The organism is Phenylobacterium sp. (assembly GCF_025351295.1).
Classification (GTDB): domain Bacteria; phylum Pseudomonadota; class Alphaproteobacteria; order Caulobacterales; family Caulobacteraceae; genus Phenylobacterium.
This window is the reverse complement of record NZ_JANXWD010000024.1, coordinates 1-56,719: the sequence shown is the minus strand read 5'-3', so window position 1 is coordinate 56,719 and position 56,719 is coordinate 1. Positions and strand designations below refer to the sequence as shown.

Below are 56,719 nucleotides of genomic sequence, written 5' to 3'. Positions count from 1 at the left end.
CCAGCTGATCTGGGCGCGCAGCTGCTGCTTCAGGGTGTCAGCGCCGATGCCGCGTTGCGTCAGGAAGGTCAGGAACTGATCGGCGGTCATGTTGTTCTGCTGGGCCATGCCGGAGATCTCGTCGGCGACCTCGGCATCGTCGGCCAGGATGTCGATCTTCTGTTCCTTCTCGACGCGGTGCAGTTCCTGGAACTGCAGGCGTTCGTCGACCAGCGAGACCAGGGCCTCGCGCTGGAACTGCGACAGGTTCTCCTCGGTCGGCTGCACGCCGGAGGTGGCGATCAGCAGCCGCATGCGCTGGGCGAGGTCATAGGTCGAGACGATGTCGTCGTTGACCACCGCGGCCACCGATTCCGACATTCCGGTCGGGGGAGGCGGCGCGGCCGGCCGCGCCGCGTCGGCGGGCGCGGTCCCGACCGGCGCGTCCGAGGACTGGGCCATGGCCTGGGGCGCTGCGCCGATGGCGATCATGACGCAGGCGAACGCTGCGCTCCGCGCCGCAGGGCCCGACAGATAACGCTTCATGGACGAGAGTCTTCCTTCGTGGAGGCGCACTTCGGCCGCCATATTACCTGCCATTCAATGCGCCGCCCAATGTGGCGAGCGTTAGGCGCACCGAAACCGACTCGCTAGGTACCAGACGACCCAGGATCGTGTCTTCGCGGCGATAGATCACATCCAGCCGGATGCAGTCGTCGCGATAGAATACGCCGACGTCGCGGATGACCCAGGCGTCGCGATTGAGGTCGCGGTTGCCATACAGGCTGACGCCGTAGTTCTTGGTCACATAGACCTCGCCACCGACGTCCAGGTTCTCCTGCCTCACGCCGTTGATGTCGACGTTGTCCTTCAGGTAGCGGACGAAGCCGTTGCCGTACTTGTTGTAGGTGTTCAGGCCGGCTTCCAGCCGCTCGACCTGGAAGGTGTCCGAATCCAGCCGGGCGCGCGCGAACATCGTCAGGCCCTTCATGGGCTGGGCGTCGGCGGCGACGATCCAGTCCGAGGCCTTGGTCCGCAGCCCTGTGCGGTCGCTGAACACCAGGTTCTGCTGGGTGCGGAAACTGCGGCCGAGCAGGATGTTGGCCCGCCGGCCGTCGTCCCACAGCACCGAGGCGCGCCCGGCCACGTTCAGCCGCGCGCCGTCCTCGTAGAGGTCGTAGCCGGGGAACTTGTTCGGCCGGAACAGGGTGGTCTCGTCGAACTCGAAGGCGACGCTGTCCTCATTCAGATAGACCGGCGCGCCGGTGGCGTCGCGGCCGATCACGATCTGCTTGGCGTTGGGCGAGGCGACCACCTGGGCCAGCGGCTCCAGCACGATGGTCGCGTCCGAGGTCCGCTTGAAGAACGGGTAGGACACATCGACGCCGGCGGTGGCCAGGCCGCGCTCGGTGTTCTGGCTGCGGGTGGCCGACCCCACGCCGGTGAGGATGTCGTGAAGCTGATAGGCGTCGGCGCGCAGGTTCACGAACGGTTCGAACCGCAGCCCCGACTCCGAGATGAACGCCCGCCGCCAGTCCAGTTCGCCGGTGACGCGGGCGCTGTCGAGGCCCGGCAGGCGGGCGGCGAGATTGGTCGGCGACTGCTCGCGGGCCAGCACGACGCCGCTGGTGTTCACCCGCAGCCGGCCGCCCAGAACCGTGCCGGCCGGCTCATAGTGGCCCTCGATCAGGGGGCCGATCACCGGGAACACCCGGTCGTTCTCACCCGAGCTGAAGCCGGTGACCGGGTCGACCGCGCCCGGCCGCAGCCCCTGGATGGTCATCGCCGCGACCGACAGATAGGAGCGCTGGTCCTGGCGGATCGCGTAGAGCTGCGAGATCAGCCGGCGGTCGTCGGCCACATAGGGCCCGCGGCTCTCATAGACCTTGCTGACCTCGTACTTGTCGAAGATCAGGTCGTCGGACGCCCGCTCGGCGGTGAAGCCCCAGCGCCACTTGTCGTCGATCTGGAACGCGCCGCGGCCCAGGATATAGCTCCGATCCGTGCTGGTGCCGTGCACCTCGCGGCCCTTGCCGTCGAAATCCGGGGCATGGGTGAAGCCGAAGCGGACGTCCACCTCGCCGGAATAGAACCGCTTGCGCACCTCGGCATTAAGGAACGGGGCGATCTTGGTGTTGAACTGCGGACTGATGATCGCGTCCATGGAGGGCGAGATGACCCAGTAGTAGGGCTGCTCGTAGGACAGGCCGCGCCGATCGGACACCGAGCCCTTGGGCACCAGGAAGCCGGAGTTGCGCGGCGACTTCGGGTCGGCGTTCCAGAAGATCGGCAGGTAGGCGATGGGCACGCCGAACAGCCGGAAGCGGGCGTTGCGATAGTAGACGATGCGCTTCTTCTGGTCGCGGATCACCCGATCGGCGGCGATCGACCAGGTGGGGGTCTTGGCGCTGCCGTCCTTGGCGCAGATCTCGCAGGGCGTGTAGATCGCGTGATTGAGTTCCTGGATGTTCTCGTTGCGCTTGGAGGCGTTGGCGGCGGCGATCTTGACGTTCTGTTGCAGCCGCGCCGAGAAGCCAAGCGCCACGCCGGCCTTCAGCTGGTCGTCCAGCACGATCTCGGTGGCGTATTCCGTCGTGCCATCGGCATTGACGATGACGATATGGCCATAGCCGCGGACCACGCCGCTGGCGTCGTCGTAGACCAGCTTGTCGGCCCGCAGCGTGCGTCCGTTGTAGCGGACCTCGACATTGCCGTTGGCCGTCGTGACGCCGGACTTGTCCTCACGGATGACCTCATCGGCCTCCATGTACATCTCGTCCGGCTGCAGGCCGTCGGCGACCGGCTTGGGGGCGGCCGGCTTGGCGGCTGCGGGCGGCCGGGCGCGCAGGACCTCCTTGGGGCCGTCGGGGATCGTCTTGGTCTGGGCGTGGCCGTGAGCGGTGCAGAAGAGCGCGATCGCCGCCCCGGCCAGAAGGGCGCGCTTGCCAGAAGATCGCGGCCAACGCCTGGGCGAACTCATCAAACTTCTCGATCCCCTGAGCGCTGGGCCTGAGTACGAAGGCGCACGTCTAACCGTGTCCGGCCTGCGATGCATAGCCCCGCAGGCCGAGGATTCAACCGTCTTCCGTGTAGCAAAGCAGGGTGACGCCCGCGAGCAGGGCGACCAGCGCCGGCGCCCAGGCCGCCGCGAACAGCGGGATGATGTCGGCCTTCGCCAGCGCGCCCGAGAACTGATTGAAGAAGAACATCACGAACCCCAGCGCCACGCCGGCCCCGGCCAGTCCCGCCAGCCCGCCCAGCCGGGTCAGGCGCAGGGAGAAGGCCGCCGCCAGGATCGACATGGCCGCGAACAGCAGCGGCGTCGCCAGCAGTTGCTGGAAGCGCAGGCGGTAGCCCGAGGCCGAGAAGCCGGCCTGCTCGGTCAGCTGGATGGCGCGGGGCAGCCGCCAGAAGGCGATCGCCTCCGGAGAGGCCAGCCGCTCCATGGCCGCCTCGGCGTCCAGGGTGGAGCGGATCGTGAGGCTGTCGGAGCGGATCGACGAATCGCCCGCCGTCGCCTCGCGCACGTCCTTCAGCCGCCAGAACCCCGGCAGCAGGGTGGCCTCGCCCGCCTCCAGCCGGCGGCGGAATTCCGGGGTCCCGCGGGCGTTCTTCTCGTAGATGAACAGGGATACGCCGTGCAGGGTCACGATCCCCTGGTGGGTGTCGCGGGCCTTGGCATGGATGACGATCTGGCTGGTGTCGTCGCCCTGGCGCAGCCAGATGTCCTTGGGCTGGTCGCCCAGGTAGTTTTCCATGATCCGCGCGCGCTCGAACTCGAACTTGGCGTTGAGGCTCGCCGCCAGCGGGTTCAGGCCGCCCACCGCGACCAGGCCCAGGATGAAGGCGACCGCCGCCGACGGCAGGATGAAGCGCCACGCCGAAATGCCGGCCGCGCGCATGGCGACCAGTTCGCTGCGCCGGTTCAGGCCGACGAAAGCCCCGATGCCGCCGAACAGGAAACAGAACGGCAGCAGGATCTGGATCAGCGCCGGCACCCGGTAGAGGGTCAGCTCGAAGATGCTGTTCGCGCCCACGTCGGCGCGGGTGCCCACCTGGCTGCTGAGCTCCACGAACTGGATCAGCACCACCACCGCCGAGATCACCGCCAGGGCGGCGATCACACCCATCAGCATGTAGCCGATCACGTAGCGCTCGAGCCGCCCTATGCCCATCAGGCCCGGACCTGCGCCGCCGGCGGCGCGGCGCGGGGGCGGGTGATGTCGATGTAGCGGCTGACCTTCTGGCGGAAGATCCCGGCCAGCGCCGCCCATGTGGCCCCGATCGGCACCGCATACTGCAGCAGATTGAGCCAGGCGCTGTCCTCGCACGCCGCCTGCACCTGGAAGCCCACCAGCCGCACCACCGCCGCGACGGCCCCCATCACCGCGATCCGCCGGCCATAGCCCAGCCGCGAGAAGCCGCCGCCGATGATCGCCGACAGCGCCAGCGCCATGAACGCGATGTTGTAGAGCGGCGAGGCGATCCGCGCGTTGCCCTCGGCCAGCAGGTCGAGCCGGTTACGCCGCTCCCAGTCCTGCTGCAGGTCCGGGAAGAACAGTTCGTGGAGGTAGCGGTCGGAGGGCTTGTAGTGCACCAGCTCGTCCGAATCGGAGAGCGACGCCAGGTCGAAGGTGTAGCTGCGGAAGGTCAGGTAGTTGAGCACGCCGCGGCTGGAGATCTCCTGGTTCGACCCGTTCTGCAGGATCAGCACCGGCCGGCCCTGGCTGTGGGCGATGCGGCCGGTCTCGGCGGAATAGGTGGTGTCCGATCCGTCCGCCTTCACCTCGTGCAGGAACAGGTTGATCAGGTTGCCGGCGTTGTCGACGCTCTGGGCATAGACGGTCAGCCCCGGCGTGGGCTCGGTGAACTCGCCCTCCCGCACCAGCGTCGAGGCCAGGTCGGTCCGCACCTCGAACAGTTCCTGGCGCATGGCGCGATAGGCGGCCGGCTGGACGAACAGGTTCAGCAGCAGGGCCAGGAAGGCCACCGCGCCGGCCAGCCGCATGGCCGGCGAGATCACCCGCCAGCGGCTCATACCGCCGGCGAAACAGACCACGATCTCCTGCTCGGTGTGCAGCCGGTTCAGCGCCACCAGGGCGGCCACGAACACCGCGATCGGGAGCACCAGGTTGATCAGCTGCGGCATGGCCAGCACCGTGACCTTCAGGAACACCAGCGCGCTTTGCCGCTGGTTCACGATCAGGTCGAGGCCGCTCAGACTCTGGCTCAGCAGGGCGACCGCCGTGAGCGCCAAGGTGGCCAGGGCCACCGGCGCCAGGAGCTGGCGCAGCAGATATCGGTCGATCAGGCGCATCTTGGAAAAAGAGCTCACTCCGAGAAATAGACGCGCCCCGGCCGCGGAGCTGTTCTAAACCATGCGTCGCCGCGCCGTACAACCTGACCGTCGGCGCCCGCGAGAGAGCCTCAAGAGAGAGACCAGATGGATATCGAGTTCGTCGCGGCCACAACCGCGATTCCCCCCAAGACCGCGCTCGCCCGCATCGCGTTCGACGGCGACACGCAGCAGGGCGCGCTGGCCCAGGCGGTGGCCGCCAGCCGCTTCACCGGCGCCAAGGGCCAGACCCTTGACGTGCTGGCGCCACAGGGCGAGACCGCCGCGCGGCTGGTGCTGGTGGGCGCGGGCAAGACGGCCGCATTCGACGTCATCGCCGCCGAACAGGCCGCCGCCACGGCCTATAACGCGGTGAAGGCCTCGGGCCTGGAAACCTTGCGGATCGAACTCTCCGGCGATGCCGACATGGCCGCCCACGCGGCGCTGGGCCTGCGCCTGGCCAGCTATCGCTTCGACAAGTACCGGACGACGGAAAAGACCGACAAGAAGCCCTCCATCGGCAAGGCGCAGATCGTCGCCGCCGACCCGGACGCCGCCCTGGCCGCCTTCGCGCCGCTGTCGGCGATCGCCGACGGCATCAGCTTCACCCGCGACCTGGTGTCCGAGCCGCCGAACGTCCTCTATCCCGCCGAGTTCGCCAGGCGGGTCAAGGCGCTGGAGAGCCTGGGCCTCGAGGTCGAGATCCTCGGCGAGCCCGAGATGATGCAGCTGGGCATGGGCTCGCTGCTGGCCGTGGGCCAGGGCAGCATCCGCGAGAGCCAGCTGGCGGTGATCAAGTGGTACGGCGCGGCCGACAAGTCCGCCCAGCCGATCGCCTTCGTCGGCAAGGGTGTCTGCTTCGACACCGGCGGCATCTCGATCAAGCCAGCCGATAGCATGGAGGACATGAAGTGGGACATGGGCGGCGCGGGCACCGTGGCCGGACTCATGCACGCGCTGGCCGGCCGCAAGGCCAAGGTCAACGTCATCGGCATCCTCGGCCTGGTCGAGAATATGCCCGACGGCAACGCCTATCGCCCCGGTGACGTGCTGACCTCGATGTCCGGCCAGACCATCGAGGTGATCAACACCGACGCTGAGGGCCGGCTCGTGCTGGCCGACGCGCTCTGGTACTGCCAGGACCGCTTCAAGCCGAAGTTCATGGTCGACCTGGCGACGCTAACCGGCGCGATCATCGTGGCGCTGGGGAACGACTACGCCGGCTGCTACGCCAACGACGAGGACCTGGCCGCCAACCTGCTGGCCGCGGCCAAGGCGGAGGACGAGGGCCTGTGGCGGATGCCGCTGCCCGACGCCTACAACAAGCAGATCGAGTCGATGATCGCCGACATGAAGAACACCGGCACCCGGGCTGGCGGCTCGATCACCGCGGCGCTGTTCCTGCAGAAGTACGTCAACGGCGTGCCCTGGGCGCACCTGGACATCGCCGGGACCGCCTGGAAGAAGCCGTCGTCGGTGGCCACCATTCCGGACGGCGCCGTCGGCTTCGGCGTGCGGCTGCTGAGCCGCATGCTGCAGGACAAGTACGAGGGCTGAGGCCGCCCATGGCGCGCCTGGTCCTGCTGCACAGCCCGTTCATCGGGCCGGCGAGCTGGGGTAGCGTCGCCGCCGACCTGGCGGGGCGGGGCCATACCGTGTCATCGCCTGCCTGGCCGAAGCTGGAGCCCATAGCGTCGGCGTTCTACCGGACGCTGGCGCAGGACATGGCTGCGCGGATCGACGCCAGGGAGGACGCACCGATCCTCATCGCCCACAGCGGCGGCGGGGCGCTGTTGCCGGCCCTGGAGGCGGCGCTCCCGACACCGCCAGCGGGTGTGATCTTCGTCGATGCGATCCTGCCCCATCCGGGCCGAAGCTGGCTGGAGATGGCCCCGCCGCAACTGGCGCTGCAACTGCGCAACGGCGTCGATGTGGGCCTGCTGCCGTCATGGGACCGGTGGTGGCCGCCCGGCGCGCTTGAGCGCCTGGTGCCGGACGACGCGGCGCGCACGGCGCTGATCTCCGAACTCGAAGGCCTGCCGCTGGACTTCCTCGAGGAGGCGGCGCCGGCCATGACGCTGGGCGCGCGTGCCGCCTATCTGCAGCTCAGCGGAGCCTATGACGACGAGGGCCAGTATGCGGGGCGCCAGGGCTGGCCGGTCGTGCGCCTGCCGCTGCATCACCTGGCCATGCTGACCCACGCCCAGGCCATTGGCGGCGCCCTTGACGGTCTGGCCCGTCGCCTGGAGACGGCCCATGGCTGACGCCGCCTGCGAGGTCTGGTTCTATCACCTGGAGCGCACGGGCCTGGACCAGGCCCTGCCGGAGCTGCTGGAGAAGACGCTGCAGAAAGGCTGGAAGGCCATCGTTCGGTCGCCGACCGCGGACCGGATCGACCGCCTGGACAGCTGGCTCTGGACCTATCGCGACGAGAGCTTCCTGCCGCACGCGGTGGCGGGAGAGCCGGGGCCCGAGCGCCAGCCGATCCTGCTGACCACCGCCAACGACAATCCCAATGGCGCCGACGCGCTGTTCCTGGTGGACGGCGCCGAACCCGCCGACCTCACCGGCTACCAGCGCTGCATCGTGATCTTCGACGGGGCCGACGACGGTCAGCTGCAGGCCGCCCGCAACCAGTTCCGCGAGGCCAAGGCCAAGGGGCTCGCCGTCTCCTACTGGAAGCAGCAGGCGCGCGGCTGGGAGAAGCAGGCGTGAGGCGGGTGCTGGTCGCCGCCGCGCTGCTGGCGCTGGGGGGCTGTTCGACGACACCCGAGCCCCAGGCGCCGCCGCCGGCGCCCGCACCTGCGCCTCCGATCGCGCCTGCGCCGCCGTCTGTAACGGTCGCCGACACCTGCGGCGCGCGGCCCCTGCAGAGCCTGATCGGCCATCCGCGGACCGACATTCCGGTGCCCGTGCGGCCTGAACTCCAGCGTGTGGCCTGCACCACCTGCCCGGTGACGATGGACTTCAATCCGGAGCGGCTGAACTTCTTCTTCGACGCCGGGACGGGCCTGATCCGCGAGATCCGATGCGGCTAAACGCCGGGGATTTCGACGCCCAGGTCGCGCAGCAGGGCCAGCCATCCCTCGCGCCCCTTGGCCCGGCTGAACCGCGCCACCGCCGTCGCCCGCGCCGCCGCCCGCAACGGCGTCGACGCCGCCGGATCGCGGCAGTCGGCGATCATCGCCCCGGCCAGGGCCTCGACGTCGAAGAACGGCAGCAGGCGGCCGCTCACCCCGTCCTCGATGGCGTCGTGCAGCGGCCCGGTGTCCGAGCCGATGATGTAGCAGCCACAGGCCATGGCCTCGGCCAGCGACCACGAGAGCACGAACGGATAGGTATAGTAGACGTGCGCATTACCCTGGCGGAGCGCCGCCAGCATCCGCCCGTGTTCCACCTGGCCCAGGAAATGAACCCGCGCCGGATCGTAGTCGACACCCGCGAAACAGACATCCTGCCACGTGCCGCCCCCCGGCGCCTGGCCGCCATAGGCGTGTCCGCTGGGCTTGCCGATCAGCAGCACCTGCGCGTCGGGGACCTCGGCCAGCAGCCGGGGCAGGGCGCGGGCGACGATGTGCAGGCCCCGCAACGGCTCCATGCTGGCGTTGATGTGAGTGATCACTGGCGTCCCCAGGGCGATCGTCCGGCCGTCATCCAGGCGGAAGGGCTCGGCCGCGCCGGGCCGGATGGCGTCGGTGTCCACGCCCTCGTGGAGCACTCGGGTCCGGGCCCGGAAGGCCGGGGGCAGGGCGCTGGCCTGGAATTCGGTGGGGGCGACGATGGCGTCGGCCCGCGCATAGGTCATGGCCATGACCGCGTTCTTGGCCTCGGCCCGCAGGATCGCGCTCTCGTCATAGCCCAGGAACTCAGGGTCGAAGCCCACGTCGAAGCCGCGGCCGTGATAGTAGAATTCGGCGAAGGCCACCTGTCGGGCGTTCGGAAACACCTCGCCCAGGAACGCGGCCTCCCCCCAGCCGGGATGCAGCACGATCGCCGCCGGGTCCCAGCCCTCGGCCTTCAGCGCCTTGGCCGCGTCATAGGCTCCGCGCGCCCGGATCAGGTCCGCCTCGGCCCGCACCGCGAACGGAAACATCCCCGGCGTCGACCCGCGCGGCAGGCGGTAGCGGGCCAGCCGCACGTCCTGCATACCCGGCGCATGGTCCTGGCCGATGGCCACGGTCGGCACGCCGCGCGCCACCAGAGTCGCGGCCAGGTCCCGGAACTGGGCCGGAAAGTTGTTGTGGACGAACAGGACGCCGCGCAGCATGGCCGCCTTCTGCCCGGCCGAAGCGTGGCTGTCACCTGCGCGACGGCCAGCCCTTATTCGCCAAGGGCTTCGAAGGGCATCCAGCTTCGCCGGGATCGCGGAGGGCGCTGTCCTGCGAAGCCCATCTGGGCGAAGCAGGATGGTGCGGCTAGAGGGACTCGAACCCCCACGGTTGCCCGGTAGGACCTAAACCTACTGCGTCTACCAATTCCGCCATAGCCGCGCGAGGCCTGCCATCGCGGGCGGCGCGGGCTGCGTCAAGGGGGCAGGGGGCTTGGACGCGCCTTCCCAGCGTGACATAAGGGCGCCCGCGCGCCGCCGGGTCACCCTGCGCGGCCATCCTCGTTTGACGTGAAAGGCGGACCTGACGCGCTGGCGCGTTCGGTCCCGGAATCTTTGAGAATGCCGATGCAGATCGTTGAGAAGTCTGGTGAAGGTCTGAGCCGTGTCTACGGCGTCACGGTGCCGCTGGCGGACCTGACCGAGAAGCTGGAAGCCCGGATCGCGGAGATCACGCCCACCCTCAACATCAAGGGCTTCCGGCCGGGCAAGGTGCCGCCGGGCCATGTGCGCCGCCTCTATGGCAAGGCGCTGATGAGCGAAGTGGTGCAGGCGAGCCTGACCGAAAGCACCCAGAAGGTGCTGACCGACAACAACCTGCGCCCCGCCGGCGAGCCCGAGCTGAAGCCGGAGGGCGACATCGAGGCCGTCATGGATGGCAAGGCGGACCTGGCCTACGAGCTCTCCATCGACCTGATGCCCGAGTTCGAGCCGGTGGATGCGTCCACCCTGTCGCTGTCCAAGCCGGTCTATGCGCCGACCGTCGAGGAAGTCGACGACGCGGTGGCCGAGCTGGCCAAGCAGAACCGCACCTATGCGCCGCGCACCGGCAAGACCGTGAAGGCCAAGGACGGCGACCAGGTCGTCATCGACTTCCTGGGCCGCGTGGACGGCGTGGCGTTCAACGGCGGCACGGCGCAGGACGTGGAGCTGGTGCTGGGCGCGGGCCAGTTCATCCCAGGCTTCGAGGCCCAGCTGGTCGGCGCCAAGCCGGACAGCGATGTGGTGGTGAAGGTGACCTTCCCGGCCGACTACCAGTCGGCCGATCTGGCCGGCAAGGACGCCGAGTTCGAGACCAAGGTGAAGGAAGTCCGCGCGCCCGTGGACTCGCCTGCCGACGACGCCTTCGCCGAACGCCTGGGCATCGAGAACCTGGAGAAGCTCAAGGAGCTGGTGAAGGGCAACCTGGAGGAGCAGTACGCCGGCGCCTCGCGCTTCAAGCTGAAGCGCGCCCTGCTGGACCAGCTGGACGCCAAGCACGACTTCCAGCTGCCGCCGAAGATGGTCGAGGCCGAGTTCGCCTCCATCTGGCAACAGGTGCAGCAGGACAAGGAGGGCGGCCAGCTGCCGCCCGAGGACGCCGAGAAGTCCGAAGAGCAGCTGACCAAGGAATACCGCAAGATCGCCGAGCGTCGGGTGCGCCTGGGCCTGGTGCTGGCCGAGATCGGCCGCGCCAACAACGTCCAGGTGACGGAAGCCGAGCTGAACGAGGCGATCCGCCGCGAGGCCATGAAGTACGGCGCCCAGGCCCAGGAGGTGTTCAACCTGCTGCGCGAGAACCAGAACGCCCAGGCCCAGCTGCGCGCCCCAATCTTCGAGGACAAGGTCGTCGACCTGATCGTCTCCAAGGCCACGGTCGAGGACAAGCCGGTCAGCAAGGACGAGCTGATGAAGGAAGACGACCTGCCCGAAGGCTACAGCGAGTAGGTAGACGTCTTCAGGGACGACGGGGCGCTATTGCGGCAGCTGGGAGACCAGGGCCATCAGTTGCGCCTGGGTCGTCACCTCGGTCTTGCGGAAGATGCCCTTGAGCAGGAACCGCCCGGCGTTCAGCGAGACACTTCGCAGGGCACAGTAGTCCTGCAGGCTGGCGCCCGCGGCCAGGCCACTGGCCAGGCGCGCCTCAGCCGGCGTCAGGCCGAACCAGGCCGCCACCCGGCTGATCTCCAGGGTGCGCGCCTCGCCGCCGCCGCCGATCGAGACGATCAATCCCGCGCCCTTGACCGTGCCGCCCAGCGCGCGCGCCGTCTGCACCGGCACCCGGGCTGCGACCGTGGCGATGCGCGATCCATCCGCGTCCGGCGAGACGAAGGCCGCCCCGGCGGGCGGCGTCGAACGGGCCAGCGCGACCAGCTCGGCCTGGCTGGCCGGCTCGAGGTAGGCGAGGCGGCCGCCGGCCAGGCTGATCACCTGGCTGGCCTCGTAGCGCGCCACGTGCCGGTTGGCAGTGATCACCGTGAGGTCAGGCGCCAGGCAAAGGATCGCCGAGGCGGTCCGGTCGGCGGCGGTCGAGGCGGCGTCGGCGCGCAGCTCGGCCTGCGCGATCCGGTGGCTGATGCGCACGGCGCGCTGGATGTGCGGCGCCAGCACCCGCAGGCCGCGACGCAGGCCGTCAAGATCGCGGTCGCCCGGACCTGGCAGCACGAGGGCCAGCCGCTCATCGCCGCGCCGGTCCAGCACGACAGCCAGGGCGCGGTTGAGCCCCCAGCGGCTGAGGAAGTCGCGGTAGAGCGGGCTGTCGGTGAATTCCTCACGGGTCATCAGCTCGTCGGTGTCGACGACCGTCCCGCTGCGCAGCGGTGCGATACGGCGAGACCAGGGATTGTTGGCCGCATAGACCGTGCCGTAGATCTGCGGGACCCAGGCCGCCAGGCCGGTGGAGCCGACGAATCGCGCGCCCGGGGGTTGGTTGCGCTCCCAGATCAGGAACGCCAGGTCCCATTCCAGCGGCCCCAGGGCCGTGGTGATCCCCGTGAGGGTGTCGTCCCACAGGGTCGGATCCAGCGCCGCCTCATAGACCTGGCCGATCAGCGCATCCAGCACCGGCCAGGTCGGCTGGGCGCCACGGCGCGGTCGATCGGACATCGGAAAATATCCCTGATCCGCTACTCATTCGGGTAGCGCCGCGAGGGTCACGCTAGGTCACGGTTGGCCCGGAGGCAAATAGCGCCGGCAGCCGCCGATCACCGGCCGTGGGCTGGCAGGCGCTATTCCAGACGACGGCTGGCTGTCGCCTGAACCGCAGCGTCCTGCTGCCTAGGAACATGAAGGTCGACGGCGTCGACCCGGTCAGGGCGGCGCCGCGTCGAGGCCGGCCTAAAGCGACCGCAGGTGCCGCAGCAGTTCGGGGTTCTCCATCTGTGCGCGCCGCTCATTGATGGCGCGGTGCAGGTCGAACTGATCGGCGGCGCTCATCGGCGCGGCCGGCTCCTGCGGAATGATATCGAATGCAGCAGACAAGGATTCGGGCACGCGATCCGTCGGCATGTCCATCTTAGCTCTCCATGATCTCGCAGCAGCGAGGTCCGTCCCGCACTTAAGGTATCATTTACCTGTTACGCCCGCCAAGCGCCGTGGGGTCGGAAACGCCTGACGGGTGATCACACTCTGGTGTGGAAGTTCATGCCCCGGCCCCGACAACAGAGCCCAGGTTGTCCCGACCGCACCGGGCAGAAATCGATGAACGTCGATCAGGAATCGGTTGGCTTCCGTGGGGTGGGGGACGTAACCTGTCGCCAACAACGCCGCGTCGGGGTGCGGAGCCAACTCTGCCAAGGGCAGGGTTCGACTTCCAGACCTCGGGAGGAGTGCGTCCCGGGAAGGAAGCGAGTTTTGCATCGCACGCGTGAGATTGGGACCGACTACTTTCACAAGGTCGTCGATTGCCAGTGGGCCTGTCCGGCCCACACCCCGGTGCCGGAATACATCCGCCTGATCGCGGACGGCCGATACGCCGATGCCTACATGATCAACTGGAAGTCGAACGTCTTCCCCGGGATCCTGGGGCGGACCTGCGACCGTCCGTGTGAACCGGCCTGCCGCCGGGGCCGCGTCGAGGAGGAGCCGGTCGCCATCTGCCGGCTGAAGAGGGTGGCGGCGGACTTGAAGTCCGATGTCACCGACCGCCTGCCGCCGCCGGCCGCGGCGCCCAACGGCAAACGCATCGCCCTGGTGGGCTGCGGGCCGGCCTCCCTGACCGTGGCGCGCGACCTCGCCCCGATGGGCTACCAGCTGACCATCTTCGACAAGGACACCAAGTCCGCCGGGATGATCCGCAGCCAGATCCCCCGCTTCCGCCTGCCAGAAGCCGTCATCGACGAGGAGGTCGGCTACATCCAGGCGCTGGGCGGCATCGAGATGCGGTTCGGAACCCCGATCGACAGCCTGCAGGCCCTGAGGGGAGAGGGCTATGACGCCATCTTCGTGGGCTCGGGCGCGCCGCGCGGCCGCGACCTGGAGCTCCCCGGGCGCCAGGAGGCCGCCGCGAACATCCACATCGGCATCGACTGGCTGTCCTCGGTCTCGTTCGGCCACATCGAGACGGTCGGCCGCCGCGTGATCGTGCTGGGCGGCGGCAACACCGCGATGGACTGCTGCCGCACCTCCCGCCGGCTGGGCGGCGAGGACGTCAAGGTGATCGTCCGCTCCGGCTTCGAGGACATGAAGGCGTCGCCCTGGGAGAAGGAGGACGCGATGCACGAGGACATCCCGATCCTCAACTTCCGCGTGCCGAAGCAATTCACTCACGAAAACGGAAAACTGACCGGCGTGCTGTTCGAGGTGGTCGAGGCGATGTTCGACGACAAGGGCCGGCGCAAACTGGTCCCCTCTGGCGATCCGGACGAGCATTACGAGTGCGACGACGTCCTGGTGGCGGTCGGCCAGGAGAACGCCTTCCCGTGGATCGAGAAGGACATCGGCCTGGAGTTCGATGATGGAGCGATGCCCAAGGTCGACGCCGTCACCTTCCAGTCGACCGTGCCCAACATCTTCTTCGGCGGCGACGCCGCGTTCGGGCCCAAGAACATCATCTGGGCCGTGGCCCAGGGCCACGACGCGGCGGTCTCGATCCACAAGTTCTGCCAGGGCCAGGATGTCGCCGTCCGCCCGCCGCCCGGCGCCACCCTGGTGAGCCAGAAGATGGGCATCCACGAGTGGAGCTACGACAACGACGTCTCCAACGACCACCGCTACCGCGTGCCGCTGCGCGACAAGCAGGCGGCGCTGAAGGACGTCCGGCTCGAGGTCGAGCTGGGCTACGACCTGCAGCAGGCCCTGGCCGAGGCCCAGCGCTGCCTGAACTGCGACATCCAGACCGTGTTCGCCGACAAGCTGTGCATCGAGTGCGACGCCTGCGTCGATATCTGCCCGATGGACTGCATCACCTTCACCGACGACGCCCCCGATAACGCGCAAGGCGAGGGCGATCTGCGCGGCCGTCTCAAGGCCCCGGCCGGCAACCTGACCCAGGATCTCTACGTCTCCGGCCGGCTGACCACGGGCCGCGTGATGGCCAAGGACGAGGACGTCTGTCTCCACTGCGGGCTCTGCGCGGAACGTTGTCCTACAGGCGCGTGGGACATGCAGAAGTTCTATCTCGAAATGACCTATGCGGGGGCCGATGCCTGACAGTGCGGAGCCCCGGGCGGTCCAGGCCGCGACGGCGATGAAGGCGAGCGTCAACGACTTCGTCGTCAAGTTCGCCAATGTGAACGGATCCGGCTCGGCCAGCGCCAACGGCCTGTTCGCCCGCTCGGTGATGCGCATGGGCGTGCCGGTGGCGGCGCGCAACATCTTCCCGTCCAACATCCAGGGCCTGCCCACCTGGTACGAGGTGCGGATCACCGAGGCGGGCTACCTGGGCCGGCGCGGCGGCGTCGACCTGATGGTCGCCATGAACCCGCAGACCTGGGACCGCGACCTGGCCGAGATCGAGAGCGGCGGGTTCCTGGTCTACGACTCGACCAAGCCGCTGGGCCACTCGCGCGACGACATCACCGCGATCGGCGTGCCGCTGACGGCCATGTGCAACGAGGCCTATGAGCTGCCGCGCGAGCGCCAGCTGTTCAAGAACACCATCTATGTCGGGGCCCTGGCGGCCCTGCTGGGCATCGAGCTGGCGGTGATCGACGCCCTGCTGGCCGACGACTTCAAGGGCCGGGATCGGCTGATCAAGGCCAATGTCGAGGCCCTGCGGATGGGCCATGCCTACGTCCTGAAGCATCTGGGCCCGCTGCCGCTGCAGGTGCGCCGCGCCGACGCGGTCGGCGACCGGATCTATGTGGAGGGCAACCAGGCCGCCGCCCTGGGCGCGGTCTATGGCGGGGCCACGGTCTGCGCCTGGTACCCGATCACGCCCTCGACCTCGCTGGTCGAGGCGTTCACCGCCTATTGCCAGGACCTGCGGCTCGAGCCGGAGACCGGCAAGGCCCGCTATGCGATCATCCAGGCCGAGGACGAGATCGCCTCGATCGGCATCGTGGTCGGCGCCGGCTGGAACGGCTGCCGCGCCTTCACCGCCACCTCGGGGCCCGGCGTCTCGCTGATGACCGAGTTCATCGGCCTGAGCTATTTCGCCGAGATCCCGGCGGTGATCTTCGACGTTCAACGGGGCGGGCCCTCCACCGGCATGCCGACCCGCACCCAGCAGGCCGACATCCTGGCCTGCGCCTACGCCGGCCACGGCGACACCAAGCATCCGCTGCTGCTGCCGGCCGATCCGGGCGAGTGCTTCGAGATGGGCGCCCAGGCCTTCGACCTGGCCGACCGGCTGCAGACCACGGTCTTCGTGATGCTCGACCTCGACATCGGCATGAACGAGTGGCTGACCAAGCCCTTCGTCTGGGACGATGCCCGCAGGCTGGACCGGGGCAAGGTGCTGACCCACGATGACCTGGAGGCCGGCCGGGAGTTCGGCCGCTACCTGGAGGTGGACGGCGACGGCATTCCCTATCGCACCTATCCCGGCGTCCACCCGACCAAGGGCGGCTATTTCACCCGCGGCACCTCGCGCAATCCCTACGCCCGCTATTCGGAGGAGGGGGCGGTCTATGTCGACAACATGGAGCGGCTGCTGCGCAAGTTCGACACCGCCCGCGCCCTGGTCCCGGCCCCGGTCGCCCGGCCGGCCCGGCGCAGGACCCGCGACGGCGTGATCTACTTCGGCTCGACCACCCCGGCCATGCATGAGGCGCTGGAGATGCTGGAGGCCCAGGGCCGCCACCTCGACGCCCTGCGCATCCGAGGCTTCCCCTTCGCCGACGCGGTCTACGACTTCATCGCCCAGCACGACCGGGTCTATGTAATCGAGCAGAACCGCGACGCCCAGCTGCGCACCCTGATCATGACCGAGGGCGGGGTGGACGCCTCCAAGCTGGTCGCCGTGCTGCACTACGACGGCACCCCGATCACCGCCCGCTTCATCGCCGGCGAAATCGCCCAGCGCCTGGCGCTGGGCCAGCCCTCCACGGGACAAAGCGAGGCGGCGGAATGACCTACATCCTGAAGCCCCAGCTGCATCACCCCAAGCTGCCGACCAACAGCCTGGGGTTCACGCGCCGCGACTATGAGGGCTCGGTCTCCACGCTCTGCGCCGGCTGCGGCCACGACAGCATCTCGGCGGCGATCATCCAGGCCTGTTTCGAGCTGGAGCTGCCGCCGCACCGGGTCGCCAAGCTCTCCGGCATCGGCTGTTCCTCCAAGACGCCGGACTACTTCCTGGGCAACTCGCACGGCTTCAACACCGTGCACGGCCGCATGCCCTCGGTGCTGACCGGCGCCAACCTGGCCAACCGCGACCTGATCTACCTGGGCGTCTCGGGCGACGGGGACTCGGCCTCCATCGGCCTGGGCCAGTTCGCCCACGCCATCCGGCGCGGCGTGAATATGCTCTACATCGTCGAGAACAACGGCGTTTACGGCCTGACCAAGGGCCAGTTCTCCGCCACCTCGGACCGTGGCAGCAAGTCGAAGAAGGGCGTCATCAACCACGACACCGGCATCGACATGGTGGGCCTGGCCCTGCAGATGGGCGCCACCTTCGTGGCCCGCAGCTTCTCCGGCGACAAGGACCAGCTGGTCCCGCTGATCAAGGCCGGACTGGCGCACAAGGGTGCGGCGTTCATCGACTGCATCAGCCCCTGCGTGCAGTTCAACAACCACAACGGCTCGACCAAGAGCTTCGACTATGTGCGCGAACACAATGAGGCGGTGAACCGCCTGGACGTGATCATGCCCCGCGACCCGATCCAGGTGGACTACAAGTCCGGCGAGAGCATCCGCGTGCAGCAGCACGACGGCTCGATCCTGTCGCTGCACAAGATCGCCGAGCTCTACAACCCCAACAACCGCGCCCAGGCCCTGGGCTATCTCCAGGCGCGGCAGGCCAGGGGCCAGATCGTCACCGGCCTGCTGTTCGTCGATCCCAGCGCCGGCGATCTGCATGACGCCGTCGGCACGGTGGACGCGCCGCTGAACGCCCTGAACGAGGCGGAGCTGGTGCCTGGGGCGGCTGCCCTCGACCGGATCAACGCGAGCCTGCGGTAGGGTCCGCAGGCGTACCTGGGGGCGCGAATTCCCCGACCAACGTTATCTGACCGCGGCGAATCGTCTCGACCGTGGGGACGTCGCGAGCTTCTTAATCGTGAACCCTGACAACACGCTCAGGTGCAAACTGACGCTCGGGGAGGTTCAGGTGGCCGACGGCGCTTTGGCTGACACGCGAGGCGATCTGCCGATCGCGACCCGCCTGGTCTCCGCCAGCGCGCAGGACGCCCTGGAGCGCTTCAGCGACCCGGACCTACTGGCGGCCGGCAAGGTCAACGTCATTTCGCTGGAGGCCGTGCAGGCGCGGTTCGCCGCCCGGTGGGGCCTGCGCAGCGATCAGGTCTACGACTTCACCACCCGCGTGCTCGAACGCGGGGTAGGCGCCCAAGGCTTCTTCCTGCGGGTGTCGGACACCGACTTCTTCATCGTCCACCCCGATCTCGGCCGAATCGCAGGCCAGGCCGCCTGCCTGCGCTATCTGCGCGAAGTGCTGAACCATTTCCTCGGCGAGGACCAGGCGGCCGTGTCTGGCGTGCTGCAGGTCACCCGGATCGACAAGGGCCGCATCGACGCGCAGGGGATGAACGCCCGCGCCCAGAACGTCGACCCGTCGGATCTCGAGGCCGAGGACGCAGCCCGTGCGACGCGCGCGGACGCGGTGGTCGCCGTCCCATCCCTGGACCGCTGGACTCCGTTCGTCAGCAACGACGGCCGCCACATCCGGGTCTCTGCGAGCCTGGAGCCGGTCTATGAGATGAAGGGCTTCACACGGATCGGCTTCCGTATGAACCGCCGGGTCATCGTCATGAACCGCAATGACGAGGAAGAACTGTCGCCCGCCCAGGTGGCCATGCTGTCGACCGCAGACGTGCTGCGGGTCGACCTGGCGACCATCGCCCGCGGGGTCGACCGGCTGCGCTCCGAGAGCGAGCGGCAGCTGAGCCTGATCGTGCCGCTATCGTTCACCAGCCTGTCCAGCCAGAAGGGACGCGCCGAGTTCGTGAAGCAACTCAAGGAGGCCGGCGCCCTGGTGAAGCTGGGGGTGATCTGCGAGATCTGCGACATCGAAGGCGTGCCGCCCAGCGCGCTGCTGGCCGCCGCCTCGCTGCTGCGGCCCTTCACTGTCCTGGTGGCCGGACACCTGGTCCGCCCCAGCCCCGCGATCATCGCCCGCCTGGAGGGCGCGGGGCTGCAGGCGCTATCCTTCGACTGCCCGGCGGGCCTGGGCGACGCGGAATTCGTCGGCTGGGCCAACACCCTGATCGCCGCGACCAAGCGCATCGCCAAATCCGTGCTGATCTACCGCGCCGGTTCGCCCAAGCGCGCCGGCCTGCTGGCCTCGCTGGGCGCGAGCCACGTCAGCATCATGGCGGGGTAGAGCGTAGCTGGCGATCGCCGCCCCAAGCCGGCCACGCCACCCCTGTCATCCCGGTTTCGCCGCCGGCGAAGACCGGGACCCACGGCGGCCCCTTCGCCGGATCGGCATTCAGCCGGACAATCCCCGATCTCCTCACCCGTAGGGGGACGGAGACCCTGCGTAGCAGGGTGGAGGGGGCTTACAGTGGGACCTGGGCGGCGGCGCACCCCCTCCACCACCCTGCGGGCGGTCCCCCTCCCCCTATGGGTGAGGATAAATGGGACCGAGTCCCGTCGCGGAATTGCGATTCCGCCTACGCCGTCGCGACGGCGGCGAGGGCGCGGCGGCGGCGCAGCATCGTGCCCGCCCCACCGAAGCCCAGCAGCATCAGCGCCCAGACGCCTGGCTCGGGAACGCCGCCGCCGACCGAGTCGATCCGCACTCCCACCTCGGCCGAATGGCGCGACTCCAGCGTGAAGATGTCCTGCTGGAACAGGTTCACGAAGGCATAGAGCTGGATCGGCGGATTGGTGAAGTTCGGCGCCGTATGGGCCAGGCCGGAGAGCGATCCGTCGGAGCTGATTCCGCCCAGGTTGATGTAGTTCAGCGTATAGAGCCCGCCCACCGTATACCTGTCCGTCGCGTTTTGCTGGAAGTCGGCGTCGGTGCAGTCGAACATGCAGCCCGGCTGCAGCGTGCGATCCAGCCGTTCATCGTACCCGGACGTGGCGCCGAAGGACTTCGTCACGCCGTTGAGCTGGATCGTCGCGGTGACCGGGTTGTCGGCCCCGTCGCCGCTGAGATAGTCGTAATAGACGCCGCCCCAGTGCACCGGGCCGTCCTTGGCGTCGTCGTAGACGACCTTCGCCGTGAACGCCTTGCCGATGAGGTTCGCCCCCGCGCCGAACTCGCCCGTGCTGTCCAGCGCGGAGGTGACGACGCCCTTGTAGGTCAGATTGTGGACCGTCGCCGAAGCGGGCCCCGCCAGCACAAGGCTCGCGGCAAGCGCCATGGCGCCCGTCGCCACAGCCGCAAATTCTCTGATCTTCATCGCACAACTCCTGGCCTCGCTACGCCCGCAGACCCGCGGTCCGTGAGAGACCGCGGAAAGACGCGGCAACCCCACGCTAGGCGGCGCGGTCCTGTGCGGAGAGTGGCTATGCGATGTGTCCCGGTGCGCCGGCGCGCGCACCGTCAGGGGCCCGGGACCGATTCAGGTCCTATGGATTCAACCGCAGAAGACGCAGAAAACGCAGGAGGAGTCGGGCTTGCGCCGAGCTTCTGCGTCCGTCTGCGTCTTCTGCGGTTCAGGATCGGCGTCGGCCGCGGCGCCGCCGGGTCTGCCGTCAGGCCTGCGCCAGTTCGCCCACCACGAAGGCGTCCTCCCCGGCGCGGACCAGGGTCTCCAGCACGTCGGCCACGTCATGCGGATCGACGATCAGCATCAGGCCCAGGCCGCAGTTGAAGGTGCGGCGCATCTCCTGTTCCGAGACGCCGCCGGTGTGCGCCAGCCAGTCGAACACCGGCGGAAGCGCCCAGGCGTTCCAGTCGAAGCGTGGGACCAGGCCCTCGGCGATGGCGCGCGGCGGGTTCTCCACCAGGCCGCCGCCGGTGATGTGGGCCAGACCCTTGACGCGGCCGGCCTTCAGAAGCGGCAGCACGGTGCGGATATAGATGCGGGTCGGCTCGAGCAGGGCCTCGGCCAGGGTCTTGCCAGCCGCGAACGGCGCCGCGGCGTCCCAGGCCAGGCCGGACCGCTCGACGATGCGGCGGATCAGGGAATATCCGTTGGAATGGGGGCCGGACGAGGCGATCCCCATCAGGATATCGCCGGCCTTCTGGTCGCCCAGCCGGGGCAGCACCTTATCGCGGTCGACGGCGCCCACGCAGAAGCCGGCCATGTCGTAGTCGCCCGGCGCGTACATCCCCGGCATCTCGGCCGTCTCGCCGCCCACCAAGGCGCAGTTGGCCTGGCGACAGCCTTCGGCGATGCCGGCCACCACCGCGGCGGCGGCCTCCACGTCCAGCTTGCCGGTGGCGTAGTAGTCCAGGAACATCAGCGGCTCGGCGCCCTGGGCCAGCAGGTCGTTGACGCACATGCCGACCAGGTCGATCCCGACCGTGCCGTGCAGGCCGGTCTCGATGGCGAGTTTCAGCTTGGTGCCCACCCCGTCGGTCGTGGTGACCAGCAGCGGATCGTCGTATCCGGCCGCCTTAAGGTCGAACAGCGCGCCGAATCCGCCCAGCGACGGCTCGGCGCCCGAGCGGCGCGTGGACCGCGCCAGGGGCTTGATGCGTTCCACCAAAGCCGCACCTGCGTCGATATCGACGCCGGCTTGGGCGTAGGTGAGACCGTTTGGCCGTTCGGACATTTACGAACCCTGGCATGGCGTGCAGAGAAACTCAGCTGCGGCCCTTGCAGAGTCGGCCGCGCGCGGGGCTATAGCTAATTGATGATGCCGATCACAACCACCGCCGAACTCGCGGCGTTCTGCGACAAGATCAAGGGCCAACCGTTCGTCGCCGTGGACACCGAGTTCATGCGCGAGACCACCTACTGGCCCAAGCTGTGCCTGATCCAGGCCGCCGCGCCCTCCGCCGAGGCCTGTATCGACCCCCTCGCCGAGGGGCTCGACATGACCAGCTTCCTCGACATCATGCGCGACGAGACCATCCTGAAGGTCTTCCACGCCGCGCGGCAGGACGTGGAAATCTTCAACAACCTGGGGGCGATGCCCAAGCCGCTGTTCGACACCCAGGTGGCCGGGATGGCGGCCGGGTTCGGCGAGCAGATCGCCTACGACGCCCTGGTCCGCCAGATGCTGAAGATCGACCTGGACAAGAGCTCGCGCTTCACCGACTGGGCGCGGCGGCCGCTGTCGGACAACCAGCTGACCTACGCCCTGGCCGACGTGACCCACCTGGCCGCGCTCTACCCGATGCTGCGCGAGCGGCTGGAGAAGGAGGGCCGCATCGGCTGGGTCACCGACGAGATGAACGATCTCACGTCGCCGGCCAACTACGACGTGGAGCCGGAGAACGCCTGGAAGCGGTTGCGGCCCCGCAAGCATGCGGTGAAGTACCTGGCCGTCTACAAGGCCGTGGCGGCGTGGCGCGAGCGCACCGCCCAGCTGCGCGACCAGCCGCGCGGCCGGATCCTGAAGGACGAGGCGATCGACGAGATCGCCACCCAGGCGCCGATGGACGCCGACGGCCTGGACCGGCTGCGCTCGGTGCCCAAGGGCTTCTCCGGATCGCGCTTCGGGCCCGACCTGATCACCGCCATCCGCGACGCCCTGAAGGATCCGGAGGCCTATGCCCCGGTGATCGAGCGCAGCCGCCAGTCGGCCTCGCCGGCCGCCGGCGCGGTTGTCGAGCTGCTGAAGGTGCTGCTGAAGGCGCGGGCCGAGGAGTCCGGCGTGGCGTCGAAGTTGATCGCCACGGTCTCCGACCTGGAGCAGATCGCCAACGACGACGAGGCCGAGGTCGCCGCGCTCAAGGGCTGGCGGCGGGAGGCGTTCGGCGAGGACGCCCTGAGGCTGAAGCGCGGCGAACTGGCCCTCGTGCTGGACGGCGCGCGGGTGCGGGTCGTGGAAGTCCGCCGGGCCCCGAAGGCCGCGGCCGCGGGGTAGCGGCCTCGACCATTAAGCCGTGACCTGCGGATAACTCCAACCGGTTGACGTAACGGCGGTTTCAGCTTGCCGCCCGGACTTGTCCACAGGTTGTCCACCCTGCGCGCGCCGCATCGCCCACAGGCCCGGACAGCGGCGCCGTTGCACCCCGGGCGGGCTTGCGCGACCTTGAACTCGCCGAGAGGAACTGCGGCGCGGCGGACCGGGCGACCGGGATGCGGAGCGGGCAGGCGGCTTTCCAGAGCGAGAGGGCGCCGGAGCAATCCGGAGGCCGGACCGGTCGGGGAAGCACCGGAGACGAACCGGAGCCGAGCTGAGCAATCAGCTAGGCCGAGCTTCCGTCCGACCTTGAGCGCTCAGATCCCCCAACGGATCTGGATCAGAGGGCGGTGTTGCGGGCGACCGTGGCGCCGCCCTCTTGCATTCGAGCCCTGCGACATCGCTCCGGCGTGGCCGAAGGCCCGGGCGGTGAAGAGGCGGCCCCGGAGGCCGCCTCTCATTCCCTAACTCACCTCGAGCTTCAGCTTCAGGGCCTGGGCGACCGCGTGGGCGCGGCGGGTGGTCTGTTCGCCCAGCAACATGTCCTCCCAGCCGGTGAGCGCGCTCAGCACCAGCCGTTCGCCCTTCACGGTCAGGCTGGATTTCTCCAGCAGTCGCGGATTGCGCCCCGACAGGTCGCAGCCTAGCCGGATGGCCGAGCCCAGGGCCCTGGCGCGCTGGCGCCGCTCGACCGTGAGCACCCGGCCGATGGCCGAGACGTCGGGCGGCTGCGGGGCGGCGGAATGGCGCGCGAAGGCCACATAGGCCAGGAAGCAGCGCTCGGCGTGGTTCATCCCGGCGATCGGCGCGCGCAGCACCTGATCGAACGCCAGGTCGGCGCGATGGTCCGGGTGCAGCAGGGCCCCCAGGTCGGCCAGGCGGCAGGCGGCGGCCAGCAGCACCTCGTCACGCCCGCTGAACATCGCCGGCAGCTTCTCGAACAGCGGCCCCACCCAGGCCTCCAGGGCGTGGCCCAGCTCCGGCGAGACGCCGCGGTGCGCCGTCAGCGCCTCGCAGCCCTCGATCAGCGGGTCCAGCGCCCGCACCTCCGGCGGCATGGCCTCCAGCAGCAGGCCCTCGCGCACCCCATAGGCCGAGATCACCACCCGCTCGACGCCGAGCCGCTCGATCAGCCGGTCCAGCACCAGGGCGGAATAGGGCAGGGTGTCGAACCGCTTCTTCGACAGGCCCTCGATGCGTTCCAGGGACGAGCGCGACTGGCGCTGGACGAAGCGCGCCAGATCCAGCCCGTCGGCGCGGCTGATCTCGTACTGGTGGGCCACGTGCAGGGGATAGTCGGCCAGCTGCATGTGCAGCAGGGCCAGGTTGCGCCAGGCGCCGCCGACGGCATGGAATTCGGGGCTGGCGAAGCGGTTGGCCAGTGGCGACAGGTGCTCGTCTATCACCCGCCGGGCCCGCTCGGGGTCCAGGGCCTTGGGGGCGCCGAGCGCGAAGGGGCCGAGCGGCAGGGTGGCGCCCTCGATCTGGGCGATGCCGTTCAGGCGCACCAGCTCCAGGCTGGAACCGCCCAGGTCGCCGACCACGCCCTCGGCGTTCGGTTGGCCGCAGATCACCCCCAAGGCGGCGTAGCGGGCCTCCTCCTCGCCGGACAGGATGCGGATCTCCAGGCCGGTCTCGGCCTTCACCCGCTTGAGGAACGCCTTGCCGTCCGCCGCCTCGCGCACCGCGGCGGTGGCGGCCGTGGTGACCTCCTCGGCCTTCCAGCCATCCAGCACGGCGCGGAACCGGCGCAGCGCGCCCACCGCGGCCTCGACGCCGTCGGGCGACAGCCGGCCGGTGGCGGGCAGGTCCTTGCCCAGGCCGGCGACGACCTTCTCGTTGTAGACGGTCCAGAGCGCGCGGCCGTCCACCCGGTAGATCACCAGGCGGACCGAATTGGAGCCCACGTCGATGACGGCCGCCTGGCGGCCCTCCGGGCGGCCGGCGCTATCCCCGCGAGGCCACATGGTCGATCGCGCGCGGCATGTCCTTCACCCGTTGCCCGCGACCGGAAAGACTCGGATTGGTCATGAAATACTCGTGCGCCGAAAAAGCGTTCGGGTGGTCCCAGGCAGGATCACGCCTATAGCGGCCGTCGGTGTCGAGGGTCCAGCTTTGTGCTTCGTCTTTCAGGTTCGCCAGCATGATCTGCTGCAGAACCTGTTGATGCACCGTGGGGTTCTCGATCGGTGTCATCACCTCGACCCGGCGGTCCAGGTTGCGCGGCATCCAGTCGGCCGACGACATGAACAGCCGCGCGTGCTGAGACGGCATCGGATGGCCGTTGGCGAAGGCGACGATCCGGCCATGTTCCAGATAGCGGCCGACGATGGACTTGACCCGGATGTTCTCCGACAGGCCCGCCAGCCCGGGGCGCAGGCAGCAGATGCCGCGGATCACCAGGTCGATGGACACACCGGCCTGGCTGGCGGCGTAGAGCGCGTCGATGATCTCCGGATCGACCAGCGAGTTCATCTTGACCCACATGGCCGCCGGCTGGCCGGCGCGGGCGTTGTCGGCCTCCTCGGCGATCATGCGGATCAGGTCGCGCTTCATGGTGACCGGCGAATAGGATAGGCGCTCGAGCCCCACCGGTTGAGCATAGCCGGTGATGTAGTTGAACAGCTTGGCCGAATCCCGCCCGAACGGCGGCTCGGTCGTGAACAGCGACAGGTCGGTGTAAACCCGCGCGGTGATCGGGTGATAGTTGCCGGTCCCGAAGTGGCAGTAGGTGCGCAGCGCCTCGCCTTCCTTGCGGACGACCATCGAGAGCTTCGCGTGGGTCTTGTACTCGATGAAGCCATAGACGACGTGGACCCCAGCCCGTTCCAGGTCGCGGGCCCATTTCAGATTGGCCTCCTCGTCGAACCGGGCCTTGATCTCGATCACCGCCGTGACGTTCTTGCCGTTCTCGGCCGCTTCGATCAGGGCGGCGACGATCGGGCTGTCCTTGGAGGTCCGATACAGCGTCTGCTTGATCGCCAGGACGTTGGGATCGCGGGCGGCCTGGCGCAGGAACTGGACCACCACGTCGAAGCTCTCGAACGGATGGTGAACCAGGATATCCTTCTCGCGGATCGCGGCGAAACAGTCGCCGCCGTGATCGCGGATGCGTTCAGGGAAGCGGGCTTCGAACGGTTTGAACTTCAGCTCAGGCCGGTCGGCGGGAATAAGCTGCGCGAGCTCGTCGAGGCCCAGCAGACCTTCCAGCAGGATGACGTCTTCGGTATGAGCACTCAGGCTTTCCGAGATGAAGGTCCGCAGTTCCTCCGGCATTGCCGCTTCAAGCTCGATGCGGACGACCGAGCCGAGACGGCGCTGTTTCAGCAGGGCCTCGAACTCCCGGACCAGATCCTCGGCCTCTTCCTCCATCTCCACGTCGGAGTCGCGGATCAGGCGAAACACGCCTTGCGCCTCGACCTCGCAGCCTGGGAACAGGTGCTCGAGAAAGAGCATCACCATGCTCTCCAGTGAGATCACGCGGCGAACGATCTTGCGCTTGCCCGCCTTGGGTGCGGCCAACTCCCAGAACCGCGCCACCTGCGCCGGAAGCGGGGCGAGCGCATAAAGCTGCCGGCCATCCGACGTCCGCCGCAGCTTGAGCACCAGAGAAAAGGCGAGGTTGGGGATGAATGGGAACGGATGTGCCGGGTCGATGGCCAGGGGAGTCAGGACTGGGAACAGCTCGGAAAGGAACCGCTGCTCCAGCGCCGTGCGTTCCGCCTCGGTCACCTCGCCCGCCGAGATGTAGCGCAGGCCCGCGCCCGCCATCTCGGCGCAAAGTTCCTGCCATCGGGTCTGCTGGTCAGCCATGAGATCGGCGGCCGCAGCATTGACCCGCGACAGCTGTTCAGCTGGCGTCAGGCCATCCTGGCTGAGGGCGCGTATCCCTTCGCGCACCTGATGCTTCAGGCCGGCCACGCGGACCATGTAGAATTCGTCCAGGTTGTTGGCGCTGATCGCCAGGAACCGCAGGCGCTCCAGCAGCGGGTGGCGCAGGTTCATGCTCTCGGCCAGCACGCGTCGATTGAACGCCAGCCAGGACAGCTCGCGGTTGAAGAACCGCGCTGGCGAGCCGGCCAGGGTGTCGGCGGGCGCCGACGCGGGTGGCGCAGCGACGCTGACCGCCGGGGCGGGGGTGGTCGGGGCGATGGTCGGGGCGTCGCTTGGCGGCGGCATAGGGGTTCTCAAACGGCGTCAAACGCTGCGCAAGCGTGGCCTGGAAAGGTTAATGTCGTCGGCCCGATCATCGGGCGCCGCCCAGAAGGCGTCCACCTTATGGAACGCCTTGAGCGCGGCATTGGCTGCCTTGGCCACATTTTCTTCGTCGCCGATGAGCCGCCCGACCTCCAGTCCGGCCGCGAAGCCCAACTCGCCGGAGCGATGGCCGACCGCGCCCATGGCCACCGCGCGCGCCACGGCCATGTCGTTCAATCGCCCCAGCCGGTCCTGCAGGATCCGGAGGGCGGCGACGTAGCGTTGCCGCCGTTTCGGGTGCCTGGGGAAGGCCTCGCCGAAGAAGGCGGCGGCATAGCGCAGCTTCTTGGCCTGTTTGCGCAGGTCGTGGCGGGCATCGACGTCCAGGCGCATGAACTTGTGCGAGCGTCGGCGGACGTGGCGATCCAGCCGGTCCAGCACCGGCGCGGCGAGGGCTGCGGCGGAGCCCTCGCGCAGGCCGCGCTGCGCGTCATTGGCCAGCCGCACCCAGGCGCCGACCTCGATCCACTCGCCCAGGCTGAGCAGCAGGGCGCGGAACCGGGCGGAGCGGACGGCGGCAAGGGCGCGCTCATAGGCCTCGGCCTGGGCGATCCGGAGCGCGCGGAGGAAGGCGGCGCGGCCGGGGCTTTCGTCGATCTCGTCGGTCGTCGCCGCCTTCTGCAGGAAGACGTCGATGTCGCGCGCCTCGGCCAGTTCGCCGGCCAGCCAGCGGGTCTCGCGCCGCGCCGCGTTCAGGCCCGCGGGGTCCAGCATGGCCTTGAACGCCACCAGCCCGGCGCGCAGCCGACGCAGGCCGACCCGCATCTGGTGCAGCACATCGGGATTGTGCGCCCGCTGCAGCAGCCCGGCATTGCCGGCGACCTGCACCAGGGCGTCGCGGGCGATCAGCTGGAAGGCGGCGGCGCCCGTCGTCCTCGGGCCAACGGCCGTGCGTTGCGCCCGCAGGGCCGCCACGCCGTCGTGGCCGGCCAGCCGGTAGCCGCGCTCGGCCTTGCTCTCGAACGACAGGGTCAGCGACGCCTGGGCCTCCAGCTTGCGGGCCAGGGCGAACAGGGCCTTGGACGGGCCCGACACCAGTTCGAGCTCCATCTCATCGATCGGCTCCTGGCGCCCGCCCGCGACGATCAGGCCGGTGTCGAAGCTGACCTCCACCCGCGTGCGGCCGTGGGTCCAGAGGTGGATTCGGCGCTCAACCTCCACCGTGAAGCAGGGCTGCAGGGCGGCGCCGCCGATCGTCGCCAGGACGGGCGTGCCGGCCAGGGCCGCCAGGTCGAGGTCGGGGCCGGCGACCTCGGTCTCCCACTCGTCGCGCTCGAACAGCCCGCCCTCGGCGCGGTGCTTCAAGGTCTGGATGTAGGTGTCGCCCCGGCGCCGGACCCGCAGGCTGAAGCCGCCGTCGCGCAGAGCGTGGCCGGGCGTGTCGAAATAGACCGCGTGGAGTCGGGCGAGCGTCGATCGATCCAGAGGAAACGTCTCCGCCCGCAGCGCCTCTAAGGCGCCGGCGCCGAGCTGGAACTTCAATTCCAGCTCCGGGGCGGCCTTGGCCGGGCTCCGAGCGAGCATGCCAACGTCTCGTCGCACACGGCCGTCGCGCCGCGCGCCAAACCACTGCCGGAAAACAATTCGTTTTGTCTATCGCGCCGCGAAAAGAAATTGCCGGTCACAGGTCGAGCGCCTGGTTTGCCTCCAGAATCTGCCGGGCGAGCACCCGGGTGACCGGCCGGAAGCCGGTATCGCCGGCCTCGTCGAGCCGCCGCACGATCTCCTCGGCCTCGGGGATCGAGCGGTTCATCCGGGCCAGCAGGTAGGGATAGACCGCCTCGGGCGGGCGGATGTTGCGGTCGCGGAAGAACTTGCGCAGCACGCCCTCCAGCACCGCGTCGTCGGGCGCCTCGATCTCGGCGACCGGCAAGGCGTTCAGGCGCGAGCGCAGGTCGGGCAGGGCGGTGGGCCAGGTCGCCGGGCGGGTCCGCGCGGTCAGCAACAGCCCGCCCCCCTCCCGCGCCGCCAGGTTGATGAGGTGGAACAGCGTCTCGTCGGAGACCCCGCGGTCGGCGTCCTCCAGCAGAACCGGCCGGCCGGCGACCGCCACGACGTCGGGCGCCTCAGCCTCCACGACCACGGCGCCGGCCGCGCCGGCCCAGGCCTGCGCCAGATGGCTCTTGCCCGCCCCTTTCGGCCCGACGAGCGCCAGGCAGCCCGCGCGCCACGCTGGCCAGGCCTCGACGGCGGTGACGGCCTGGGCGTTGGACGGTCCGCGCACGAAGGCGTCGAGAGACGGCGGCGCCTGCCGGCCCAGGTCCAGGCGGAGCTGCTTGGGCATCAGCGTTGCGGGATCGTGGAATTCACCGGGCGGTTCTAGGCCGGCCCGGCGCTGTCCGCCAGCGAGCCGGCCAACCGGCGCCCGGGTTTCACAGTCACTTGTGCGCGGGAAGCTCGCGCGCCGAGGCCAGGGTCCAGCCGTCCGGCTTCAGCAGCTCGATGGGCGAGAAGCGGACCTTGTAGTCCATCTTCTCCGAGCCCCGCACCCAGTAGCCCAGGTAGACGTAGGGCAGGCTGGTGAGGCCGGCCTGGACCACATGGTCCAGGATCATGAACGAGCCCAGGCTGCGGCGGCCCAAGGTCGGGTCGTAGAAGCTGTAGACCAGCGACAGGCCGTCGCTCATCAGGTCGACCAGGGCGCAGGCGATCAGGTCGCCGGGCCCGCCATCGTTCGACCGGACGCGATATTCGATGATGTGGGTGCGGACCGCGGTGTCCTCGACCATCGCCACGTAGTCGGGCCAGGTCATCTCGGCCATGCCGCCGTCCGCATGGCGGACCAGCAGGTAGCGGCGGAGCAGGTCGAACTGCTCCATCGTCGCCTCGGCCTCGACCAGGTGGCGCTGGATGTCCTCGTTGCGGGCCACGACCTTCCGCTCGGAGCGGGAGAACACATAGTCCGCCACCGGAATCCGCGCCGACACGCAGGCCGAGCAGGCCTCGCAGGCGGGCCGGTAGGCGATGTTCTGGGAGCGGCGGAAGCCGACCTGGGTCAGGCTGTCGTTGACGTTGGCGCCGTCCGACAGCGGCAGATGCGCGAAGACTTTCCGCTCGTAGCGCTCAGGCAGGTACGGGCACGGCGACGGCGCCGTGAGGAAGAACCGGAGCTGGCGGGTCGGGAAGTGCTGCGTCACGGAGCTGGGGTCGCCTTAGAACTGCGCCTGGACGGATTAGGCGTCATGCCGGCCCTCCACGCAAGGACTACGCTACAACCCCGGGTCCGGAGGCAGCACCGGCGCCTCTCGCAGCAGCACTATGGCGATACGGCGGTTGCCGGGCAGGGTGGGATCGTCCGGATAGAGCGGTTCGGAACTGGCCTTGCCGGAGACCTGGTAGACCCGGTCGGCATCGACGCCGGCGCTCTGCAGGACCTGGCGCGACGCGTTCGCGCGGCCCGACGAAAGCTGCCAGTCGGTCTCGGGCTTGGCGCCGCCGGCGCTGGCGCTGGTGTGGCCATAGATGCTGATCCGGTTCGGAAGCTGGTTGATGATCTTGGAGATCGCCCGCAGCAGGATCTTCGCCCGATCGTTGGGCGCCGCGGCGCCCTGGTTGAACATCGAGCGGCCTTCCTGGTCGACCAGCTGGATTCGCAGGCCCTCCGGGGTTTCGTCGATGATGATGTTTTTCGACAGCTCGGCCAGCTCCGGCATGTCCTGCAGCGCCTGGCGCAGCGACTGGGCGGCTGAGGCGAAAGAGGCTTCCTCCGCCTTCTGCTCGGCCTCCTTCTTGGCCTCTGCGGCGGCCTGTTCAGGGGTCTTGGACTTCGCGCCTTCCTTGGCGTCGCCGTTGTTGGGGGTGCGCGAGCTGGGGGCCAGTTCCTCGATCACGTCGCTGGAGCCGGCGCTCTTGGAGCCTTCCTTGCCCAGGGCCGAGCCACCCAGGATGCCGCCGGCGCCGGAGGTGGTCTCCGACACGCTGGCCGGGGCGAAATAGTCGGCGATGCCGCGCTTCTGCTCCGGGCTGGTGGTGTTGATCAGCCACATCAGCAGGAAAAAGGCCATCATCGCGGTCACGAAGTCGGCGTACGCCACCTTCCAGGCGCCGCCATGGTGGCCGCCGCCGACGACTTTCTTGACCTTCTTGATAACGATCGGCTGGTCGCCCACCGACATGGTTCACCCGGCTTAACTGTGTTTCCCAGGCAAATTGCGGCGTGGGCGTTAAGATGGCGTTTCGGGAGGACCCAAGGTGAGCGTTCTGGAGACCGAAAGGCTGGTGCTGCGCGAGGCGGTGGCGGAGGACGCGCCCTTCATCCTGGCGCTGCTGAACTCGCCGGGCTTCCTCGAGAACATCGGCGACCGTGGCGTGCGAACCGAGGACGAGGCCCGCGCCTACATCGTCGAGCGGATGATCGGCAGCTATGACCAGCACGGCTTCGGCATGTGGCTGACGCTGCAGAAGGCCGACGCCGCGCCGGTGGGCCTGGCCGGGCTGGTGCGACGCGAGGGCCTGGACGTCCCCGATGTGGGCTACGCCTTCGCGCCACGCGCTTGGGGCCGCGGCTACGCCCAGGAGGCCGCGGCCGCGGTGCTGGCCCACGCCCAGGGGCCGTTGGGCATCCCGATCCTGGCGGCCATCACCTCGCCGGAGAACTTCGCCTCGATGGCGGTGCTGCGGAAGATCGGCTTCACTTTCGTGGGCATGATCACCCTGCCTGGGGCCGAGCGCGAGAGCACCCATTTCACGGTCGGCGCCTGCCGCTAGGCGCAAGAGGGCAAGCCGGGTAGAAATACAACCACGCCGGGTGCTCAGTTCATCCCAGGGTGGGTGAATTGTGTCTCGACGGACACAATTCAGCCTGCTTCTCTGGCCACGCTTTCTGCAATCCGACGCGGGGTGAAGCGACCTAACCGGTCGGCTTCATGGGACCTCAATTCAACGCCCGCATGTCGGCGGGCGTATTGACATGGCGGTTGAGGGACCGGGATGGCTCAGACTCTGAAGTTGAATGTGAATGGCGCCAACCGGACGGTGACGGTCAGCAGTTCCGACATGCCGCTCCTATGGGTGCTGCGGGACCTGCTGGGGCTGACCGGCACCAAGTACGGGTGCGGCATCGAGGTGTGCGGCGCGTGCACGGTCCTCATCGACGGACAGCGGGAGCATTCCTGCGTTTTCGACGTCACCTCAGCGGTCGGCAAGAAGATCGTCACGGTCGAGGGGCTCGCGGCCGATGCCGATGGCCGGAAGGCCCAGGCCGCCTGGATCGCCAACCAGGTGCCCCAGTGCGGATACTGCCAGCCCGGGATGCTCATGGTCACGGTCGGCGCGATGAAGGCCGGACACCACGGCGGCGAAATCGCATCCGAGGTTGAGCATATCTGCGTCTGCGGCACCTACCAGCGGATCAAGCAGGCCATCCAGAGCCTGTGACGCCCCACCCCCCATTCGAAGAGACTGGAGTTCCCAAAGATGTCGGTCGATAGGCGCGCTGTCCTCGCCGGCGGCGCTGTCGCCCTGGTCGTGCCGGTGACGATGGTGGCGAACGGCTCCCTGCAGGCCCTCAGCGGGACCACAGGCGGGTCGGCCGCGGCGCCGGCGCCGGCGGCCACCGCACTGGGCGCCTATCTCAGGATCGACAGCCTGAACAACGTGACCCTCCTTATCGGGCCGACCGAGATGGGGCAGGGCATCATGACCGGCCTTGGCCAGCTCGTGGCTGAGGAGCTCATGCTGAACTGGAGCCAGGTCAAGGTGGAGCATGCCGGACCGTCGGCCTCCCCGCCCAACCCCTTCGCCAACCCGCTGTTCGGCCTGCAACTGACCGGCGGCAGCACCAGCATGCGCGGCTGGTATCTGCCGCTACGCCAGGCCGCGGCTACGGCGCGGGAGATGCTGCTGGCCGCGGCAAGGCAGCTGGCGCCCGGCAAGACCTGGGCCCTGGCGGCTGGCGGCAAGGTGACGGACGGGACAACCACCTATGCCTTCAGCCAATTGGTGGAGACCGCCACCCTCATGACGCCGCCCGCCAAGGTGGCGCTCGCCACGACCCGGAACGCCATCGGCCAGCGCCTGCCCCGCACGGACATCCCCGCCAAGGTCGATGGCTCCGCGGTCTTCGGGATCGATGTGCAGGTGCCCGGCATGGTCTACGCCGCGGTTGTGCACTGTCCGACCCTGGGCGGGACGGTGGCCAGCATGCCGGCCAGCGCCAGCGGCGCGCAGGCCCTGGTCAACCTCGGCAACGGAGTGGCCGTGGTCGCCGGCGACACCTGGACCGCGATGCGCATCGCCGAGTCGCTGGGGTCCAAGATCAAATGGACCCTTCCGGCGGACACCGCGTCCCGCGATTCGGTCCACATCCGCGCCAAGGGGCTCGAGCTTGTCGGCTCCACGAACGCCGTGCCGCACATCTACGAGACCACCGGCGGCCTGGACCCCGCGGTGGCGATCGCCAACGCGCCGACCCGGCTCGACGCCACCTACGAGCTGCCTTACCTGGCCCACGCGTGCATGGAGGTGCTGAACTGCACCGCTTCCGTCAGCGCCACCTCGGCCGAGATCTGGGCGCCGACCCAGGGCCAGGCGCTCAACGTCTTCACGATCGCGGGAATCACCGGCCTGGCGCCCCGCGCCATCACGGTGCACACCACGTACCTGGGCGGCGGCCTGGGCCGGAAGTTCGATCAGGATTTCGTCGCCGAGGCCGTCAAGATCGCCAAGGCCGTCGGCAAGCCGGTCAAACTGACCTGGTCGCGCAAGCAGGACTTTCAGAACGACATGTATCGGCCCTGCGCGGCGATCCGCGTCCAGGCGGGAATCGACGCGAACAAGACCCTCACAGCGATGCTGTACCGAAACGTTTCGCCGTCCATCAACATCCAGCGAAATTCCAAGCCGGGGAACAATCCGGAGGACACCGGCGCGGTGGCCGGCGCCCTGGATCTGCCCTACGCGATCCCCAACCGGCGGATCGAGTTCGTGCCCAATCCGGCCGACATCCCGCTGGGCTACTGGCGCTCGGTGGGCGAGTCCTACAACACCTTCGCGGTCGAGAGCGCCATGGACGAACTGGCGCTGGCGGCGGGCCAGGACCCGATGGCCTGGCGCAAGGCCCTGCTGGCGGCCGATCCTCGGTCGCTGGGGGTGCTGAACGCGGTGGACACCCTGAGCGGCTGGTCGAAATCGGCGGCTCCGGCCGGCAGTGCGCGGGGGCTTGCCTTCCTCAAGGGGTTCGGCAGCTATATCGCCCTGGTGGCGCAGATCTCGCTGAGCGGCGGCAAGATCAAGGTCGGCAAGATGTTCTGCGCCATCGACTGCGGGGTCGCCGTCAATCCCGATCAGATCGAGGCCCAGATCCAGGGCGGGATCGCCCACGGCCTGGCCGCGACGCTCTGGGGCCAGGTGACCTTCGCCGCGGGTGTCCCGAGCGTCTCCAACTTCAACAACTACCGGGTGCTCAAGCTCAACGACATGCCGACGGTCAGCGTCAGCATCGTCCCAAGTTCCGAGGCCCCGGGCGGAGTGGGCGAGACCGGCGTGCCCTGCGTGGCGCCGGCGGTGGCCAACGCCTATGCGAAGCTCACCGGCCAGCGGGTTCGCACCTTGCCCTTCTATCCGGGCGCGACCATGGGAGGGCTGTAGCGCCGGCGAACCCGGCGGCCGGGGGGCCCGCCATGACCATCACCACCCACACCGTCGAGGCCAATGGCTTCCGCTTCGCCGTCGACCAGGCGGGGGAGGGCGATCACCTCGCGCTCTGCCTGCACGGCTTTCCGGAGAGCCGGTTCAGCTGGCGCTACCAGATGCCGCTGCTGGCGCAGATGGGCTATCGGGTCTGGGCGCCGGACCTGCGCGGCTACGGCGAGACCGAGCCCAAGCCCAAGGACGTGAAGGCCTATCTGATCGACCGGCTGATGGAGGACGTCGCCGCCCTGATCGACGCCAGCGGGGCCAAGCGCGTGACCCTGATCGGCCACGACTGGGGCGCGGGCCTGGCATGGACCTTCGCGGCCAACCAGGTGCGGCCGCTGGAGCGGCTGGTGATCATGAACGTGCCGCACCCGGCGGTGATGAGCGCCCACCTGCGCCGCTCGTGGGCGCAGCTGAAGAAGTCCTGGTACATGTTCTTCTTCCAGCTCCCGGGCGTCCCCGAGGCGGCGATGACCGCCAACGATGCGCGCGCCATCCGCCAGGCCTTCCACGACATGGCGCAGGACAAGTCGAACTTCACCAAGGACGTCCTCGACCGCTACGCCGCCGACGCCCAGCGCCCCGGCGCCATGACCGGCATGATCAACTGGTACCGCGCCGCGCTCCGCCTGCAGGGAAAGCTGGCCGGACCCTGGCCGGTGATCGAGACCCCCACCCTGATCGTCTGGGGCGAGGCGGACAGCGCGCTCGGCATCGAGCTGCTGGACGGCACGCAGGCCTACGTCCGCGACCTGACCATCGAGCGGCTGCCGGGCGTCTCGCACTGGGTGCAGCAGGAGGCGCCGGAGAAGGTCAACGCGATCCTGAAGACCTGGCTGACGTCGCCGCGGTGATTTCCCCCTTGTCGTGGATGACACCGCCCGCCGGCTAGACGATCATGGCGCCAAGACCTTCCACAGAAAGGCGACATCATGGGACGGGCGACGCGGGTGCTGACTGACGGCATCTACTTCGGCGAGGGGCCGCGCTGGCATGACGGCCGGCTGTGGTTCAGCGACTTCTACGCCCATGCTGTGAAGTCGGTGTCCCTGGCCGGCGACCTGCGCACCGAGTTCGAGATCGACGACCGGCCCTCCGGCCTGGGCTGGATGCCCGATGGCTCCATGCTCGTCGTCTCCATGACCAAACGCCAGGTCTTGCGCCGCATGCCGGACGGCAAGATCGGGGTCCATGCCGACCTCAGCCACATCGCCACGTTCCACTGCAACGACATGGTGGTCGACGCCGCCGGCGGCGCCTACGTCGGCAACTTCGGGTTCGACCTGGACGCCGAGATCGCGGCGCGCGGCGTGCCCAGCGTCCTCGCCGATCATCCCAGGGCCAGGCTCGCCTATGTCGCGCCGGACGGGCAGGCGCGCATCGCCGCCGAGGACATGAGCTTCCCCAACGGCCCGGTGATCACGCCGGACGGCAAGACCCTGATCCTGGGCGAAACCCTGGGCGCGATCCTCACCGCCTTCGACATGGGCCCGAACGGCGACCTCTCCAACCGCCGCGTCTGGGCGCCGACCACGCCGCGCGTGCCGGACGGCATCTGCCTGGACGCCGACGGGGCCGTCTGGGTCGCCAACCCCATCGCCCCGGAATGCGTGCGGATCGCTGAGGGCGGTGAGGTGCTGGAGACGATCGACACCGGCCAGCCCTGCTTCGCCTGCATGCTGGGCGGCGATGACGGCAAGACGCTGTTCATGGTGGTCGCCGACAGCTCCGACCACGTGGCCGCGGCCGCGCGCCAGACGGGCAAGATCCTGGTGGCCACCGTCGACATCCCGAGGGCCGGTCGGCCCTGACCCGCTCATCCCGGAGAAGGCCGGGACCCAGATCGCAAGGCGCTGAAGCCGGTTGGATCAGCTCAGCACGTCTCGAGCCCACACCCAAACTATCCCATCTGGGCCCCGGCCTTCGCCGGGATGAGCGGAAGGGCGTGGTGGTTAGGCCCCCAGCAACCGCGCGGCGCGCGGCGCGAAATAGGTGATCACGCCGGCCGCTCCGGCCCGCTTGAACCCGCCCAGGCTCTCCAGGATCGCGCGCTCCTGCTCCAGCCAGCCGTTCTGCGCCGCCGCCATCAGCATGGCGTACTCTCCCGAGACCTGGAACGCGAAGGTCGGCACCGCGAAGGCCTCGACCACCCGCTGAACGATGTCGAGGTACGGCATCCCCGGCTTGACCATCACCATGTCGGCGCCCTCGGCGATGTCGAGGGCCACCTCGCGCAGGGCCTCGTCGGAGTTGGCGTTGTCCATCTGGTAGGTCTTCTTGTCGCCCGGGTTGTCCACCGAGCCGGTCCCCAGCTTCCCCGAGCCGATCGCCTCGCGGTAGGGGCCGTAGAAGGCCGAGGCGTACTTGGCCGCATAGGACATGATCATCGTATCCTGCAGGCCCTCGGCCTCCAGCGCCGTGCGCAGCGCCCCGCAACGGCCGTCCATCATGTCCGACGGCGCCAGGATATCGCAGCCGGCCTTGGCTTGCATGATCCCCTGGGCGACCAGCGCCTCGATAGTGGGATCGTTGAGGATGCGGCCGTTCTCGATCAGGCCGTCGTGGCCGTGGTCGGTGAAGGGGTCCAGCGCCACGTCGCACATGATCCCCACCTCGGGCGCGGCGTCCTTCATGGCCTTCACCGCCGTGGCGACGATACCGTTGGGGTCGTGGGCCAGCTTGCCGGTCGCGTCCTTCTTGGCGCCGTCGATGTGCGGGAAGACGGCGATGGCCGGGATGCCCAGCGCCCGGGCCTCCTTCGCCGCGGCGGCGCAGTCCTTCACCGACAGCCGGCTGACGCCCGGCATCGAGGCCACCGGGACCTGGCCCTCGCCCTCATGCACCACCATCGACCAGATCAGGTCGGCCGGCGTCAGCACCGTCTCGCGAACCAGCCGGCGGATCCAGTCAGCCTGTCGCAGGCGGCGCAGGCGAAGAGCGGGATAGGCGGCGAGGGGGGCTTTCGTCATGCCGGGGCGTTTGGACCTAGAACGGCATCGGATGCAAGTGTGGGGTGGCGCGGCGAGATGGACAGAGGTGCAGGTTCGGACAAACTTACATATGTAAGGAGCGCCGAATGAAGCCGATCAGCAACGGTCTTTCCGCTATCTACGCTCTCATGGTCTCCCTAATCGCGCTCACCGGACTTGTGCTGACCGCCGCTATCGCACCTGGCTGCACGGGCCCAGCCGCTCATCAGCCCTGCGACTTCGTTGCCGTGGCCAAGGAAGCGAAGACATATCGCTACTCACCGACCTGCGGTTTCCAAGTCTGGGCCGCGGGCTCATCGGCCTACGTGAGTCAACCCGCAGCGGATGCGTCAGGAGTAGTGATCGACAAGCGAAGCTGTCGGGTCTGCGAGGTCAAGCGGTACGGCTATCTAGGCACAAGATTGCTGAAGGTCGCCCCTGCGGACTGAGCTGAGCGAGGCCTGAGTTGACTTGGGTGCCGCATTGACAGCCGCAGCGCCAGGCGCTCAACCGGCGTCCATGGACTTCAATCTCACCGAGGACCAGCGGGCGATCGAGGACGCGGCGCGCGCCTTCGCCGCCTCCGAGCTGGCGCCCCATTCCGCGCGCTGGGACGAGGAGAAGCACTTCCCCGTCGACGTGCTGAAGAAGGCCGCGGAACTGGGCTTCGCCGGGCTCTATGTGCAGGAGGACGTCGGCGGCTCGGCGCTCAGCCGCCTGGACGCCTCGATCGTGTTCGAACAGCTCAGCTACGGCGACGTCTCGACGGCGGCCTTCCTCTCGATCCACAACATGGCCGCCTGGATGATCGACCGGTTCGGGTCGGAGGACCTGCGCCGCCGCTACCTGCCGCGGCTCTGCACGATGGAGCTGATCGCCTCCTACGCCCTGACCGAGCCCGGCTCCGGGTCCGACGCGGCGGCGATGAAGACCAGCGCGAAGCGGGACGGCGACCACTATGTCCTGAACGGCTCCAAGGCCTTCATCTCCGGGGCCGGGACCTCGGATATCTATGTCGTCATGGCTCGCACGGGGGACGCCGGAGCCAAGGGAGTCTCGGCCTTCGTGGTGGAGAACGGGACGCCGGGCCTGTCGTTCGGGGCCCAGGAACGCAAGATGGGGTGGCATTCCCAGCCGACCGCCCAGGTGAACTTCGACGACTGCCGGGCGCCCGAGGCGAACCGGATCGGCCAGGACGGCGAGGGGTTCAAGTTCGCCATGGCCGGCCTCGACGGCGGCCGGATCAACATCGCGTCCTGCTCGCTGGGTGGGGCGGGCCTCGCCCTCGACATGGCCAAAACCTATCTGGAGACCCGCAAACAGTTCGGCCAGGCGCTGGCGGCGTTCCAGGGCCTGCAGTGGCGGCTGGCAGACATGGCGACCGACCTGGACGCCGCCCGGCTGATGGTGCGCCGCGCGGCGCACGCGCTCGACAACAAGCACCCCAAGGCCACCCAGTACTGCGCCATGGCCAAGCGCTTCGCCACCGACGCCGGCTTCGAGGTCGCCAACCAGGCGCTGCAGCTGCACGGCGGCTACGGCTACCTGCGCGACTATCCGCTGGAGCGCATCGTCCGCGACCTGCGCGTCCACCAGATCCTCGAAGGCACCAACGAGATCATGCGGGTGATCACGGCGCGGGAGCTGTTCCGGCCATAGGGCCGTGCTATTATGACCAGACTGGTCAGAATTGGAGCGGGCCTTGCGCGAAGTCGGAGTCCTGGAGGCAAAGACCAACCTGTCGGCCTTGATCGATGCGGTCGAGCGAGGCGGCGAGGACGTGATCATCACGCGGCATGGCAGGCCGGTCGCGCGACTCATCGCGACGCCGCCCCAGCGACTGTCCGGTGAGGCGTTGCTCGCCCGCTTCGATGCTTCGCACGAGCGCCTGCGGGCCGAGAACCCCGACATCGACAAGGTGACCTGGGAAGAAATTCTCGACTGGCGGGACGGTTGAGCGAAATCGTCGTCGATGCGTCCGCGGCCCTCGGATGGGTCTTGACGACCCAACAGACAGGGGCAGCACGGGCGTTTATCCTCCAGCGCCGCGCAGATCGGTTCATCGCGCCCCACGTATTTCCCTGGGAGATCGCCAACGTGTTGAATCGCTTCCAAAGACGAGGCCTCCTCACAGGCGAAGGCTACGATCAGGCGATCGACGATTTGAAGGCCTTGGAGATCGAAGTGATCGCACCCCAGTCTGTCGACGAGGTCTTCGGGCTAGGTCGACGCGGCGGGCCGCTGGGACTCCGACCTTTTGACATGGCCTATCTGGCGCTTGCGGTCGCTCGGGGCTGCAACCTCGCGTCTCGTGACGCCGGGTTGCTCGGTGTGGCGAGCCGTTACGTGAGCTGCTTCGACCTGCGGGGAGACAAACTGGCGTGACGAGCGAACCCGAAGTCCTCTGCCGCATCGAAGGCCGCGTGGGGCGGATCACGCTCAACCGCCCGCAGGCGCTGCATGCGCTGAACACCAACATGATCGCGCTGATGACCGACGCCCTGCTGGCCTGGCGGCAAGACCCGGCCGTCGACCTGGTGATGTTCGACCATTCCGGCGAGCGCGGCTTCTGTGCCGGCGGCGACATCCGGATGCTGGCCGAGAGCGGGGCGGGCGACGGCCTAGAGGCCCGCGAGTTCTTCTTCACCGAGTACCGGCTGAATGATTTGATATTCAGATACGCCAAGCCGCGGATCGCCTTCATGGACGGCGTCACCATGGGCGGCGGGGTGGGACTGTCGCGGCCCTGCCGGTTCCGGGTGGCGACCGAGCGGACCACCTTCGCCATGCCGGAGACCGGGATCGGCCTGTTCCCGGACGTCGGCGGCGGCTGGTATCTGTCGCGGATGCCAGACCACCTCGGGCTATGGTTGGCGCTGACCGGGGCGCGGATCAAGGCGGCCGACTGCGAGCTGCTGCAGATCGCCACCGACTTCGTGGAGAGCGCCCGCATCCCCGAGCTGAAGGCCGCGATCCTGGCGTCGCCAGACCGGACCGAGGCCCTGCTCACCGAATTCGAGGCCGACGCCGGTCGCCCGACCCTGGCGGCGCACCAGGACGAGATCGCCCGCCTGTTCGCCGGCGACAGCGTCGAGGCCATCGTCGCGGCGCTGCGGGCGGCCGGGACGGACTGGGCGAACGAACAGCTGAAGGTGCTGGCCACCAAGTCGCCGCAGACGATGAAGGTCGCCTTCCGCCAGCTGCAGCTAGGCGCTCGATGCGCGACTTTCGCCGAGAACATGGCCATGGAGTATCGGATCGGTGCGCGGGTGGTGCAGCGAGCCGACTTCCTGGAGGGCGTCCGGGCCGTGATCGTGGAAAAGGACAACGCGCCCAAGTGGAGCCCTGCCGGCCTCGAGCAGGTCGACGAGGCCATGCTGGACGGCATTTTTGCGCCCCTCCCTTCCGATCAGGAGTGGTCGCCTCTACCTTGAGGCGCAAGGCGGCCGAAGCGCGGCCGTCGGGAGGATCTTTCCAGATGAAATCCAATCTCCTGCTGGGGGCCGCCGCGGTCCTGGCGCTGACCAGCCTGGGCGTCGCCTACGCCAAGCCGTCGCCGGCCGTGATCGCCGCGGTCGCCGACAAGGCCCGGCCCGAGGCCGACACCGCCCTGGACGCCGAACGCAAGCCCGCCGAGATGCTGGACTTCGCCGGGGTGGCGCCCGGCCAGACGGTCGTCGACCTGATCCCCGGCGGCGGCTATTTCACCCGGGTGTTCTCCAAGGCGGTGGGCCCCAAGGGAACGGTCTATGCGGTCGGCGGCCCGCCGCGTCCGCCGGCCGACCCGGCCAAGCCTTCGCCGCCGCCCGCCCAGGACGTAATCGCGGCGGACGCGAACTACGCCAACGTCAAGTCGATCCACGCGCCGCTGGCCGGCGGCCTGGCGATCCCGACCCAGGCCGACGTGATCTGGACCTCGCAGAACTATCACGACGTCAAGAACGTCCCGAACATCGACATGCTGGCCTTCGACAAGGCGATCTACAACGCCCTGAAGCCGGGCGGGGTGTTCGTCGTGCTGGACCACGTGGCCAAGGCCGATACGGTCAACCCGACCAGCACGGTCCACCGGATCGACCCGGCGGTCGTGAAGAAGGAGGTCGAGGCGGCCGGCTTCAAGTTCGAGGGCGAGAGCACCGTGCTGCGCAACCCCGGCGACGACTACGCCAAGAACGTCTTCGACCCGGCCGTGCGTCACAAGACCGACCAGTTCATCTACAAGTTCCGCAAGCCCAAGTAAGCGATTTCACGAGGCATCCATGACCCGCGTTGCGTTCATCGGCCTGGGAAACATGGGCGGCGGAATGGCCGCCAACCAGGCCAAGGCGGGGCGCGAGGTCATGGCCTTCGACCTGTCGCCGGCGGCGCTCGACAAGGCCGCCGCGGCTGGCTGTTCCAGGGCCGGATCGGTGGCAGAGGCGGTGCGGACCGCCGACGCCGTCGTCACCATGCTGCCGGCCGGCCCGCATGTGCGGCAGGTCTATGCCGAGCACATCCTGCCCCACGCGCCGAAGACGGCGCTGCTGATCGATTCGTCGACCATCGACGTCGAGAGCGCCCGCGCCGTGGCGGCCCAGGCCAAGGCCGCCGGCTTCCGCTTCGCCGACGCCCCGGTGTCCGGCGGCACGGCGGCGGCCGATGCCGGGACCCTGGCCTTCATGGTCGGCTGCGACGAGGGGGACTTCGCTGCGGTAGAGGCCATGATCGCCCCCATGTCGCGCGCCACCATGCGGGCCGGCGACCACGGCGCCGGGCAAGCGGCCAAGATCTGCAACAACATGGTGCTCGGCATCTCGATGATCGGCGTCTGCGAGGCCTTCGCGCTGGCCGAGAAGCTGGGCCTGGACGGCGAGCGGTTCTTCGAAATCGCCTCGAAGTCGTCCGGACAGTGCTGGAGCCTGACCAACTACTGCCCCTGGCCGGGCCCGGTGCCGGCCGCGCCGTCGAACCGGAACTACGAGGGCGGGTTCGCCACCGCGATGATGCTGAAGGACCTCAAGCTGGCCCAGGAAGCGGCCGCCAGGGCCGGCGCCGCGACGCCGCTGGGCGCCACGGCCGAGGGCCTCTACGCCCTGTTCGATCGCCTGGGCGGCGGCGGCAAGGACTTCTCGGCGATCCTGGAGATGCTGCGGGGCAACGCCCCCTAGCGGCGCCGCTTACGAAGACGGAGCCGCATTTCACGAAAGATGACGCCTTTCTCATCTTCGAGTTTATGGACAAGGTGAAGGCGCGGCGCCAAAAGACAGACGTATTTGAGGGGCCGGGCACAGCGGGATCACTCTTGGGTCGCGCGACCGGATTTGAGTCGATGGATTACAGAGCAGCCTTCCAGACGGCCTTGGGGCGCATTCACGCCGAGGGTCGCTATCGGGTCTTCGCCGACCTGAAGCGCTATCGAGGCGAATTCCCGCGCGCCAGCTGGACCCGCGCCGACGGCACGTCCAGCGACGTGACGGTCTGGTGCTCCAACGACTACCTGGGCCAGGGCCAGAACCCGCTGGTGCTGGACGCCATGCACACGGCCATCGAAGAGGCCGGCGCTGGCTCCGGCGGCACCCGCAACATCTCGGGCACCACCCACTATCACGTGGAGCTGGAGCGCGAACTGGCGGACCTGCACCAGAAGGAAGCGGCGCTGCTGTTCACGTCCGGCTACGTCTCCAACGAGGCGTCGTTGTCGACGCTCTACAAGATCCTGCCGGGCCTGCTGATCTTCTCCGACGAGCTGAACCATAACTCGATGATCAGCGGCATCCGCTCCGGCAAGCGCGAGCAGCGCCGGGTGTTCCGCCACAACGACCTGGAGCACCTGGAGCAGCTGCTGCTCGAGGCCGATCCCGATGCGCCGAAGGTGATCGCTTTCGAGAGCGTCTATTCGATGGACGGCGACATCGCCGACCTGCGCGGCACCGTGGCCCTAGCCAGGAAATACGGCGCGATGACCTACCTCGACGAGGTCCATGCGGTCGGCATGTACGGCTCGCGCGGCGCCGGCGTCGCCGAGCGCGACGGGGTGATGGCCGACATCGACATCGTCGAAGGCACCCTGGGCAAGGCGTTCGGGGTCATGGGCGGCTACATCGCCGCCGACGCGGTGATCGTCGACGCGATCCGCAGCTATGCCGACGGCTTCATCTTCACCACCTCGCTGCCGCCGGCCCTGGCTGCCGGGGCCGTGGCCTCGATCCGCTACCTGAAGGCCCACAACGAGGTCCGGATCGCGCACCAGGCCCGCGCGGCCATGCTGAAGGCCAAGATGGCCAAGGCCGGCCTGCCGGTCATGCCCTCGGTCAGCCACATCGTGCCGGTGCTGGTGGGCGACGCCGTCCACTGCAAGCTGATCTCCGACATCCTGCTCGAGGATCACGGGATCTACGTCCAGCCGATCAACTACCCGACCGTGCCGCGCGGCACCGAGCGCCTGCGCTTCACGCCATCGCCGGCCCATACCGACGGGATGATGGACGAGCTGGTCGAGGCCCTGGAAGCCCTCTGGGTTCGCTGCAACGTCCAGCGCATCGGCGGCTACGCGGCCTGACGGCCGGCCTTCAGGGGACGCGGATGCCGGAGGGCTGGGAAGGCTTCTTCGTCGCCGAGGCCGGCGCCGCGGCCGCCCTGGCTGGATTGCTGTTCGTGGCCGTCTCGATCAACCTGGGCCGGATCCTCGAATTCCCCAACCTGCCGCTGCGCGCGATCGAGGCGCTGACGGCCTTCGTCTCCATCCTCGCCGTGGCCACCATCGGACTGACGCCGCATCAGTCGGCGCTGGCCTATGGCGTGGAGATCGCGGCGGCCGGGGCCGTGGCGTGGCTGATCCAGACCATCGCGCTGGTGCGCGGCAAGGGGCCGGGCGGAGCCCGCACCGCCCTGAGGGTGCTGCTGAACCAGCTTCCAGCCCTGCCGTTCGTGGCCGCTGGGGGCCTCGTCTGCGCGGGATATCCGGGCGGGCTCGCCTGGCTGCTGCCGGGCGTGCTGCTGTCCTTCTGCGCCGGCATCGTCGGCGCCTGGGTGTTGCTGGTCGAGATCCAGCGCTGATCGCCGCCCTGCCGGGGTGCGACAAAACTGGCCGCGTTATTTTGGCACAACGTCAGGTTGGGAAAAGCGTGGCCTACTCCACGCAAGACCGGTCATTCACAGCCCGACAACTGGACCGGTCCCAGGGCGCCCCTGCCACAGCAGGGGCGTTCTTTATTTGGGATACCCTCAAGTCCGTCGGCGTACGCCGCGGCCCAGACCGATCTTCTTCGCGAAATCCGAGCGCCGCGCGGCATAGGCCGGCGCCACCATCGGATAGTCCGGCGCGAGGCCCCAGCGGCGGCGATAGTCGTCGGGGGCCATATTGAAGCGCGAGCGCAGGTAGCGCTTCAACATCTTGAGGCGCTTTCCGTCCTCCAGGCAGACGATGTAGTCGTGCTGCACGGACCGACCGATCGGCACGGCGGGCTTGGGCCGCTCCTCCGGCGCTGCGGGCGGCGCGACCCCGCTCAGGGTCTGCAGCGCCTGGTGCACCGACCGGATGAGATCCGCCACCGCGTCCGCGGCCACGGCATTGCGGCTGACGTAGGCGGAAACGATGCCCGCCCCCAGCCGCATCAGATCGTCGCCCGTCGGGCCCTCGGTATCGGGTCCTACGCTCATGAACACCCCTTTTCGATATGCGGGTCGAACCCGCGCTCGCGGCAAAGCCACCCCGGCCTTTGCCGGTCAACGCCCGGGCTGAGCGATTGGTTCCCCAGCGGCCCGGATGCGGTTGGAGGCCACGGCGTTCAGGAGTAAAGGAGGCCCTCCGCCGCCCAAGACTCATGCCCAGCGAAAGGCCTGCCCTTGAACCTGCACGTGCAATCCCAGCCGTCGACCGACGATTTCTTCCATCGGGGCGTGGGCCAGTCCGACCCCGACCTGGCGGCGATCCTCGACGCCGAGCTGGTGCGCCAGCAGGAGCAGATCGAGCTGATCGCCTCCGAGAACATCGTCTCCAAGGCGGTGCTGGAGTCGCAGGGCTCGGTGCTGACCAACAAGTACGCCGAAGGCTATCCCGGCAAGCGCTACTACGGCGGCTGCGAGGTGGTGGATCAGGCCGAGCGGCTGGCCATCGAGCGGGCCAAGCAGCTGTTCGGCTGCGACTACGCCAACGTCCAGCCGCATTCGGGCAGCCAGGCCAACCAGGCGGTGTTCATGGTCACCATGAAGCCTGGCGACACCTTCATGGGGATGAACCTGGATCATGGCGGCCACCTGACCCACGGCAAGAGCGTCAACCAGTCGGGCAAGTGGTTCAATCCCGTCGCATATGGCGTCCGCGCCCAGGACCACCTGATCGACTATGACGAGGCCGCCGAGGTCGCCCGCGCCAACAGCCCCAAGGTGATCATCGCCGGCGGCTCGGCCTATTCGCGGGCCATCGACTTCAGGAAGTTCCGCGAGATCGCCGATGAGGTGGGCGCCATCCTGATGTGCGACGTGGCCCACTACGCCGGGCTGATCGTGGCGGGCGAGTATCCGAACCCGTTCCCGCACGCCCACATCGTCACCACCACGACCCACAAGACCCTGCGCGGTCCGCGCGGCGGCCTGATCCTCACCAACGACAAGAAACTGGCGGGCAGGATCAACAGCGCCGTCTTCCCCGGCCTGCAGGGCGGCCCGCTGATGCACGTGATCGCCGCCAAGGCGGTGGCCTTCGGCGAGGCGCTGCGGCCCGAGTTCAAGACCTATGCGAAGCGGGTGATCGAGAACGCCCGCGCGCTGGCCGACAGCCTGCAGGGCGTCGGCTTCAAGATCGTCTCCAACGGCACCGACAGCCACCTGCTGCTGGTCGACCTGACGCCCAAGGCGGTCAGTGGCGCCGACGCCGAGATCGCCCTCGAACGCGCCGGGATCACCACCAACAAGAACTCCATCCCCGGCGACCCGCTGCCGGCGATGCAGACCTCGGGCCTGCGCCTCGGCTCGCCGGCCGGCACAACCCGGGGCTTCGGGCCCGGCGAGTTCCGCCAGATCGGCCGGTGGATCGGCGAGGTGCTGGACGCGGTGTCCACCGGCGAGGACTCCACGGCGGTCGAGCAAAAGGTCCGCGGCGAGGTCGTGGCGCTGACGACGCGCTTTCCGATCTACAGCTAATAGCGTTTATTGGCTGGGAAGGGGGCTAGATCATGCGCTGCCCGTTCTGTGGCCACGACGAGACCCAGGTGAAGGACAGCCGCCCGTCCGAGGATGGGGCGGCGATCCGTCGCCGGCGCCTGTGCCCGTCCTGCGAGGGCCGGTTCACAACCTTTGAGCGTGTGCAGCTGCGTGAGCTGACCATCGTCAAGCGCTCCGGCCGCCGCACGCCGTTCGAGCGCGACAAGCTGGCGCGCTCCATCTCCATCGCCATCCGCAAGCGGCCGCTGGAGCCGGAGCGGGTGGAACGGATGATCTCGGCCATCGTGCGCCAACTGGAGAGTATGGGCGAGACCGAGCTGCCGTCCTCCACCATCGGCGAGCTGGTGATGAAGCACCTGAAGCTGCTCGATGACGTGGCCTATGTCCGCTACGCCTCGGTCTACCGCGACTTCAAGGAGACCGACGACTTCGCCCGCTTCCTTGGCGAGGAAGGCCTGAGCGAGCCCGTCGAGGATGGCCGCTGACCTGACGCTGACGGCGCTGGAGCGGGACGTCCTGTCGCTTATTGTCGAGTCGTACCCGCGACACCGGGAACAACTTGCCGCTCAATTGGCCAATGCGCGCATCGTTAGTCGGAGAATGAGCGGAGTGGGCTTCTTTCTGACCTTTGAGGGCGATGATCTGTCTCTCACGCTGGCGAACTTCGAACTGGGCGATGTTCATGCCGAGCTGGAAGGCCTTGAGAACGGCGCCGGCTTCATCCTGTTTATCCGCGGAGGTCGGATCGACGGGCTGCAGGGATATACCTATGGGGAGCATTGGCCGGCCCAAGAACACGCGCGGCGGGTGTACTTTGAAAAAGTCCGGCGCTACCCAAAATCCAACTGATGGGCGCGTTGTCGCGATCCTTCTCCCCCTGTGGGAGAAGGTGGCGGGCGAAGCCCGACGGATGAGGGGTCGATGGGCCTTTCCGCAGACATCGCAAAGGCTTGCCGGATGGTTCTGAGAGACCCCTCATCCGACCCGCTGGCGCGGGCCACCTTCTCCCACAGGGGGAGAAGGGAAACGACGCGAGACTCCCAGGCGTGAGTATCACCCTCAAGCTCGCCACGTCCCTCGACGCCCGCATCGCCACGGCGTCCGGCGAGAGTCGCTGGATCACCGGGCCGCAGGCGCGCGAACAGGTGCATCGGCTGCGGGCCGATCACGACGCGGTCGTCATCGGCATCGAGACGGCGCTGGCCGACGATCCCGAGCTCACGGTGCGGCTTGCCGGCTACAATGGCCGCCAGCCCGCCCGGGTGGTGCTGGACAGCCGCCAGCGTCTGACGCCGGCCTGCAAGCTGGTGCGGACCGCGCGCGAAATCCCGACCTATGTGGTCAGCACGACCGAGCCCGACCCGGCGCTGCTGGCGGCCGGCGTGATCGTGCTGTCCGTCCGCGCGGTCGGCGAGGATCGGCCGGAGTTGAAGAGCGTCGTGCAAGCCCTTGCCCAGGAAAGACTCTCGAACCTGCTCATCGAAGGCGGCGGGCAGGTGGCCGCCAGTTTCCTGCGCTGCGGCCTGGTCGAAGCCATCGAGTGGTTCCGCGCGCCGATCCTGCTGGGCGGGGAGGGGCGGCCGGCGATCGGCGCCCTGGCAGTTGCGGCGTTGGCCGAGGCGCCCCATTTCCGGCGGGTGGAGGTCAGCCAGCTGGGCGACGACCTCTGGGAACGCTACGCGCGGATCGCTTGAGGGGGGCTGAATGTTCACCGGCATCGTCACCGACGTGGGGCGCGTCAAGAGCGTGCGCGACACCAACCGCGACCGCCGCTTCGAGATCGAGACCGGCTTCGACACCGCCACCCTCGAGCTCGGCGCCTCGGTCAGCCACGCCGGCTGCTGCCTGACCGTGGTGGACAAGGGTCCCGGCTGGTTCGCGGTCGAGGTTTCCGGCGAGACCCTCTCGCTCACCACCCTGTCGGATTGGACCGAGGGCCGCCCGGTCAACCTGGAACGCGCCGCGCGGGTCGGCGACGAGCTGGGCGGCCACATCGTCTCGGGCCACGTGGACGGCGTGGGCGAAGTGCTGTCGATCGAGAGCGAGGGCGGTTCGCACCGCGTGCAGGTCCGCGTCCCCAAGCCCCTGCACCGCTTCATCGCGCCGAAGGGTTCGATCACCGTGGAGGGCGTGTCGCTCACCGTGAACGAGGTCGAAGACGATGTGTTCGGCGTGAACCTGATCCCGCACACCTGGGACGTGACCACGTTGGGGACCCTGAAGCCGGGGTCCCGGGTGAACCTGGAGATCGACATGCTGGCCCGCTACCTGGCGAGGTACCAGGAGACGGCGTAGGGTCGAGACTCAACCAGGCCTTCGAAATTTCAGTGCCTTAGATCATTACGCCCGCTCATCCCGGCGAAGGCCGGGACCCAGATCCGACGGCTGGGACGGGCGTTGGACGGGCTCAGCGTCCCTGGAATCCACATCCGAGCCATTCCATCTGGGTCCCGGCCTTCGCCGGGATGAGCGGGCCGCGGACAACGGCTCGTCCTTTCATCCGCCGCGTGCAGGCCCTAAGAGCGTCCTTCGACTGCCCGAGGACTCCCGATGCCTGAAGACCCGATCCGCATCCTGATCGTGGAGGCGCGCTTCTACGACGATCTGGCCGACGCCCTGCTGGACGGCGCGTCGCAGGCGCTGAGCGCCTATGGCGCGGAGTTCGACGTGGTGACCGTGCCGGGCGCGCTGGAGATCCCGGCGGCCATCGCCTTCGCCGAGGAGGGCGGGCACCGGCCGGCCGGCAAGAGCTATGACGGCTATGTCGCCCTGGGCTCGGTGATCCGCGGCGAGACCTATCATTTCGAGATCGTCTCCAACGAGTCGGCCCGCGGGATCATGGAGCTGGCGATCGGCAAGCGGCTCTGCATCGGCAACGGCGTGCTGACCGTCGAGGACGCCGAACAGGCCTGGGCGCGGGCCCGGATCAGCGAAGGCGACAAGGGCGGCGGCGCGGCGCGTGCCGCCCTGGCCATGGTGTCGCTGAAACAACAGCTGCTCGGCGGCAAGCGGTGAGCGCCCACGCCTCGCGCTCGGTGGCGCGTCTCGCCGCCGTCCAGGCCCTCTACCAGATGGAGGTGTCCGCGATTGGCGTGGAGCACGTGATCCGCGAGTTCACCGAGCACCGGTTCGACCGCGCCCTCGACAACGAAGACGGTGAGGGCGCGCCCCTCGCCTCGGCCGACGAGGGGTTCTTCGCCGAGTTGGTGCGCGGCGTGGTCGCCCAGCAGAGCCGGGTGGACGCCGCCATCGTCAAGCGGCTGGCTGAGGGCTGGCGGCTGGAACGGCTGGACGCCACCGTGCGCGCCATCCTGCGGGCGGGCACCTATGAGCTGGCCCATCGCCCCGACGTGCCGACCGAGGTGGCGATCGACGAATATGTCGAGGTGGCCAAGAGCTTCTTCGAGGGGACCGAGCCGGGCTTCGTCAACGGCGCCCTCGACGGCGTAGCCCGCGATGTCCGGCCGGCCAGGGGCGGCTGAGCTGGATGAGTTCGGCGAGATCGCCCGGCTCTTCCGGCCCCTGGCGCGCGGCGCGGCGGGCGCCTTCGACCTGATGGACGACGCGGCGGTCGTGCCGCAGCGGCCGGGGTTCGATCTGGTGGTCACCAAGGACGCCATCGTCGAGGGCGTGCACTTCCTGGCCGGGGAGGCGCCGGAGCTGGTCGGCCGCCGGCTGGCGCGGGTGAACCTGTCCGACCTGGCCGCCAAGGGCGCCGAGCCGTTCGCGGCCTTCCTGGCGGTGGCCTGGCCGCAAGCCTGGGGCGACGCCGACCGCGCCGCGTTCGCAGTCGGCCTGGGCGCCGACCTCAAGGAGGCGGGCGTCAGCCTGCTGGGCGGCGACACGGTGGCCACGCCCGGCCCGTTCACGGCCAGCCTGACGGCCCTGGGCTGGGTCCCGGAGGGCCGCATGGTGCGCCGCGCCGGCACCCGGCCTGGCGACCGCCTGATGGTCAGCGGCCACATCGGCGACGGCTGGCTGGGCCTGAGGGCGGCGCGCGAGGAGATCGCCGACCCCGACGGCTACCTCTCCGGCCGTTATCGCCTGCCGCAGCCGCGGCTGGACCTGCGCCGCACGGTGCTGGAGCATGCCAGCGCCGCGGCCGACGTCTCCGACGGCCTGATCGCCGACGCCGGCCACATCGCCGCGGCCAGCGGGGTGCGCCTGACCCTCGACCTCGACCGCGTCCCGCTCTCCGCTCCGGCCCGGGCTTGGCTCGAGGCGCAGGCCGACCCGACCGGCGCGCTGCTGGCGCTGGCGAGCGGCGGGGACGACTACGAGATCGTGGCGACCTCGCCCGTCGCCCTTCCGGGCTTCGTCATCATCGGCGAGGCCGGGGTCGGCCAGGGGATCGAGGTGCTATGCGGCGGCCAGCCGGTCGATCCCGGGCCTGGCGGCTGGCGGCACGGCTGATCCGCGCTAACCTCACGGACTCCAGGAGACCGCCCGTGCGCCAGCCGAACGTCATCATCATCCTGGCCGACGACCTCGGCTATGGCGACATCGGCTGTGACGGCGGCCAGCATATCCGCACACCCAACCTGGACTGCATGGCGGCGGGCGGAGTGCGGCTGACCGATTTCTACGCCTCGGCCAATGTCTGCACCCCGTCGCGGGCCGGGCTGATGACCGGGCGCTATGCGATCCGCTCCGGCCTGGCGCACGAAGTGATCCAGCCGGCCGACACCACCGGCCTGCCGCGGAGCGAGGTGACGCTCCCGCAGGCCCTGAAGCCCGACTACGCCACCGCCCTGGTGGGCAAGTGGCACCTGGGCCATGTGGCGCCGCACTGGCCGCCGATGGTCCATGGCTTCGATGTCTTCCACGGCCTGCCGTACAGCCACGACATGCGGCCGCTCACCTACTACGACAGCGAGGGTGCGGCGGTGACGGCCCGGGCAGAGCGGGTCGACTTCGCGCGACTTACCCAGAACTTCTTCGAGCACACGATCCAGTTCGCCGAGACCCATCGCGAGCAGCCGTTCTTCATCCTGCTGGCCCTGACCGCGCCGCACATCCCGCTGGTCCCCAACCCCGATGACCCGATGGGCTCCCCCGCCGGCGCGTATGGCGAGGTGGTTGAGGAGATCGACGCGAACGTCGGTCGCCTGCTGGCGCGGCTGAAGGACCTGGCGATCGACGAGGACACCCTGGTGGTCTTCACCTCCGACAACGGGCCCTGGTTCGAGGGCTCGTCAGGTCCGTTCCGCGACCGCAAGGGCGGCTCGGCCTGGGACGGCGGCTTCCGCGTGCCCTTCATCGCCCGCTATCCGGGGCGGCTCCCTGCGGGCCTCGTGGCGAGCGGCCTCGCCAGCAACCTCGATCTCCTGCCGACTGTGCTGAGCCTGGCGGGGTTACCCGCGCCGGTCGGCGTCGAACTGGACGGCCGCGACATCTCAGGGATGCTGACGCGCGGCGAGGGCTCGCCGCACGAGGAGATACTGCTGTTCAACAACACCCACGTCGCCGGCCTGCGCACCGCGCGCTGGAAGCTGGTGGCCCGCTCCTACTACCGGGTCTACGACGTGCCGCTGGACCGGCTGCCGCTGCTCTTCGACATGCAGGCCGACCCGGGAGAAAACTACAGCGTCGCCTCCCTCCATCCGCAGGCGCTGGCCGACATGCGCGAGCGTCTGGCCCGCGCCCGGGCCAAATACGAGCCGATGGCCGACCTTTTCCCGCCGCACGTGGCGCCGGCGAGCGCGGCGGACCATCCCGACTAAAGTCTGTTCGGGACTGGGACGCCCACGCTCTTGCTTCCTGCGCACCCGGGGGAAGGATCAGCCCCTGACCGCCTCAGACGTACGAGAACCGCACCGCCGAGCGGCCGAAGTCCAGCGCCACCTGTTCGAACTGGCCGAGCAGGTCCATGCCGATCACCAGGGCCGGGGTGTCCTTCAGCCCCCAGATGTCGAAGACGTGCATCTCCGCATAGGTCACCGGCACATTGCCCAGGTGCAGGCCGCCCAGGCGCAGGAACGGCAGGAAGATCGATTCGCCGTCGAACGCTTCCCCCGCCAGGGTCTCCATCCGCACATATCGCGGGGGCGGCCGGTCGCCGCGCTTGGCGTCCAGGGCGTGGACGATGTCGCGCAGCTTGCTATTGCACAGGCTGCCCTGGGCGCCGGAATCGATGATCGCGCTGATCCGGTGGCCGCTGAGGTCGGCGTCGACGATGGTCAGCTGGCCGTGCCGGCGGCGGGCCGGCACCACCACCACGTGGCCGGGCTCGTCCACGTCGGCCTGGGAGCGGATGATCTCCAGCTTCCTGGCCTTGAAATCCAGCACCAGGCGCTGGCCCTTCAGCCAGTCGACCCCCAGCACGCCATCGACGTCGGTCCCCTTCATCGGCAGGGCTGGCGCGCGGACCATGCGCCGGTTGCGCGGACCGACCTGCAGCCGGTCCAGGATCACCACCGGCCTATTGTGGACGCCGACCACGGTATGGACCGCCGCCGAGGCGCCGCTGGACTTTAGGTCCAGGCGCGCCATCAGCCGGTTCGAGACACAGCTGACGTTGGCTCCGGTATCGAGCAGGAAGTTGAACGGGCCCTGGCCGTTGATGATCACCGGCGCCAGCATGTGCTCGTAGGTGTCGGTGGTGGTGTCCAGCTCGGTGGCCGGCGACTCCTCGTCCGGCATCTCGGTCTGGACGCCAGAGGAGACCTTGTCCGGCGTGGGGGCGTTCTGGGCCAGGGCGCGGGCCAGGGGCAACGCGGCGCCCGCGGCGGCCAGCAGGCCCAAGGCGGCAGTGCGACGGGTCGTAGCCATGCACGCTCCTCCCTTTGTGTCGTTGCTGCAACGCTACCACCGTTCGCCAACCGCCACCATCGAACGCCGTCGATCGCAACGTTGCGGCAACCGATTCGGAGGATCGTGTCCGGCATGGACCGCCGAACCCTGATCTTCGCCGCCGTCGCGCTCGCCACGAGCTCCACAGCCGACGCCGCGGAGGAAAAGAAGAAGGAGGGCGGCAAGCAGGATGTCGGCCAGTACGTCGACCTGCAGCCGGTCGGCCTGCCCATCGTCTCCAACCGCGTCGTGGTCAACTACGTCTTCGTGTACGTGCGGATCAACCTGACCCGGTCGGCCAATGCCGCGAAGCTCCGGGAAAAGGAGCCCTATTTCCGCGACGCCCTGGTCCGCGCCGGCCATCGGACGCCCTTCACCCTGGCGTCCGACCTCTCCAAGGTCGATGCGCCGCGCCTCACGGCGACCCTCACCAGCGACGCGACCGCCATCGTGGGGCCCGGCCAGATCCTCTCCGTCGTGGTCACTTCGCAGGCCCCGCGCCGGCGGATCAGCACCCCTCATACCTGAGGCCGATCGACCCGATCGCGCCTGACGGGGCGGCACGTGTTGCGCCATCTAGTAAAACTTGAGTAGTTTCCGGCCCGATCTTTCGGAGGCGCTCGCGCGCCCTCGGATCTGTTTGGGGAAATTTCAGGGGCCGGGACACATCGACGGGACCGCCAATGCAGGCGGGCGTCGGTCCCCCTCCGCGCAATCGCAAAGGGGTGCGCTACTCATGAGTTCAATGCTTACGCTGGTGATCGGCGCCGGGGTGCTCGCCGTGCTGTACGGGGTGCTTCAGACGCTGTCGCTACTGCGCGCCTCGCCGGGCAACGCCCGGATGCAGGAAATCGCCGCCGCCATCCAGGAAGGCGCCCAGGCCTATCTGAAGCGCCAGTACACCGCGATCGGCATCGTCGGTGTCGTCGTGCTGGTCGTCCTGTTCTTCCTGATCGGCCCCTATTCGGCGGCCGGCTTCCTGATCGGCGCGGTGCTCTCGGGGGCCGCGGGCTTCGCCGGCATGCTGATTTCCGTCCGCGCCAACGTCCGCACGGCCCAGGCCGCGTCGGAAAGCCTGGCCAAGGGCCTGAAGCTGGCCTTCACGTCCGGTGCCATCACCGGCCTGCTGGTGGCCGGCTTCGCGCTGATCGGCGTCACTGGGTACTATGCGTTCCTGACCCAGGTGCAGGGCCTGCCGTCGGCCGACCGTCACGTGATCGACGGGCTGGTCTCGCTGGGCTTCGGGGCCTCGCTGATCTCGATCTTCGCCCGGCTGGGCGGCGGCATCTTCACCAAGGGCGCCGACGTCGGCGGCGATCTGGTCGGCAAGCTCGAGGCCGGCATCCCGGAAGATGACCCGCGCAACGCCGCGACCATCGCCGACAACGTGGGCGACAACGTCGGCGACTGCGCCGGCATGGCCGCTGATCTGTTCGAGACCTATGCGGTGACCACGGTCGCCACCATGGTCCTGGCGGCGATCTTCTTCGGCGGCTCGGCGCTGCTGGGCAACATCATGCTGCTGCCGCTGGCCATCTGCGGCGTCTGCATCGTCACCTCGATCATCGGCACCTTCGCGGTCCGCTTGGGCAAGAGCGGGTCCATCATGGGCGCCCTCTACCAGGGGCTGATCGCCACCGGCGTGCTGTCGGCCGCGGCGCTCTACTTCCTGATCCCGGCTCTGGTGACCGAGGACCTGACGGTGAACGGCAAGACCTTCGGCGCCATGGCGCTGTTCGGCTGCGCCATGACCGGCCTGGTGATCACCGCCCTGATCGTGATGATCACCGAATATTACACCGGCACCAACTTCCGGCCGGTGAAGTCGGTCGCTCAGGCCTCGGTCTCCGGCCACGGCACCAACGTGATCCAGGGCCTGGCCATGAGCCTGGAGTCCACGGCCGCGCCGGCGCTGGTGATCATCGTCGGCATCATCGTCACCTACAACCTGGCGGGCCTGTTCGGCATCGCCATCGCCACGACGGCGATGCTGTCGCTGGCGGGCTTCGTGGTCGCGCTGGACGCCTTCGGTCCGGTCACCGACAACGCCGGCGGCATCGCCGAGATGGCGGGCCTTCCCCCGGAAGTGCGCGTCACCACCGACGCCCTCGACGCGGTCGGCAACACCACCAAGGCGGTCACCAAGGGCTATGCGATCGGCTCCGCCGGCCTGGGCGCCCTGGTGCTGTTCGCCGCCTACACCGAGGACCTGAAGTACTTCGCGGCCAATGCCGTGGACGGCTCGTTCTTCTATAACCTGGGCGCGGTCGCCTTCGATCTGTCCAACCCGTACGTGGTCGTGGGGCTGCTGTTCGGCGGCCTGCTGCCGTTCCTGTTCGGCGGCATGTCGATGACCGCCGTGGGCCGCGCCGCCCAGTCGGTGGTGGTCGAGGTCCGCCGCCAGTTCCGTGAGAACCCGGGCATCATGACCGGCGAGGTGAAGCCGGAATACGGCCGCGCCGTCGACATCCTGACCAAGGCCGCGATCCGGGAGATGATCATCCCCTCGCTGCTGCCGGTCGTGTCGCCGGTGGTGCTGTTTTTCATCATCAACGCCATCGCCGGCAAGGTCGACGCCTTCGCCTGCGTCGGCGCGATGCTGATGGGGGTGATCGTCACCGGCCTGTTCGTCGCCATCTCGATGACCAGCGGCGGCGGCGCCTGGGACAACGCCAAGAAGGTGATCGAAGAAGGCTTCACCGACGCGGCCGGCGTCCTGCACGGCAAGGGTTCGGAGGCTCACAAGGCCGCCGTGACCGGCGACACTGTCGGTGACCCCTACAAGGACACCTCAGGCCCCGCGGTGAACCCGATGATCAAGATCACCAACATCGTGGCCCTCCTCCTGCTGGCGGTCCTGGCCGCCCACTAGGCCAGGCGCTGGCGAACACCAAGACGCCCCGGAGAGCGATCTCCGGGGCGTTTTTCGTG

At 68.8% G+C, this 56,719-nt stretch carries 52 protein-coding genes and 1 tRNA gene (1 of these 53 cut by a window edge); 34 read left to right on the top strand and 19 right to left on the bottom strand.

What is annotated here, in order from left to right; genetic code table 11:
• The 4 genes from Q0R13_RS03830 to lptF form a co-directional block, all read right to left on the bottom strand.
• On the bottom strand, window positions 1-525 hold the start of the coding sequence (locus Q0R13_RS03830) for a peptidylprolyl isomerase (RefSeq protein WP_293899728.1). Its footprint begins 834 nt before the window's first position; only the first 525 of its 1,359 coding nucleotides appear in the window; its start codon is at window positions 523-525; its stop codon lies off the left edge, out of view.
• 43 nt (window positions 526-568) lie between these two features.
• Window positions 569-2,959 carry an LPS-assembly protein LptD gene (locus tag Q0R13_RS03825; RefSeq protein ID WP_293899725.1) on the bottom strand — a complete coding sequence of 797 codons (2,391 nt, stop codon included), beginning with the start codon at window positions 2,957-2,959 and terminating at the stop codon, window positions 569-571.
• 94 nt (window positions 2,960-3,053) lie between these two features.
• Window positions 3,054-4,157: an LPS export ABC transporter permease LptG gene (lptG, locus tag Q0R13_RS03820; protein ID WP_293899748.1), complete on the bottom strand. Its 1,104-nt coding sequence runs from the start codon at window positions 4,155-4,157 to the stop codon at window positions 3,054-3,056.
• A complete protein-coding gene (lptF, locus tag Q0R13_RS03815; RefSeq protein WP_293899722.1) occupies window positions 4,154-5,296 on the bottom strand; it encodes an LPS export ABC transporter permease LptF in 1,143 nt (380 codons plus the stop codon). Before lptF ends, lptG begins: the two co-directional genes overlap by 4 nt.
• Before the next feature lie 126 nt (window positions 5,297-5,422).
• Between lptF and Q0R13_RS03810 the strand changes: the two genes are divergently transcribed.
• The 4 genes from Q0R13_RS03810 to Q0R13_RS03795 are packed head-to-tail and all read left to right on the top strand — an operon-like array spanning window position 5,423 to window position 8,352.
• Complete coding sequence (locus Q0R13_RS03810; RefSeq protein WP_293899719.1) at window positions 5,423-6,871, top strand: leucyl aminopeptidase; 1,449 nt, start codon at window positions 5,423-5,425, stop codon at window positions 6,869-6,871.
• 8 nt (window positions 6,872-6,879) lie between these two features.
• Complete coding sequence (locus Q0R13_RS03805; protein ID WP_293899716.1) at window positions 6,880-7,578, top strand: hypothetical protein; 699 nt, start codon at window positions 6,880-6,882, stop codon at window positions 7,576-7,578.
• The gene (locus Q0R13_RS03800; protein WP_293899713.1) at window positions 7,571-8,029 is read left to right on the top strand and encodes a DNA polymerase III subunit chi; all 459 of its coding nucleotides are present in this window, start codon (window positions 7,571-7,573) and stop codon (window positions 8,027-8,029) included. Before Q0R13_RS03805 ends, Q0R13_RS03800 begins: the two co-directional genes overlap by 8 nt.
• A complete protein-coding gene (locus tag Q0R13_RS03795) occupies window positions 8,026-8,352 on the top strand; it encodes an I78 family peptidase inhibitor (RefSeq protein WP_293899710.1) in 327 nt (108 codons plus the stop codon). Before Q0R13_RS03800 ends, Q0R13_RS03795 begins: the two co-directional genes overlap by 4 nt.
• Here Q0R13_RS03795 and Q0R13_RS03790 read toward each other — a convergent pair.
• The gene (locus Q0R13_RS03790; protein ID WP_293899708.1) at window positions 8,349-9,581 is read right to left on the bottom strand and encodes a glycosyltransferase; all 1,233 of its coding nucleotides are present in this window, start codon (window positions 9,579-9,581) and stop codon (window positions 8,349-8,351) included. The two genes, Q0R13_RS03795 and Q0R13_RS03790, sit on opposite strands and share 4 nt — an antisense overlap.
• A 140-nt stretch (window positions 9,582-9,721) precedes the next feature.
• Window positions 9,722-9,804, bottom strand: a tRNA-Leu gene (locus tag Q0R13_RS03785).
• 185 nt (window positions 9,805-9,989) lie between these two features.
• Here Q0R13_RS03785 and tig point away from each other — a divergent pair.
• Window positions 9,990-11,348 (top strand): trigger factor, encoded by a 1,359-nt coding sequence (gene tig, locus Q0R13_RS03780; protein ID WP_293899706.1) that lies wholly within the window; start codon window positions 9,990-9,992, stop codon window positions 11,346-11,348.
• 27 nt (window positions 11,349-11,375) lie between these two features.
• Here the strand turns inward: tig and Q0R13_RS03775 are convergent, their stop codons facing one another.
• Entirely contained in the window at window positions 11,376-12,506 is a 1,131-nt protein-coding gene (locus tag Q0R13_RS03775; RefSeq protein ID WP_293899704.1) for a hypothetical protein, read from the bottom strand.
• Window positions 12,507-12,737: 231 nt separating this feature from the next.
• Window positions 12,738-12,914 (bottom strand): hypothetical protein, encoded by a 177-nt coding sequence (locus Q0R13_RS03770; RefSeq protein WP_293899701.1) that lies wholly within the window; start codon window positions 12,912-12,914, stop codon window positions 12,738-12,740.
• A 339-nt stretch (window positions 12,915-13,253) separates the two neighbouring features.
• Here Q0R13_RS03770 and Q0R13_RS03765 point away from each other — a divergent pair, with 339 nt between their 5' ends.
• The 4 genes from Q0R13_RS03765 (at window position 13,254) to Q0R13_RS03750 (ending at window position 19,344) form a co-directional block, all read left to right on the top strand.
• Window positions 13,254-15,050, top strand: a complete 1,797-nt coding sequence (locus Q0R13_RS03765; protein WP_293899698.1) for an FAD-dependent oxidoreductase — start codon at window positions 13,254-13,256, stop codon at window positions 15,048-15,050.
• Window positions 15,043-16,914, top strand: coding sequence for a 2-oxoacid:acceptor oxidoreductase subunit alpha (locus tag Q0R13_RS03760; protein WP_293899695.1), 1,872 nt, complete (start codon window positions 15,043-15,045; stop codon window positions 16,912-16,914). The genes Q0R13_RS03765 and Q0R13_RS03760 overlap by 8 nt, the downstream gene beginning before the upstream one ends.
• Window positions 16,911-17,966: a 2-oxoacid:ferredoxin oxidoreductase subunit beta gene (locus tag Q0R13_RS03755; RefSeq protein WP_293899692.1), complete on the top strand. Its 1,056-nt coding sequence runs from the start codon at window positions 16,911-16,913 to the stop codon at window positions 17,964-17,966. Before Q0R13_RS03760 ends, Q0R13_RS03755 begins: the two co-directional genes overlap by 4 nt.
• A gap of 148 nt (window positions 17,967-18,114) precedes the next feature.
• Complete coding sequence (locus Q0R13_RS03750) at window positions 18,115-19,344, top strand: hypothetical protein (RefSeq protein ID WP_293899689.1); 1,230 nt, start codon at window positions 18,115-18,117, stop codon at window positions 19,342-19,344.
• A 292-nt stretch (window positions 19,345-19,636) separates the two neighbouring features.
• Here Q0R13_RS03750 and Q0R13_RS03745 read toward each other — a convergent pair whose 3' ends face one another.
• Window positions 19,637-20,374 carry a PEPxxWA-CTERM sorting domain-containing protein gene (locus Q0R13_RS03745; protein ID WP_293899686.1) on the bottom strand — a complete coding sequence of 246 codons (738 nt, stop codon included), beginning with the start codon at window positions 20,372-20,374 and terminating at the stop codon, window positions 19,637-19,639.
• Between the two features lie 295 nt (window positions 20,375-20,669).
• Complete coding sequence (gene purM / locus Q0R13_RS03740) at window positions 20,670-21,695, bottom strand: phosphoribosylformylglycinamidine cyclo-ligase (RefSeq protein ID WP_293899684.1); 1,026 nt, start codon at window positions 21,693-21,695, stop codon at window positions 20,670-20,672.
• 81 nt (window positions 21,696-21,776) lie between these two features.
• Here purM and rnd point away from each other — a divergent pair, with 81 nt between their 5' ends.
• Entirely contained in the window at window positions 21,777-22,955 is a 1,179-nt protein-coding gene (rnd, locus tag Q0R13_RS03735) for a ribonuclease D (protein ID WP_293899680.1), read from the top strand.
• Window positions 22,956-23,458: 503 nt separating this feature from the next.
• On the opposite strand, the gene Q0R13_RS03730 is transcribed toward rnd, so the two are convergent.
• The 6 genes from Q0R13_RS03730 to Q0R13_RS03705 form a co-directional block, all read right to left on the bottom strand.
• A complete protein-coding gene (locus tag Q0R13_RS03730; RefSeq protein WP_293899677.1) occupies window positions 23,459-24,961 on the bottom strand; it encodes a Ppx/GppA phosphatase family protein in 1,503 nt (500 codons plus the stop codon).
• Window positions 24,942-27,173 carry an RNA degradosome polyphosphate kinase gene (locus tag Q0R13_RS03725; protein WP_293899674.1) on the bottom strand — a complete coding sequence of 744 codons (2,232 nt, stop codon included), beginning with the start codon at window positions 27,171-27,173 and terminating at the stop codon, window positions 24,942-24,944. Before Q0R13_RS03725 ends, Q0R13_RS03730 begins: the two co-directional genes overlap by 20 nt.
• A gap of 18 nt (window positions 27,174-27,191) precedes the next feature.
• Window positions 27,192-28,775 (bottom strand): CYTH and CHAD domain-containing protein, encoded by a 1,584-nt coding sequence (locus Q0R13_RS03720; RefSeq protein WP_293899671.1) that lies wholly within the window; start codon window positions 28,773-28,775, stop codon window positions 27,192-27,194.
• A 97-nt stretch (window positions 28,776-28,872) separates the two neighbouring features.
• Window positions 28,873-29,535, bottom strand: a complete 663-nt coding sequence (locus Q0R13_RS03715; protein WP_293899668.1) for a chromosomal replication initiator DnaA — start codon at window positions 29,533-29,535, stop codon at window positions 28,873-28,875.
• A gap of 94 nt (window positions 29,536-29,629) precedes the next feature.
• Window positions 29,630-30,388 (bottom strand): arginyltransferase, encoded by a 759-nt coding sequence (locus Q0R13_RS03710; RefSeq protein WP_293899665.1) that lies wholly within the window; start codon window positions 30,386-30,388, stop codon window positions 29,630-29,632.
• A gap of 72 nt (window positions 30,389-30,460) precedes the next feature.
• Complete coding sequence (locus tag Q0R13_RS03705; RefSeq protein ID WP_293899662.1) at window positions 30,461-31,366, bottom strand: flagellar motor protein MotB; 906 nt, start codon at window positions 31,364-31,366, stop codon at window positions 30,461-30,463.
• A 76-nt stretch (window positions 31,367-31,442) separates the two neighbouring features.
• On the opposite strand from Q0R13_RS03705, the gene Q0R13_RS03700 reads away from it, so the two are divergent.
• The 5 genes from Q0R13_RS03700 to Q0R13_RS03680 all read left to right on the top strand — a co-directional run bounded on the left by Q0R13_RS03700 (window position 31,443) and on the right by Q0R13_RS03680 (window position 36,697).
• Complete coding sequence (locus Q0R13_RS03700) at window positions 31,443-31,958, top strand: GNAT family N-acetyltransferase (RefSeq protein WP_293899659.1); 516 nt, start codon at window positions 31,443-31,445, stop codon at window positions 31,956-31,958.
• 222 nt (window positions 31,959-32,180) lie between these two features.
• Window positions 32,181-32,627: a 2Fe-2S iron-sulfur cluster-binding protein gene (locus tag Q0R13_RS03695; RefSeq protein WP_293899656.1), complete on the top strand. Its 447-nt coding sequence runs from the start codon at window positions 32,181-32,183 to the stop codon at window positions 32,625-32,627.
• Between the two features lie 39 nt (window positions 32,628-32,666).
• Window positions 32,667-34,838: a molybdopterin cofactor-binding domain-containing protein gene (locus tag Q0R13_RS03690; RefSeq protein WP_293899653.1), complete on the top strand. Its 2,172-nt coding sequence runs from the start codon at window positions 32,667-32,669 to the stop codon at window positions 34,836-34,838.
• Window positions 34,839-34,870: 32 nt separating this feature from the next.
• Window positions 34,871-35,740, top strand: coding sequence for an alpha/beta hydrolase (locus tag Q0R13_RS03685; protein WP_293899650.1), 870 nt, complete (start codon window positions 34,871-34,873; stop codon window positions 35,738-35,740).
• Window positions 35,741-35,818: 78 nt separating this feature from the next.
• Window positions 35,819-36,697 (top strand): SMP-30/gluconolactonase/LRE family protein, encoded by an 879-nt coding sequence (locus Q0R13_RS03680; protein WP_293899647.1) that lies wholly within the window; start codon window positions 35,819-35,821, stop codon window positions 36,695-36,697.
• Between the two features lie 141 nt (window positions 36,698-36,838).
• Here Q0R13_RS03680 and hemB read toward each other — a convergent pair whose 3' ends face one another.
• Complete coding sequence (hemB, locus tag Q0R13_RS03675; RefSeq protein WP_293899643.1) at window positions 36,839-37,855, bottom strand: porphobilinogen synthase; 1,017 nt, start codon at window positions 37,853-37,855, stop codon at window positions 36,839-36,841.
• A 519-nt stretch (window positions 37,856-38,374) separates the two neighbouring features.
• Between hemB and Q0R13_RS03670 the strand changes: the two genes are divergently transcribed.
• The 8 genes from Q0R13_RS03670 (at window position 38,375) to Q0R13_RS03635 (ending at window position 44,890) form a co-directional block, all read left to right on the top strand.
• Window positions 38,375-39,514, top strand: coding sequence for an isobutyryl-CoA dehydrogenase (locus Q0R13_RS03670; RefSeq protein WP_293899640.1), 1,140 nt, complete (start codon window positions 38,375-38,377; stop codon window positions 39,512-39,514).
• 43 nt (window positions 39,515-39,557) lie between these two features.
• Window positions 39,558-39,812 carry a type II toxin-antitoxin system prevent-host-death family antitoxin gene (locus Q0R13_RS03665; RefSeq protein WP_293899637.1) on the top strand — a complete coding sequence of 85 codons (255 nt, stop codon included), beginning with the start codon at window positions 39,558-39,560 and terminating at the stop codon, window positions 39,810-39,812.
• Complete coding sequence (locus tag Q0R13_RS03660) at window positions 39,809-40,240, top strand: type II toxin-antitoxin system VapC family toxin (RefSeq protein ID WP_293899634.1); 432 nt, start codon at window positions 39,809-39,811, stop codon at window positions 40,238-40,240. The genes Q0R13_RS03665 and Q0R13_RS03660 overlap by 4 nt, the downstream gene beginning before the upstream one ends.
• Window positions 40,237-41,289: an enoyl-CoA hydratase/isomerase family protein gene (locus Q0R13_RS03655; protein ID WP_293899631.1), complete on the top strand. Its 1,053-nt coding sequence runs from the start codon at window positions 40,237-40,239 to the stop codon at window positions 41,287-41,289. The genes Q0R13_RS03660 and Q0R13_RS03655 overlap by 4 nt, the downstream gene beginning before the upstream one ends.
• Before the next feature lie 44 nt (window positions 41,290-41,333).
• Window positions 41,334-42,095 (top strand): methyltransferase, encoded by a 762-nt coding sequence (locus Q0R13_RS03650; RefSeq protein ID WP_293899628.1) that lies wholly within the window; start codon window positions 41,334-41,336, stop codon window positions 42,093-42,095.
• 19 nt (window positions 42,096-42,114) lie between these two features.
• Window positions 42,115-43,002: a 3-hydroxyisobutyrate dehydrogenase gene (gene mmsB, locus Q0R13_RS03645; protein ID WP_293899626.1), complete on the top strand. Its 888-nt coding sequence runs from the start codon at window positions 42,115-42,117 to the stop codon at window positions 43,000-43,002.
• A gap of 161 nt (window positions 43,003-43,163) precedes the next feature.
• Window positions 43,164-44,393, top strand: coding sequence for a 5-aminolevulinate synthase (hemA, locus tag Q0R13_RS03640; RefSeq protein WP_293899624.1), 1,230 nt, complete (start codon window positions 43,164-43,166; stop codon window positions 44,391-44,393).
• Between the two features lie 23 nt (window positions 44,394-44,416).
• Window positions 44,417-44,890 (top strand): hypothetical protein, encoded by a 474-nt coding sequence (locus Q0R13_RS03635; RefSeq protein WP_293899621.1) that lies wholly within the window; start codon window positions 44,417-44,419, stop codon window positions 44,888-44,890.
• Window positions 44,891-45,058: 168 nt separating this feature from the next.
• On the opposite strand, the gene Q0R13_RS03630 is transcribed toward Q0R13_RS03635, so the two are convergent.
• Window positions 45,059-45,493 carry a MucR family transcriptional regulator gene (locus Q0R13_RS03630; RefSeq protein WP_293899618.1) on the bottom strand — a complete coding sequence of 145 codons (435 nt, stop codon included), beginning with the start codon at window positions 45,491-45,493 and terminating at the stop codon, window positions 45,059-45,061.
• A 240-nt stretch (window positions 45,494-45,733) separates the two neighbouring features.
• Here Q0R13_RS03630 and glyA point away from each other — a divergent pair, with 240 nt between their 5' ends.
• The 9 genes from glyA (at window position 45,734) to Q0R13_RS03585 (ending at window position 52,719) form a co-directional block, all read left to right on the top strand.
• Window positions 45,734-46,975 carry a serine hydroxymethyltransferase gene (glyA, locus tag Q0R13_RS03625; protein WP_293899745.1) on the top strand — a complete coding sequence of 414 codons (1,242 nt, stop codon included), beginning with the start codon at window positions 45,734-45,736 and terminating at the stop codon, window positions 46,973-46,975.
• 32 nt (window positions 46,976-47,007) lie between these two features.
• Window positions 47,008-47,481, top strand: a complete 474-nt coding sequence (gene nrdR / locus Q0R13_RS03620; RefSeq protein WP_293899615.1) for a transcriptional regulator NrdR — start codon at window positions 47,008-47,010, stop codon at window positions 47,479-47,481.
• Complete coding sequence (locus Q0R13_RS03615) at window positions 47,471-47,845, top strand: hypothetical protein (protein WP_293899612.1); 375 nt, start codon at window positions 47,471-47,473, stop codon at window positions 47,843-47,845. Before nrdR ends, Q0R13_RS03615 begins: the two co-directional genes overlap by 11 nt.
• 197 nt (window positions 47,846-48,042) lie before the next feature.
• Window positions 48,043-48,690, top strand: a complete 648-nt coding sequence (locus Q0R13_RS03610) for a RibD family protein (RefSeq protein WP_293899609.1) — start codon at window positions 48,043-48,045, stop codon at window positions 48,688-48,690.
• Between the two features lie 10 nt (window positions 48,691-48,700).
• Window positions 48,701-49,291, top strand: coding sequence for a riboflavin synthase (locus tag Q0R13_RS03605; RefSeq protein WP_293899606.1), 591 nt, complete (start codon window positions 48,701-48,703; stop codon window positions 49,289-49,291).
• A gap of 255 nt (window positions 49,292-49,546) precedes the next feature.
• Window positions 49,547-50,011, top strand: a complete 465-nt coding sequence (gene ribH, locus Q0R13_RS03600) for a 6,7-dimethyl-8-ribityllumazine synthase (RefSeq protein ID WP_293899603.1) — start codon at window positions 49,547-49,549, stop codon at window positions 50,009-50,011.
• The gene (gene nusB / locus Q0R13_RS03595) at window positions 50,008-50,478 is read left to right on the top strand and encodes a transcription antitermination factor NusB (RefSeq protein ID WP_293899600.1); all 471 of its coding nucleotides are present in this window, start codon (window positions 50,008-50,010) and stop codon (window positions 50,476-50,478) included. Before ribH ends, nusB begins: the two co-directional genes overlap by 4 nt.
• Window positions 50,453-51,409, top strand: a complete 957-nt coding sequence (thiL, locus tag Q0R13_RS03590) for a thiamine-phosphate kinase (protein ID WP_293899597.1) — start codon at window positions 50,453-50,455, stop codon at window positions 51,407-51,409. The genes nusB and thiL overlap by 26 nt, the downstream gene beginning before the upstream one ends.
• Before the next feature lie 35 nt (window positions 51,410-51,444).
• Window positions 51,445-52,719 carry a sulfatase gene (locus Q0R13_RS03585; RefSeq protein ID WP_293899594.1) on the top strand — a complete coding sequence of 425 codons (1,275 nt, stop codon included), beginning with the start codon at window positions 51,445-51,447 and terminating at the stop codon, window positions 52,717-52,719.
• A 73-nt stretch (window positions 52,720-52,792) separates the two neighbouring features.
• Here Q0R13_RS03585 and Q0R13_RS03580 read toward each other — a convergent pair whose 3' ends face one another.
• A complete protein-coding gene (locus Q0R13_RS03580) occupies window positions 52,793-53,767 on the bottom strand; it encodes a retroviral-like aspartic protease family protein (RefSeq protein ID WP_293899591.1) in 975 nt (324 codons plus the stop codon).
• Between the two features lie 114 nt (window positions 53,768-53,881).
• Here Q0R13_RS03580 and Q0R13_RS03575 point away from each other — a divergent pair, with 114 nt between their 5' ends.
• Both Q0R13_RS03575 and Q0R13_RS03570 read left to right on the top strand, forming a co-directional pair.
• Window positions 53,882-54,316, top strand: coding sequence for a hypothetical protein (locus Q0R13_RS03575; RefSeq protein WP_293899588.1), 435 nt, complete (start codon window positions 53,882-53,884; stop codon window positions 54,314-54,316).
• A 208-nt stretch (window positions 54,317-54,524) separates the two neighbouring features.
• The gene (locus Q0R13_RS03570) at window positions 54,525-56,660 is read left to right on the top strand and encodes a sodium-translocating pyrophosphatase (protein ID WP_293899586.1); all 2,136 of its coding nucleotides are present in this window, start codon (window positions 54,525-54,527) and stop codon (window positions 56,658-56,660) included.
• The last annotated feature ends 59 nt before the right edge of the window (window positions 56,661-56,719 follow it).

Bases quoted from the DNA above. Each gene is read 5' to 3' on its own strand.
- Q0R13_RS03825 (WP_293899725.1), bottom strand. From the start codon at position 2,959: ATGAGTTCGCCCAGGCGTTGGCCGCGATCTTCTGGCAAGCGCGCCCTT.
- lptF (WP_293899722.1), bottom strand. From the start codon at position 5,296: ATGCGCCTGATCGACCGATATCTGCTGCGCCAGCTCCTGGCGCCGGTG.
- Q0R13_RS03810 (WP_293899719.1), top strand. From the start codon at position 5,423: ATGGATATCGAGTTCGTCGCGGCCACAACCGCGATTCCCCCCAAGACC.
- Q0R13_RS03805 (WP_293899716.1), top strand. From the start codon at position 6,880: ATGGCGCGCCTGGTCCTGCTGCACAGCCCGTTCATCGGGCCGGCGAGC.
- Q0R13_RS03800 (WP_293899713.1), top strand. From the start codon at position 7,571: ATGGCTGACGCCGCCTGCGAGGTCTGGTTCTATCACCTGGAGCGCACG.
- Q0R13_RS03790 (WP_293899708.1), bottom strand. From the start codon at position 9,581: ATGCTGCGCGGCGTCCTGTTCGTCCACAACAACTTTCCGGCCCAGTTC.
- tig (WP_293899706.1), top strand. From the start codon at position 9,990: ATGCAGATCGTTGAGAAGTCTGGTGAAGGTCTGAGCCGTGTCTACGGC.
- Q0R13_RS03775 (WP_293899704.1), bottom strand. From the start codon at position 12,506: ATGTCCGATCGACCGCGCCGTGGCGCCCAGCCGACCTGGCCGGTGCTG.
- Q0R13_RS03770 (WP_293899701.1), bottom strand. From the start codon at position 12,914: ATGGACATGCCGACGGATCGCGTGCCCGAATCCTTGTCTGCTGCATTC.
- Q0R13_RS03760 (WP_293899695.1), top strand. From the start codon at position 15,043: ATGCCTGACAGTGCGGAGCCCCGGGCGGTCCAGGCCGCGACGGCGATG.
- Q0R13_RS03755 (WP_293899692.1), top strand. From the start codon at position 16,911: ATGACCTACATCCTGAAGCCCCAGCTGCATCACCCCAAGCTGCCGACC.
- Q0R13_RS03745 (WP_293899686.1), bottom strand. From the start codon at position 20,374: ATGAAGATCAGAGAATTTGCGGCTGTGGCGACGGGCGCCATGGCGCTT.
- purM (WP_293899684.1), bottom strand. From the start codon at position 21,695: ATGTCCGAACGGCCAAACGGTCTCACCTACGCCCAAGCCGGCGTCGAT.
- rnd (WP_293899680.1), top strand. From the start codon at position 21,777: ATGATGCCGATCACAACCACCGCCGAACTCGCGGCGTTCTGCGACAAG.
- Q0R13_RS03730 (WP_293899677.1), bottom strand. From the start codon at position 24,961: ATGTGGCCTCGCGGGGATAGCGCCGGCCGCCCGGAGGGCCGCCAGGCG.
- Q0R13_RS03725 (WP_293899674.1), bottom strand. From the start codon at position 27,173: ATGCCGCCGCCAAGCGACGCCCCGACCATCGCCCCGACCACCCCCGCC.
- Q0R13_RS03720 (WP_293899671.1), bottom strand. From the start codon at position 28,775: ATGCTCGCTCGGAGCCCGGCCAAGGCCGCCCCGGAGCTGGAATTGAAG.
- Q0R13_RS03715 (WP_293899668.1), bottom strand. From the start codon at position 29,535: ATGCCCAAGCAGCTCCGCCTGGACCTGGGCCGGCAGGCGCCGCCGTCT.
- Q0R13_RS03705 (WP_293899662.1), bottom strand. From the start codon at position 31,366: ATGTCGGTGGGCGACCAGCCGATCGTTATCAAGAAGGTCAAGAAAGTC.
- Q0R13_RS03695 (WP_293899656.1), top strand. From the start codon at position 32,181: ATGGCTCAGACTCTGAAGTTGAATGTGAATGGCGCCAACCGGACGGTG.
- Q0R13_RS03690 (WP_293899653.1), top strand. From the start codon at position 32,667: ATGTCGGTCGATAGGCGCGCTGTCCTCGCCGGCGGCGCTGTCGCCCTG.
- Q0R13_RS03685 (WP_293899650.1), top strand. From the start codon at position 34,871: ATGACCATCACCACCCACACCGTCGAGGCCAATGGCTTCCGCTTCGCC.
- Q0R13_RS03680 (WP_293899647.1), top strand. From the start codon at position 35,819: ATGGGACGGGCGACGCGGGTGCTGACTGACGGCATCTACTTCGGCGAG.
- hemB (WP_293899643.1), bottom strand. From the start codon at position 37,855: ATGACGAAAGCCCCCCTCGCCGCCTATCCCGCTCTTCGCCTGCGCCGC.
- Q0R13_RS03670 (WP_293899640.1), top strand. From the start codon at position 38,375: ATGGACTTCAATCTCACCGAGGACCAGCGGGCGATCGAGGACGCGGCG.
- Q0R13_RS03650 (WP_293899628.1), top strand. From the start codon at position 41,334: ATGAAATCCAATCTCCTGCTGGGGGCCGCCGCGGTCCTGGCGCTGACC.
- mmsB (WP_293899626.1), top strand. From the start codon at position 42,115: ATGACCCGCGTTGCGTTCATCGGCCTGGGAAACATGGGCGGCGGAATG.
- hemA (WP_293899624.1), top strand. From the start codon at position 43,164: ATGGATTACAGAGCAGCCTTCCAGACGGCCTTGGGGCGCATTCACGCC.
- Q0R13_RS03635 (WP_293899621.1), top strand. From the start codon at position 44,417: ATGCCGGAGGGCTGGGAAGGCTTCTTCGTCGCCGAGGCCGGCGCCGCG.
- Q0R13_RS03630 (WP_293899618.1), bottom strand. From the start codon at position 45,493: ATGAGCGTAGGACCCGATACCGAGGGCCCGACGGGCGACGATCTGATG.
- nrdR (WP_293899615.1), top strand. From the start codon at position 47,008: ATGCGCTGCCCGTTCTGTGGCCACGACGAGACCCAGGTGAAGGACAGC.
- Q0R13_RS03615 (WP_293899612.1), top strand. From the start codon at position 47,471: ATGGCCGCTGACCTGACGCTGACGGCGCTGGAGCGGGACGTCCTGTCG.
- Q0R13_RS03605 (WP_293899606.1), top strand. From the start codon at position 48,701: ATGTTCACCGGCATCGTCACCGACGTGGGGCGCGTCAAGAGCGTGCGC.
- ribH (WP_293899603.1), top strand. From the start codon at position 49,547: ATGCCTGAAGACCCGATCCGCATCCTGATCGTGGAGGCGCGCTTCTAC.
- thiL (WP_293899597.1), top strand. From the start codon at position 50,453: ATGTCCGGCCGGCCAGGGGCGGCTGAGCTGGATGAGTTCGGCGAGATC.
- Q0R13_RS03580 (WP_293899591.1), bottom strand. From the start codon at position 53,767: ATGGCTACGACCCGTCGCACTGCCGCCTTGGGCCTGCTGGCCGCCGCG.
- Q0R13_RS03575 (WP_293899588.1), top strand. From the start codon at position 53,882: ATGGACCGCCGAACCCTGATCTTCGCCGCCGTCGCGCTCGCCACGAGC.
- Q0R13_RS03570 (WP_293899586.1), top strand. From the start codon at position 54,525: ATGAGTTCAATGCTTACGCTGGTGATCGGCGCCGGGGTGCTCGCCGTG.